At 34.1% G+C, this 57,671-nt stretch carries 44 protein-coding genes and 1 pseudogene (2 of these 45 cut by a window edge); 32 read left to right on the top strand and 13 right to left on the bottom strand.

Annotated elements, in window-relative coordinates:
- The 5 genes from DKK79_RS08250 to DKK79_RS08230 all read left to right on the top strand — a co-directional run.
- A protein-coding gene (locus DKK79_RS08250) for a DUF6246 family protein (protein ID WP_110423657.1) crosses the window boundary here: on the top strand, window positions 1-137 show its 3' end. 445 nt of this gene lie to the left of the window's left edge; the window shows 137 of its 582 coding nt (coding positions 446-582); the start codon falls outside the window, past its left edge; it ends in the stop codon at window positions 135-137.
- Between the two features lie 159 nt (window positions 138-296).
- Window positions 297-809: a Rha family transcriptional regulator gene (locus DKK79_RS08245; RefSeq protein ID WP_110423656.1), complete on the top strand. Its 513-nt coding sequence runs from the start codon at window positions 297-299 to the stop codon at window positions 807-809.
- An 89-nt stretch (window positions 810-898) separates the two neighbouring features.
- On the top strand, window positions 899-4,156 hold the full coding sequence (locus DKK79_RS08240; protein WP_110423655.1) for a tape measure protein: 3,258 nt from the start codon (window positions 899-901) through the stop codon (window positions 4,154-4,156).
- A gap of 36 nt (window positions 4,157-4,192) precedes the next feature.
- Entirely contained in the window at window positions 4,193-4,735 is a 543-nt protein-coding gene (locus DKK79_RS08235) for a hypothetical protein (RefSeq protein WP_110423654.1), read from the top strand.
- A gap of 168 nt (window positions 4,736-4,903) precedes the next feature.
- On the top strand, window positions 4,904-5,527 hold the full coding sequence (locus tag DKK79_RS08230; protein WP_110423653.1) for a type VI secretion system-associated protein TagO: 624 nt from the start codon (window positions 4,904-4,906) through the stop codon (window positions 5,525-5,527).
- Window positions 5,528-5,579: 52 nt separating this feature from the next.
- Here DKK79_RS08230 and DKK79_RS08225 read toward each other — a convergent pair whose 3' ends face one another.
- Window positions 5,580-6,539: a hypothetical protein gene (locus DKK79_RS08225; RefSeq protein WP_110423652.1), complete on the bottom strand. Its 960-nt coding sequence runs from the start codon at window positions 6,537-6,539 to the stop codon at window positions 5,580-5,582.
- Window positions 6,540-6,879: 340 nt separating this feature from the next.
- On the opposite strand from DKK79_RS08225, the gene DKK79_RS08220 reads away from it, so the two are divergent.
- Window positions 6,880-7,692 carry a BRO family protein gene (locus tag DKK79_RS08220; RefSeq protein WP_181415275.1) on the top strand — a complete coding sequence of 271 codons (813 nt, stop codon included), beginning with the start codon at window positions 6,880-6,882 and terminating at the stop codon, window positions 7,690-7,692.
- A gap of 426 nt (window positions 7,693-8,118) precedes the next feature.
- Window positions 8,119-8,562 carry a hypothetical protein gene (locus DKK79_RS08215; protein ID WP_110423650.1) on the top strand — a complete coding sequence of 148 codons (444 nt, stop codon included), beginning with the start codon at window positions 8,119-8,121 and terminating at the stop codon, window positions 8,560-8,562.
- Between the two features lie 66 nt (window positions 8,563-8,628).
- On the opposite strand, the gene DKK79_RS08210 is transcribed toward DKK79_RS08215, so the two are convergent.
- Window positions 8,629-9,012, bottom strand: a complete 384-nt coding sequence (locus DKK79_RS08210; RefSeq protein WP_110423649.1) for a helix-turn-helix domain-containing protein — start codon at window positions 9,010-9,012, stop codon at window positions 8,629-8,631.
- Window positions 9,013-9,101: 89 nt separating this feature from the next.
- Here DKK79_RS08210 and DKK79_RS08205 point away from each other — a divergent pair, with 89 nt between their 5' ends.
- The 11 genes from DKK79_RS08205 (at window position 9,102) to DKK79_RS08155 (ending at window position 17,444) form a co-directional block, all read left to right on the top strand.
- Window positions 9,102-9,887, top strand: a complete 786-nt coding sequence (locus tag DKK79_RS08205; protein WP_110423648.1) for an HNH endonuclease signature motif containing protein — start codon at window positions 9,102-9,104, stop codon at window positions 9,885-9,887.
- Between the two features lie 80 nt (window positions 9,888-9,967).
- Window positions 9,968-10,741, top strand: coding sequence for a KilA-N domain-containing protein (locus tag DKK79_RS08200; RefSeq protein WP_110423647.1), 774 nt, complete (start codon window positions 9,968-9,970; stop codon window positions 10,739-10,741).
- A gap of 68 nt (window positions 10,742-10,809) precedes the next feature.
- A complete protein-coding gene (locus DKK79_RS08195) occupies window positions 10,810-10,995 on the top strand; it encodes a hypothetical protein (protein ID WP_110423646.1) in 186 nt (61 codons plus the stop codon).
- 671 nt (window positions 10,996-11,666) lie between these two features.
- Window positions 11,667-11,933, top strand: coding sequence for a type II toxin-antitoxin system RelE/ParE family toxin (locus DKK79_RS08190; RefSeq protein ID WP_110423645.1), 267 nt, complete (start codon window positions 11,667-11,669; stop codon window positions 11,931-11,933).
- A 2-nt stretch (window positions 11,934-11,935) separates the two neighbouring features.
- The gene (locus DKK79_RS08185) at window positions 11,936-12,238 is read left to right on the top strand and encodes an addiction module antidote protein (protein ID WP_065561131.1); all 303 of its coding nucleotides are present in this window, start codon (window positions 11,936-11,938) and stop codon (window positions 12,236-12,238) included.
- A gap of 88 nt (window positions 12,239-12,326) precedes the next feature.
- Complete coding sequence (locus tag DKK79_RS08180; protein WP_110423644.1) at window positions 12,327-12,881, top strand: hypothetical protein; 555 nt, start codon at window positions 12,327-12,329, stop codon at window positions 12,879-12,881.
- 4 nt (window positions 12,882-12,885) lie between these two features.
- Complete coding sequence (locus DKK79_RS08175; protein WP_110423643.1) at window positions 12,886-13,398, top strand: hypothetical protein; 513 nt, start codon at window positions 12,886-12,888, stop codon at window positions 13,396-13,398.
- Window positions 13,391-13,807, top strand: a complete 417-nt coding sequence (locus tag DKK79_RS08170) for an NlpC/P60 family protein (RefSeq protein ID WP_110423642.1) — start codon at window positions 13,391-13,393, stop codon at window positions 13,805-13,807. The genes DKK79_RS08175 and DKK79_RS08170 overlap by 8 nt, the downstream gene beginning before the upstream one ends.
- Window positions 13,791-16,295, top strand: a complete 2,505-nt coding sequence (locus DKK79_RS08165) for a host specificity factor TipJ family phage tail protein (RefSeq protein ID WP_110423641.1) — start codon at window positions 13,791-13,793, stop codon at window positions 16,293-16,295. Before DKK79_RS08170 ends, DKK79_RS08165 begins: the two co-directional genes overlap by 17 nt.
- Window positions 16,296-16,306: 11 nt before the next feature.
- Window positions 16,307-17,236 carry a hypothetical protein gene (locus DKK79_RS08160; RefSeq protein WP_110423640.1) on the top strand — a complete coding sequence of 310 codons (930 nt, stop codon included), beginning with the start codon at window positions 16,307-16,309 and terminating at the stop codon, window positions 17,234-17,236.
- 1 nt (window position 17,237) lies between these two features.
- Entirely contained in the window at window positions 17,238-17,444 is a 207-nt protein-coding gene (locus tag DKK79_RS08155) for a hypothetical protein (RefSeq protein WP_110423639.1), read from the top strand.
- Here DKK79_RS08155 and DKK79_RS14380 read toward each other — a convergent pair.
- The gene (locus DKK79_RS14380; protein WP_181415274.1) at window positions 17,413-17,619 is read right to left on the bottom strand and encodes a hypothetical protein; all 207 of its coding nucleotides are present in this window, start codon (window positions 17,617-17,619) and stop codon (window positions 17,413-17,415) included. The genes DKK79_RS08155 and DKK79_RS14380 overlap by 32 nt on opposite strands.
- Window positions 17,620-18,650: 1,031 nt before the next feature.
- Here DKK79_RS14380 and DKK79_RS08150 point away from each other — a divergent pair.
- Window positions 18,651-20,489: an SGNH/GDSL hydrolase family protein gene (locus DKK79_RS08150; protein ID WP_110423638.1), complete on the top strand. Its 1,839-nt coding sequence runs from the start codon at window positions 18,651-18,653 to the stop codon at window positions 20,487-20,489.
- A gap of 481 nt (window positions 20,490-20,970) precedes the next feature.
- Here DKK79_RS08150 and DKK79_RS08145 read toward each other — a convergent pair whose 3' ends face one another.
- Window positions 20,971-21,144 carry an IS3 family transposase gene (locus DKK79_RS08145; RefSeq protein ID WP_181415273.1) on the bottom strand — a complete coding sequence of 58 codons (174 nt, stop codon included), beginning with the start codon at window positions 21,142-21,144 and terminating at the stop codon, window positions 20,971-20,973.
- A 661-nt stretch (window positions 21,145-21,805) separates the two neighbouring features.
- Here DKK79_RS08145 and DKK79_RS08140 point away from each other — a divergent pair.
- From DKK79_RS08140 to DKK79_RS08125, 4 genes are all read left to right on the top strand, one after another.
- Window positions 21,806-22,528, top strand: coding sequence for a tetratricopeptide repeat protein (locus DKK79_RS08140; RefSeq protein WP_110423636.1), 723 nt, complete (start codon window positions 21,806-21,808; stop codon window positions 22,526-22,528).
- 304 nt (window positions 22,529-22,832) lie between these two features.
- Window positions 22,833-25,187, top strand: a complete 2,355-nt coding sequence (locus DKK79_RS08135; RefSeq protein ID WP_110423635.1) for an SEL1-like repeat protein — start codon at window positions 22,833-22,835, stop codon at window positions 25,185-25,187.
- Between the two features lie 303 nt (window positions 25,188-25,490).
- Window positions 25,491-26,639: a tetratricopeptide repeat protein gene (locus DKK79_RS08130; protein ID WP_110423634.1), complete on the top strand. Its 1,149-nt coding sequence runs from the start codon at window positions 25,491-25,493 to the stop codon at window positions 26,637-26,639.
- Between the two features lie 1,880 nt (window positions 26,640-28,519).
- Window positions 28,520-28,897, top strand: a complete 378-nt coding sequence (locus DKK79_RS08125) for a hypothetical protein (RefSeq protein WP_110423633.1) — start codon at window positions 28,520-28,522, stop codon at window positions 28,895-28,897.
- Between the two features lie 326 nt (window positions 28,898-29,223).
- Here the strand turns inward: DKK79_RS08125 and DKK79_RS08120 are convergent, their stop codons facing one another.
- The 9 genes from DKK79_RS08120 to DKK79_RS08080 all read right to left on the bottom strand — a co-directional run bounded on the left by DKK79_RS08120 (window position 29,224) and on the right by DKK79_RS08080 (window position 45,680).
- Window positions 29,224-34,158, bottom strand: a complete 4,935-nt coding sequence (locus DKK79_RS08120; protein WP_110423632.1) for a DNA repair ATPase — start codon at window positions 34,156-34,158, stop codon at window positions 29,224-29,226.
- Window positions 34,159-34,263: 105 nt separating this feature from the next.
- Window positions 34,264-36,486, bottom strand: coding sequence for a hypothetical protein (locus DKK79_RS08115; protein ID WP_110423631.1), 2,223 nt, complete (start codon window positions 36,484-36,486; stop codon window positions 34,264-34,266).
- A gap of 25 nt (window positions 36,487-36,511) precedes the next feature.
- Window positions 36,512-37,162 carry a hypothetical protein gene (locus DKK79_RS08110; protein WP_034882651.1) on the bottom strand — a complete coding sequence of 217 codons (651 nt, stop codon included), beginning with the start codon at window positions 37,160-37,162 and terminating at the stop codon, window positions 36,512-36,514.
- A 95-nt stretch (window positions 37,163-37,257) separates the two neighbouring features.
- Window positions 37,258-37,950 carry a PspA/IM30 family protein gene (locus tag DKK79_RS08105; RefSeq protein ID WP_034882648.1) on the bottom strand — a complete coding sequence of 231 codons (693 nt, stop codon included), beginning with the start codon at window positions 37,948-37,950 and terminating at the stop codon, window positions 37,258-37,260.
- 30 nt (window positions 37,951-37,980) lie between these two features.
- The gene (locus DKK79_RS08100; protein WP_034882646.1) at window positions 37,981-38,622 is read right to left on the bottom strand and encodes a YjfI family protein; all 642 of its coding nucleotides are present in this window, start codon (window positions 38,620-38,622) and stop codon (window positions 37,981-37,983) included.
- 219 nt (window positions 38,623-38,841) lie between these two features.
- Window positions 38,842-41,142, bottom strand: coding sequence for a TonB-dependent receptor domain-containing protein (locus DKK79_RS08095; protein WP_110423630.1), 2,301 nt, complete (start codon window positions 41,140-41,142; stop codon window positions 38,842-38,844).
- A gap of 94 nt (window positions 41,143-41,236) precedes the next feature.
- Window positions 41,237-42,085 (bottom strand): heme/hemin ABC transporter substrate-binding protein, encoded by an 849-nt coding sequence (locus DKK79_RS08090; protein WP_110423629.1) that lies wholly within the window; start codon window positions 42,083-42,085, stop codon window positions 41,237-41,239.
- Between the two features lie 368 nt (window positions 42,086-42,453).
- On the bottom strand, window positions 42,454-44,757 hold the full coding sequence (locus DKK79_RS08085) for a TonB-dependent receptor domain-containing protein (RefSeq protein ID WP_181415272.1): 2,304 nt from the start codon (window positions 44,755-44,757) through the stop codon (window positions 42,454-42,456).
- Window positions 44,758-44,852: 95 nt separating this feature from the next.
- Window positions 44,853-45,680: a heme/hemin ABC transporter substrate-binding protein gene (locus DKK79_RS08080; RefSeq protein ID WP_110423627.1), complete on the bottom strand. Its 828-nt coding sequence runs from the start codon at window positions 45,678-45,680 to the stop codon at window positions 44,853-44,855.
- Window positions 45,681-45,956: 276 nt separating this feature from the next.
- On the opposite strand from DKK79_RS08080, the pseudogene hutW reads away from it, so the two are divergent.
- From hutW to mgtA, 9 genes and pseudogenes are all read left to right on the top strand, one after another.
- Window positions 45,957-47,261, top strand: a pseudogene (hutW, locus tag DKK79_RS08075) (heme anaerobic degradation radical SAM methyltransferase ChuW/HutW); the annotation flags it as partial.
- Window positions 47,262-47,386: 125 nt separating this feature from the next.
- Entirely contained in the window at window positions 47,387-47,887 is a 501-nt protein-coding gene (gene hutX, locus DKK79_RS08070; protein WP_086358062.1) for a heme utilization cystosolic carrier protein HutX, read from the top strand.
- Between the two features lie 17 nt (window positions 47,888-47,904).
- Window positions 47,905-48,543 carry an NAD(P)H-binding protein gene (locus DKK79_RS08065; RefSeq protein WP_110423625.1) on the top strand — a complete coding sequence of 213 codons (639 nt, stop codon included), beginning with the start codon at window positions 47,905-47,907 and terminating at the stop codon, window positions 48,541-48,543.
- 21 nt (window positions 48,544-48,564) lie between these two features.
- On the top strand, window positions 48,565-49,551 hold the full coding sequence (locus DKK79_RS08060) for a FecCD family ABC transporter permease (protein ID WP_110423624.1): 987 nt from the start codon (window positions 48,565-48,567) through the stop codon (window positions 49,549-49,551).
- Between the two features lie 16 nt (window positions 49,552-49,567).
- Entirely contained in the window at window positions 49,568-50,341 is a 774-nt protein-coding gene (locus DKK79_RS08055; protein WP_220019118.1) for a heme ABC transporter ATP-binding protein, read from the top strand.
- Between the two features lie 86 nt (window positions 50,342-50,427).
- Window positions 50,428-51,429 carry a zinc transporter ZntB gene (zntB, locus tag DKK79_RS08050; protein WP_181415270.1) on the top strand — a complete coding sequence of 334 codons (1,002 nt, stop codon included), beginning with the start codon at window positions 50,428-50,430 and terminating at the stop codon, window positions 51,427-51,429.
- A gap of 402 nt (window positions 51,430-51,831) precedes the next feature.
- Window positions 51,832-52,230, top strand: a complete 399-nt coding sequence (locus DKK79_RS08045) for a GNAT family N-acetyltransferase (protein ID WP_309146331.1) — start codon at window positions 51,832-51,834, stop codon at window positions 52,228-52,230.
- A 9-nt stretch (window positions 52,231-52,239) separates the two neighbouring features.
- On the top strand, window positions 52,240-54,138 hold the full coding sequence (locus tag DKK79_RS08040; RefSeq protein ID WP_220019117.1) for a DNA topoisomerase III: 1,899 nt from the start codon (window positions 52,240-52,242) through the stop codon (window positions 54,136-54,138).
- 1,564 nt (window positions 54,139-55,702) lie between these two features.
- A protein-coding gene (gene mgtA, locus DKK79_RS08035; RefSeq protein ID WP_110423621.1) for a magnesium-translocating P-type ATPase crosses the window boundary here: on the top strand, window positions 55,703-57,671 show its 5' portion. The gene runs 740 nt beyond the window's last position; 1,969 of the gene's 2,709 nt are visible here — the first part of the coding sequence; its start codon is at window positions 55,703-55,705; its stop codon lies off the right edge, out of view.

Genomic DNA, 57,671 nt, shown 5'->3' with positions numbered 1-57,671 from the left:
CGTGGAATATGTCAATGACAGCATTTCAAGAGGCTATGGAAGCTAAATTTCCATCACCTAAAAACGACATTGTTAGTCAAGATGATTATGATTCTGCTATGTCATATGCAGACTCAGTTGTCGGATTAAGCTGTTAAATCACGGTATTCCAAAGATATTAATAGTTTCCTTTATACACATTGATTAACCATAAATCCATTATGAACCGCCTTCTGGCGGTTTTTTTACACCCATTTCAGCTACTACAAAATTTTATGCCTAAGTGGCTGTTTATTTTTGAATGGCATGAGGTAAAAATGCAAAATTTAATAAAATCAGAAGAAATAGTGATAATTGAAAATGAAAAACCTTTGACAACTACTTTACATATAGCAGATGGCACAAATGGAAATCACAGAGCAATTATCCAATTAATCAGAACACATATACATCACTTTAATAGATTCGGCAGGGTGCAATTTGAAATGCGACCCTTTGAGACCAACGGAGGCGTTCAGTTAAAAAGAATTGCATTATTAAATGAGCAACAAGCAACCTTTTTAATGACTTTAATGAGAAATACAGAAAAAGTTGTTGAATTTAAGTGCGTTCTTGTTGAAGCCTTTTTTAAAACCAAAGAGTATTTGAATAATAAATCATGGGATTTAGCTCAAATATATTCAAAATTAACAACTCAGTTGGATTTGGAAAAATCAGATGCAAGTTTAGCGGGTAGCATTTTGGGTAGCTATAAAAAGAAACGAGATTTACTTATTGATGCTATTAATGAAGTTGAAAAAGCTATGCAACCTTGTCTGGCTTTCAATTAATAAAGCCTTCATCTTCATTATGAAGACGCAGTTAACAGAATAACCGCCATCTGGCGGTTTTTTTATATCTAAAATTCAATGAGGTTATTATGTCATTTGAAGCAGGTAGTATTTTCTACACAATTGAAGCTAAAACAGGTGCTTTATTAACTGCCGATAAAGAAGTTTCAGATTTTAATAAACGGGCACAAGCGGGATTTGAAAAAACCAGTGCCGCAATGAGTAAACTCACAACTATTGCTAAAGCAGTATCAGCGGCACTTGTATCTAGTACAGTAATTGCATATGCTCAAAGTTGGAACGAGCTAGAAGACCGTATTCAAAACACTGGTGCTACAGCATCGCAAACTAAAGATATCCTAGACCAGTTATTAGCTACCTCCGACCGAAATGGTAGAACGATTGAGGAGTCGTCAGAGTTGTACATTCGCCTTTCAAACTCAATGGGAGAATTAGGCTACAGCACTCAAAGCACCTTGTCTTATATTGACACCCTTTCTAACCTATTAACAATCAATAAAACAAGTTCGGTGGGTGCAGAATCAGCAATAAACGCATTAACTAAAGCTCAAATGAAAGGTAAATTAGCAGGCGTTGAAGCGATGAGTGTTTTTAATGCAATGCCGAGCATATTAAAAACATTGGGTAAGCAGCTAAAGAAAACTGAAACAGAAGTCAGACAATTAGCAACAGACGGCAAATTATCAATGTCGCAATTTACAGATGCGATGATTGCTGCTCAAGAAGAAACCGCCGCACTAGCCGATAACATGCGTAACACGGTTCAGGATGGGATTAATCGTGTAACCAACAATCTCAAAAAATATTTAGGAGAGATGAACAACTCCACTGGCGCAACCAAATTACTCGTTGATTCGCTGATTCTGATGTCCGAGCATGTAGATGTTTTGGTAACAGGTGTTGGCGCACTAGCGGCGATTTATGCAGGTAAATATATCACGTCATTAGCAAACGCTACTAAACAGAGTGCTGAGAAAGTGATTGAAAATATCAAACTAGCAACATCTGAACGAAATCTAGCAAAAGAAGAGCTTAGATCGCTTGAGGTTGAAGGCAAAAAATTAACAGCTCGACGCAATGAATTAGTTGCTTTAAAATCTGTCACAACATCAAAGATTCAATTAGCAGCAATAGAAAAACAACTTAGTAATATCGATAAACAGCGAACTTTGTTGATAGATAAAGAAGCAGCAGCGCAAGCAAAACTAGCATCTGCAACAAAGCTATCTACTCTTGCAGCAAATGGTTTAAAAAGTGCCATGGCTTTGTTAGGTGGCCCTGCGGGTCTACTATTACTTACGGCTGGTGCGCTAGTAACATGGTCGAGTAAAGCAGCAGCAGCGAAACAAAAGGCTTTAGAGTTAACTGATGAAGTGGCAGCTTTAGCAGAAAAATACAAGGGTTTATCTAAAGCACAAAGAGAAGCGTTTGCTATAGATTTAAAGAAACAAATTTTTGAACAGAATAAGGCAATAGAAAAACAAATAGAAGATATTGAAAATATCAATAATAAATTGAAAATCAATAAAAAAGAGGGGAAGGATGTATATGGTGACAATGCTTCATTAGAGGAAAGAAAAAAATCTTTAGAAAAAATATTAGCCGTAATGCAGGAAGGCTTCAATAAAGCAGTTGATCTCTTGGACGAAGTTATCGTAAAAAACCATGAGGCTGCTGACTCAACCGATAAAGTTGCAAAAAGCACAAACAACTTATCAGACAGTTTAAATAAAACAACCCAATCTAAAATTGATGAAAAAATAAAGTCTCTTTCAACTGAGCTTGAAATTTCAGAAATGAAGCTTAGCGGAGCTAAAAAAGCTGCTTATATTTATGAAAGCGCTTTAAGTGAATTAGGAGATGAATCAGATAAGTATAAAGTTGCTTTATTGGGGCTAATTAACGGAACAGCTGAATGGGCTGACATGTCAGACGAAGTAAGAAAAACATTAGAGCCTTTACTTAAAGCATACGGAGATCTTTTTGATAAAAATGAACAATTGAGCGCAAGCAATAAAAAAGGGCGAAGCTCAACAAAATCTTACGCAGAAGAAACTAAAAAATTAAAAGATGAACTTCAGCTTTTACAGCAATCTTACGGAAATAGTAGCGCTGACGCTCAAATATTTAGACTAGAACATGAAACAAACACTAAAATAATCGGGAAAGAGCGCGAAAAATTAAAAGAGCTTTTCGATCTAATGGATGGTTATAAAACCATTGATCAACTTAAAAACCCATTACAATTTGAGGAGGATAGTTACAACAATGCTAAAACAGCCTTAGATGATTGGTTCCAGAAAAATCCCACCAAATATTCAGATTATTATTCAAAACTCGAACAGTTAGAAAAGCAGCATCAAATCAATTTAGCTAAAATAAAATCTGACGCGACAGTATCTAAAATTGATGATGCAGTAGCTCAAGTTGATCCCGTACAAGCCCTGCAAAATGAAAATGCCCGAAAATTAGCATTGATTCAAGAATTCGAAAAACAAAAATGGATTACTGAGCAAAACGCTATTGCACTCCGTGAAGCCGCAAATAGGCAATATGAGCAAAACAGAATTAATGCGCAGTGGGAAATCTGGCGAAATCAAAGCGATGCTAACGAGTTTTTAGCTTCTTCATTAGAGGGACTAGCAAGTAGCGCTACAAGCACGATATCAGGTCTGATGTCTGGCACTATGACAGCAACACAAGCAATGCAAAATTTTGCTAATGTGATATTGAATGAAGCAATCGGCTCACTCGTTCAAATGGGTATGCAGTACGTCAAAAATGCAATTGTCGAGCAATCAGCATCTGCGGCAGCAACAGCAGCGCACATCACAGAAGCTGAGGCATTAGCAATTGCATATCAGCCCGCAGCAATGTTAGCATCAATAGCAACGCAAGGGGCTGCAGCGACCATTGGCGCGGAATCGTATATGACCGCGTTAGGAACAATGAAAGCATTTTCAATAGCAGGTGCACGTAAAAATGGCGGACCTGTTGATGCCAATAACGCCTATCGTGTCGGTGAAGATGGCAAACCAGAGATTTTCATGCAGGGCGGACGACAATATTTAATACCCGGCGAGAATGGGCAAGTGTTAAGCAATCGTCAAATCACTTCTGGCAATGCAAATATACAATGGAGCTTTGTTGTCGAAAACTACGCAAGTAATGTTGAAGTAAGTCAACCGTCTATCGATGTAGAAAACAGAATTATCAGGATGGCTGTAAAACAAGCTGAACAAAAAATATCAGAAAGTATAAGCAATCATTCTGGTGACGTCTGGAACGCGATGTCTAATTCAACAAATGTTCAGTCTAAATTGTAAAAGTGATATAATATATAAAAAATATAAGGTATTAAAATGAAACAAATTGAAGATGATTATTTTTTAGATGTTGACGATAAAATGCTTGAATATCTTGAATTAGAGAGCGCTAAATGTGTTGACTCTATAGAACAATCAATATCTATTAATAAGGAAAATAGTTACAAACTTCTTAGCCTTTTAATTGTAGGAGTTGGAGCATCATTTTTATTGATAACCCAATCAGATAAAGTCGATTTTTTTACTTTGTTATTATTAATTTTTTGTACTGGTTGGACTATTTGTCTTGTATTGCTAGCTGTCTTTTGTTTAAAACCCCAAAAAAAACCAATATTAGGCAATTCACCCTTAGATTTATACAGCGAGTATTACAAAAAATTAGAAGATTATAATAAGTTATCTATATTACGTCGATATAAGTTATCTACAACAGAAGATATTATTAATATTTTAATTGAAGAAGATGATCGTATCGCGCGGTGGTTAGATAGAGTGATAATTTTGTCTGTTATCACTCCAATTACATCAATTATTTTTTCTTTTCTTGTTCATTACCTACAAATCTTGGCACAGGCTTAGGTGATGGTTGTTGTTCTTTTTGTTTATTCATTGTTAAATCCTTATGTACGTGAGAGCGTAAAATTTTAAATCTTGTACGTGAGAAATGCAAGAACACCCACCTAGTGTGGGTTTTTTATTGCCCAAACCTCTTAAATAACATACCATTACCCAAAAAAAGGAGATGGTATGAAACAAATTATTTTTAGCTTGTTGTTTTTTTCGTTTTGTTCTAATGCAATGGATGAAAATCATATACAATTTAAAATTGATTCTTGTAAATCTATAGCTAATAAAGATGAACGATTAAATTGTTACGATGCTTTATCTAACGTTGAAACTATTATTATACCAACTGAAGGAATAGGTAATTGGGCAATTTTCAAAGATAAATCACCAGTAGATGACAGTGTATCGATATATTTAAATTTGGATGCAAATGATTATATTGATGTTAAATATAAAAAATTTAAACCGAATCTAACTATAAGATGTAGAGAAAATGCGACATCAATTTTTGTTAATTATGGCATCTTTTTAGGTGATAAATCTATCAAACCTGTAACCAGACTTGATTCCGAAAAAGCGGTCTCAGATATCTATTGGGGTACGTCTACTGATCATCAAGCTATTTTTTATGATAGTTTATTGGGTGAAGGAGAGGCATCAATAAAATTTATTAAAGAATTATTAGATAAAAATAAATTTTTCATTCGCGTTATTCCTTATAATGAAAAACCAGTAGATGCCACGTTCGACTTGTCAGGACTTGATGAGGCTATAAAGCCATTAAGATCTGTTTGTGGTTGGTAAAAAACAATTATTATTAATTTAAACCCTCTAATGAGGGTTGTTTAATTTATTATTAATCAACATGAACGTAAAGTCCTTTATCTTGCCTTTCAAGACTTAACCCAAATAATTCATATATGCTAAGTACGGTTTTATTTGCGTTTTCAAACATATTATAGTCAGAAAGTTCGCCTTGATTAAATAAATTTGTTAATTCTAAAAAGCATTTACCAAGATCCTTTAGAAGTGATGATAATTTTGTAGTTTTAAGTAAATCTAAAAGTGACGATGAATATAACTCAGGTGATATTTCTATCGCACTAATATAACCAAAAGCGTAACCATATAGGCTAGTAATTAATTTAATTCTTTGAGTAACATTAAAATGCATATCATCCAGTGATAAAATACCGGTTTTATATTTTTTTACAAAAAATTCAATTTCTTTTGGAACTTCTATTAATGCTGTTTCAAGATTATATAAATCTTTTTTGATTAATTCAGGAGTTGCAGTTTTAGAGGACATATGATTTGCCAGAAATTCAGACCATGATTTAATTGATGTCATTAATATAGAATTATCATATTCATCTACTAATTTTCCAGCATCAAATTTGCATTCGTTTTTTTCATGCACATGAATTAACTCATGATGCATCATATGTATAATGTTACTTATATTATCAAATGAAATTGATCCGTCTTTGTTAAATAACTCATAGAAAAAAGTTATATTTAAGACTAAAGTAAATTCAGAATATAATCCTGTGTTATCTAATTTTGGCTGCAACTGTGCTATTGCTGTTACATGCTCATTATTAGTATATGAAGATGATTCATAACCGTACTCCTTGGCAATTTCATCTAGAGCTGTTTCAAAATCATAAGTTATTAATATTTTCTTGAGTTTTGAAATATTCAATTTATATTCTTTTTCTAACTCCTTTATGACAGTGGAGGTAAAATTACCTATCAGGTTAGCGGTATTTTCATCACCAAAACCTTTTAAAGATATGATTAAATCGTTTTCCATAATTTCATCCATTTAATAATCTAATTTAGTTAATTTATTTTAACTTAATTTAAATTTTCATAGCTATAACTAAAATGTATTATTAATCATTTTGCCCTGATTTACTTGTTGACTTGATATAATGATTTAATATATATTCTAAAAAGGTGCTCAAAACACCACACAGCGAGCGGAAACCGCACCCGACAGATCAGCGGTATTTTTATGTCCAGATTTTATGGTCGGGAGTGCGACTAATACAATACCCGTAAGGGAAATACGTCCGCTGTCTCGTTGCAGTTTTGAGCTCCTGATCGCCCACTCAAAATGGGATAATTATAAAATCAACGAGGATGTAGAAATGTCAAACTTATCAATTTTTAACTTTAAAAATTCCCCTGTTCGCACTACTGAAATTAATAATCAAATATGGTTTTTAGCTAATGATGTTTGTTCTATTCTTGAATATAAGAATCCCAGAAAAGCAATAGCTGATCATTGTAAATCAAAGGGTGTAACAAAACGGTACACCCCTACATTATGTGACGTAACGAAACGTGACACCACATCAAAAGCTAGAAAATCTCAAGAAATGGTTTATATTAATGAGCCAAATTTATTTAGATTGATTATAAAAAGTAAACAGGAAAAAGCTGTATTATTTGAAGAGTGGGTTATGGAAGAGTTATTACCAACAATCCGCAAGACTGGCAGTTACTCATTAACAATTAATGCCGAACAACAACAGCAAATCCAGCAGGCGGTAAACGAGCGAGTTTATCGAACAGGTGAAAGACATCAGGCTGTTTATTCAAAGTTTCATCAGCAATTTAGGATACCACGTTACCAAGATTTACCTGCGTCTAAATTTGATGAGGCTATTCAATGGTTAGGTGGTGTGCACGCTCGCAGTGGATTGTCTGATGATGATTGGTATGACTTAGCTTGGCTTTATAAAGTAGCAGATAGAATGCGTTCTCAAATAGAATTAGTAGAACCTGCATTACGAGCATTAGATTCTAGTTTTGTCAGTGCGTTTCACTCAATGGCAATCGAGTACAAACGAAATTTACGTAGTGCAAAATTAATCATTGAGCGAGAAACAGCGCATATTAAAGCAAAAAATATAATAGACAAATGGAATAGGGTTTTAGCTGTAATTAGACATCATTAGGTAATTAACCCTTTTTTTACCGACAAATATAATTCATTTAAAATCAAATAATTATAAATGGGTGTGAAAAAAGGGTTTTTGGCTACAAATTGGTTATTATTCTTTTTCTGAACAAAGTTTATTGTGTATAATGTTCTAGTTTACTGCCGCATAGGCAGTTTAGAAAAAGTCATCTCGATACTCATCAGCAGCATCACCGTTTACTGCCGCATAGGTAGTTTAGAAAGAACTGTTTTGCAAAAATTAAATTTTGCCCATGTTCACTGCCGTGTAGGTAGTTTAGAAATCTGTACCTAGCCCATCTTCTTCTTTTAATATGTTCACTGCCGCATAGGTAGCCAAAAATTCACACAAACCACCTACGGGTGGTTTTTTATTGCCCAAACCTCTTAAATAACATACCATTACCCAAAAAAAGGAGATGGTATGAAAAGAATTGTATTACTAGGTTTGGCTTGCTTTGCGTTGTATGGTTGCGGTGACGATAAGGTGACAAAAGAGTATCTTGTTGGTGACTGGCGATGTAATTGGGAGTCCTTTGAAAGAATGGATAGTGGACGAGAAGAAAGCTATGGAGAAGCTATAGATAGGGCTGAGTATATACGTACACTTAAAATAGTTGATGACAAATTATATACAGTTTTGGACAATGGGGAATTAGAATTATATGATATAGATAAAATATACAATAACCCCACACATGAATTTTTAGAAAAAGATCATACATTTAGCGGCACACAAAAATTAGAAAAAATCAATAATGATAAATATCAATTTGTGATTGCTTCAGATTTTAAAAAAAATTCAAATAAAACTAATGTAATAGATATTAGAAATAAAGAGGTTACTATTTGCACAAGAATAAAATAATCATCTATTGATTAAAATAAATTCAACCCTCTAATGAGGGTTTATTAAGTGTGATTTTAATTTGTTTTAACGCTTTTTCTTACGTTCTAAATATTCTGGTACGATGATTTGATGAATATATGTCATTAAATCCATGTTATTTTCATTTGCATTTAGTATAAGTAAATCATATTGCTCTTTTGGCAGACTAATAGAAAAACTAACGTTATCATCATCCTTATTTATATCTATTAATTCTGAAGTATCACCATAAGCAAGCCAAGAAAAAGGGACACTCAAACAGTTAGCAATCTTTGAAATTATATTTGCTCTAGGTTTATTTATTCCCGCTTCATATCTGGATATTTGAGCAGCGGCTATCCCCGTGAGTTTTGATAATTCCTCTTGCGAATAACCTAATTGTGCTCGTCGTTGAATTAATCTTTTAGAAAAAGTATCATTATTTATCATAAATAGTATTGAAATGTATTGACATGGTTAATTGTTAATATTAGTATACTATACATTACATGACACTTTAATACATTTTATTATCAATCATGAAAATTAGGAAAAGCATATCTTTAATAAATAATCATAATGATTTTTACAAAAAAATTAGTGCTAAATTACAAAAAAACGAAAATGGATGTCATGAATGGACTGGGGCAAAAAATTATGATGGTTATGGTGTAATTTGGTTTGAAGGGTATTCATGGGCTACACATAGAGTTGCTTATGAATTAGCAAATGGAGCGATACCGCAAAATAGTGAAAAATTTTGGGTATTGCATAAATGTGATAATCCTTCTTGTTGCAATCCAGAGCATCTATATGTTGGTTCTCCATCCGATAACGCTAAAGATTGTGCAGAAAGATGTAGAAAAAGTGTTGGATGGAGATTATGGGCAAGCAAAAATCCTGATTTCAATCCCAAAAGGAAGGTGGGCACAGTTTATTATGAATATAAAGGTGAAATAAAAACACTAAAAGAATGGTCAGAGCATTTTGGTATAAATGCAACTACTTTGAATCAAAGATTTATGTCGGGCTGGAGAGAGGAGGATATCCCATTACCTGCAAATAAATATAAGAGACACTTATCGAAGGATTGTAATACTACCTATAAAAGATTCTCAGGTATTGAAGAAGTAAAAAATTATTTAACAAACAAGGAGAAAACATTGAAAGAAAATAAAGTAACGTTATCAGCAAGAATACCTGTAAGCCTTAAAACTGCGCTTGAGATATTAGCGGTAATGAATGATAGAACAATGAGCCAAGAGCTTGTAAACAGAGTGAGGCAGTCATTAACCGAGGAGGAAAAGAAAATTGCAGGCATCTAAAAAACTAAAGGCTCTAACTGCTGTAACAGTTAAAGCCCTAGACCAAGTCAACCCAACACATTCAAATAAGGATTAAACTTATGAGTAACAGTAACACAAACAACTTAAATTGTCCAGTAATAGCTGGAATCTCAATCACAGTAGATAAAGAAGGTCGATATAATCTTAATGCGCTACATAAAGCTAGCGCATTGGGTGATCACAAAAGACCAAGTAAATGGTTAGCTTCACAACCAACAAAAGAGTTAATTGCTGAATTAGAAAACAGCCAAAGCCCTTCTACGGGCTTAGGTCAAAATTTAATCAAAGTAATCAAAGGTGGTATTTCTTCTGGTACATTCGCCCATGAGTTACTAGCAGTATCTTATGCTGGTTGGATTAGTCCAAAATTCCAATTAATGGTTAATCAAGTATTTTTGGACTATAAAAAAGGTGAATTAAAAAATACCTTAGAACCCTCTAAATCTTACTTACCAGAATATCGACAAGCAAAAGCTATAGAATTGTCAGTCAGAGCGTTAGATAAGATGTTCAGCAATCTACCGCATTTAAGCGAACAGTCAAAGCAGGCTATCTATGCCGATACTATAAATCCAATCGCAGGTAAAAATGTTATCCCATTACCTAAACTTGAAAACAAAACATTTTCAGCAGGCGAGGTTGGCGAGATGCTTGGCGTATCTTCAAATAAAATTGGTCGTATAGCTAATAAGCTCAACTTGAAAACAGATGAATATGGAATTTTCGTATTAGATAAGTCACGTTCTTCTGATAAACAGGTTGAATCATTCAGATATAACGAAAAAGCAATAGATGTCATTAGAAATCATCTAATCAATAAAGAAATCGCTTAACCAATTACAACAAGCCCCTTTCTGGGGCTATTTGAGGATGTAGAAATGAACAGAACGAGGATAGCAGCATGAAATTTGTGATTGATAGTGACAACTACGAAATGATAGTTAAAAATTTGGGGCAAGCTAAGTCTCTGGCTTATATTCTTGGGAGCAATACAGATGAGGATGAGGACAAATCTAATGTATTTTGGGTAATTCAAGATTTAGTTAACTATGCATTGCACTTAGTTGAGGATTCTGAAAGAGTTTAAATGACAACCCTTTTTTTACTGATTCTTATAATTCATTTAAAATCAAATAATTATAAATAGGTATAAAAAAAGGGTTTTAAAATCAAAATTGCCCTTTGCCTTTTGGCTAACAATGTTTATAGTATGTTTTGTTCTAGTTCACTGCCGTGTAGGTAGTTTAGAAACTCAGGGTTAACCGCTACAAATGTACCGCTTAGTTCACTGCCGTGTAGGTAGTTTAGAAAAACTAATTCAGTAGAAATTAGCGATGAATATCGTTCACTGCCGTGTAGGTAGTTTAGAAATATTAAACGTAATAATCAAATCTGGATCACATGTTTACTGCCGTGTAGGTAGTTTAGAAAAGTCAAGTATTTTAATTAATAAACAATAGGTTATAATAAGAGTGTTCCCTGTGTATACAGGGATAAACCGAATTAATGCGGATATGATGAAAAATGTGTTATGTGTTCCCTGTGCATACAGGGATAAACCGGTTTACAAGAGTACGTTTGCCTACCAATCTCAGTGTTCCCTGTGCATACAGGGATAAACCGAATAAACACAGAAATTATTGAGATTGGTATGAGTGTTCCCTGTGCATACAGGGATAAACCGCTAATGAGTACAGGGAAGACTTAGTAGCGCTGGTGTTCCCTGTGTATACAGGGATAAACCGTTATACACAGCAAATGGAAAAATGGTTGAAGTCGCTTAAAGATAAAACTGCAGCAGCTAAAATTAAAGTTCGAATTCGTCGCATGCAAGAAGGTAATTTTGGTGATGTTAAGCCTGTAGGCAGCGGTGTATCAGAAATGCGTATTCACTGTGGAAAAGGGTATAGGGTTTATTTTGTTAACCGCAATAATGAAATTGTTATTTTATTGTGTGGCGGTGACAAGGATACACAACAAACAGATATTAAAATTGCTAAAGAATTAGCAAATAAATGGGGTTAATTATGACTACAAAACTAAAAACTTTTGATGTGGTTGATTTTTTAAATACTGATGAAGAAATGCAAGAATATTTAAATGCCGCAATAGAAGAAGGAGACCCTAAATTTTTATTTATTGCACTTGGTGATATAGCTAGAGCTAAAAACATCAGTCAGCTTTCACGTGATACAGGTATAAGTCGTGAGGGTATTTATAAAGCGTTATCAGGTGAGGGGAACCCCACTTTTAATACAATCTTTAAAATTGTTCAAGCATTAGGTTTGCAAATGCAGTTTTCCTCACAAAAACATGCTGATTGTTGTTAACTGAGTATGGAAAATCTAATGTAGATATACAAAATAAAATCAAACCTAAAGCTCGCTATTGCGGGCTTTTTTATGTCTGGAGAAAATAATGAACAATTACCCGTTGCCTCAGAAAACGGTACAACTTAGCACCTATTCTCGTCAACAGTCTGCCCAATTCACAACCGTTGAGAGCAGAAGCGGGAAAATGTACTTCAAAAAAATTGCGCAAAATCAACCAACGACTCGCAGTATTAGTTTTACTTTTTCTTCTAAACTAGAAGCGCAAATATTCATGGACTGGTTTGCTAATGTTCTGAAGAATGGTTTTTTACCGTTTGACATTAAATTAGCGACTGAGTGGGAAACTTCTCAAACTATACGATGCCGATTTCTGCCCGATTCATTGCTCAATGTTAGTCGTCCTAACAGCTTGCTGTGGAACTACACAGCAACATTATTCATCGAAAATTACGGACCACCAGATTATATACCTAAGAGCGTTTCGCTATATCAGAATTATTATAATAAAGAAGCTAGGTTGTTCTTGGATGAAATTGTTAGTACGCAATTTAATAATTCGATATTTTTAAAATATCATAATAAAGAAGCCGCGCTGTTCCTAGATAAAATTGTTAACGCGCAATTAAATAAAATGAGGTGATTAAATGCCGATTTCACAAGAGCAGAGAGAGTTTTTCACTCAGAAAAATCCCGCGGAAGAATATGACACCGTCACTTTTAATCATCCTGAGTTTAGAGAGCCGGTACGCCTAGTTTTGAATCAATTTAAACCAATTATATTTGGCGGTAATGAATATATTCCAGTTGCTGCAAAAATTAATTTGCCAGATCAGGGTTCTGAGTTAATGCCAAAATTAACTATTCAATTTTCACGTATTTATGTCGGTGATGAATTTAAAAAAATAATCAATTCGATTTCTCCATTCGGTTGGCAATCGCCTATCTCTATGATTTATGAGCAATATAATGAGTTATCAATGAATAAACCAACACAACGATATGCTCTGTATGTTTCGGAATCCGGGGTTAGATTTAATCGAACAACTGTTGAAATATCGGCTAGCGATGATAACCCGATGATTTTAGCAAAACCAAGAAACACAGAGAGTAACCCCATCTACACCCTTGAGGAATACAGAGGACTTGCATATGCATAAAATGACAGTAAATGAATTTATTAAAAAATCAATTGGTGCTAGATGGGTCGATAGAGCTAGTACGTTTGAGCAAATGGACTGTTGGGGTTTAGTAATTCTGTATTATCGCCATGTTTTAGGTATTGAACTGACGCCGATTACTGGTTATGAAGATAAACAAACCACATTGCAAGTTGAGGCATTACCAGAAGCCAGACGTCATTGGTTGCCGTGCGGAAAAATTAACAATGCCGTATTCCTTGCTTATCTGGGTGATACACCAACCCACGTTGGAATAGTCATTGATAATCACGCATTACATGCAAAGGGGAACGGCGAGCAGGGTGGACAAGTTCAATATAACAAAATCGACGCAATCGAAAAAATGTATACAAAAGTGGAATATTATAAATATGCTGATTTATTGTAAAGACCCAAATGGGCTAACGGGCAATGAACGTTATGATTTAAATACCTCCCTTTCTCTTTTTCAAAACATAAAAAATCATCTACCTAAAAGCCTTAATCATCAAACAATCGATATTTATCTAAATGGCGAAAAAATCGATCCGCTGACATTTGATTTATCACGCACAGCAACGGTATTTGATAAAATCGTCATAGTAAATAGACAACAAGCGTCTACTGTTGTCGCTATCGTTGTTGCCGTTGTTGCTGCTGTTGTTGCATATGCATTAACGCCAAAACCAAAAGTGCCCAACAATAGTGGCGAGCAAAAGGATAGCACTAACAACAAATTGACGGGGCAAACCAATATTGCTCGTCTATATCAAGCAAAACCGGACATTTACGGCTGTGTCCGCTCTTATCCAGATATTGTTAATCCTGCCGGCTCTGAGTACATAAACAACGTTAAATATATTGAGCATCTATTTTGTGTTGGTGTCGGTTATTACGAATTCGACAAATTCAAATATGATCAAACGCTATTAGATAAAATAGCTGGCACAGCTTACACTGTTTATCATCCCGGCGATATCATCCCTGTTGTTAGATATCAATTTCCAAGTGCCGAGGTGGACGGTCAAGAGTTGGTACCTCCAAATCTTTCGAATGAAGTTTTATTTGAAAAGGCATATAAAAACCTAGTAGGTTTAAAGCTGAAAGATGACACGGTTACCATGACATTGAATAGTGAAGATAATGTTGATTATTTATTTAATTTACCCAAACCTGTCGAAATACATTTCATTGTTCGCGCAACTATTACCACGAGGTCTGAAAAGACATATCGAGGAAATGTTGTGTATAGGGCGACATTGATGTCAACTACAATAGAAAACAATCAACCAGTATTAATCGCGAATAATGTTCACCGATTAAGATTTGAGCCTAAGAATGGCCTCATCAGAAAATTCACGGTCGATAAGACGTACGTAACAGTTCAACACACGGGTGGCGTATACACTGACGCTTTTATTTTACCAGAAGCCGGTACTGAGATATGGACTGATTTAGTATTCCAACGCGGTTTGAAAGGTGATGTTTTATGTCAATTCGTATGGTGGGTAATTGATGATTTTGGGAATGAAGTACCGGGAACTCGTGAAACAACACTTTGGGGCGAATGGTTAGATACGTATGAACCACAAAGTATTACTGTTAAGATTAAACCTAGTCGAGGCAAAAATAAATACGCGCTAATCATTGGACGATTGAATAACGGTAAAAGTGATTTGTCAGACCAAGTTAAGGTTGAAAATGTCTATATTGTTGATTTCGATTACAATTATAGAGTGAAAGACACGTTAATTTACGTTAGAACTAGAGCAACATCGCAAGCAACTTCATTGAAAGAGCTGAAATTCAACGTTGAAGCAACTCGTAAAACTATCTCATATAATCGCAACACTAAACAAATTGACTACACGCTCAAACCGTCACGATCATTCGCTGATGCCGTGCTCCATCAATTTGTTGCCGTTTTTGGTCGTGACCCAAATGAACTGGATTTGGATTCGCTTTATGCAATAGATGAAAAATTAAAGTCGTTTAATGAAAGGCTTGGTTATTTTGATTTCTCATTTGATGATATTGATGTGTCGTTAGGACAGAGAATCGAAACTATCTGTAATGCCGCAAGAGTGTATGTTTATCGAGATGGCCAAAAATGGCGATTTGCACGAAATGAAGAGAAGTTGCGTCCAGTTGCTATGTTTAACTCACTCAATCTAGTGAAAAGTGATACTGGCGGAACTGTTCAGAAAAAATCTAGCTTACCATCAACATTTGACGGTGTTCAAGTAGAGTATATCGATTCAAGTAAGGATAGACCTAAAGGCACAGATAAAAAGGCTTATATCGACTTACGCATAGTAAATAATCAAATTATAAAAGGTTGTGCGTTCAGACCAAATAAGCTTCAATTATCTGGTTGTCGCAACTATGAACAAGCGATGAATCGTGCACAGCTTGAAATTAGACGCTTAATCTATGAACGTACATTGATAGAGGATGAGGTGATTAATGATGCTAATCTGGTCGATAAAGGGGATTTGGTACTTTGGTCCGATACTTACGATGAAACGATTGTTAGCGGCGAAATTATTCGTATTGAAAATAAAACGTTTTATGTAGATCAAGAATTAACGTTAGACCCTAATAAGATGTATCGTGTTGCAATCACTAATAAAGGCGGTTATCCGAGCAACTGGATCAACATTACATCTCATAATAAAAACTCTTTTGTAGCTGATTATGCTGATGCATATGTGGCGAATAACATTGATATTCAATGTGGCTCAATATTTATCATCACTGAAATAATTTCAGAAGAGCCAACCGAATTTATTCTGACAAAAAAACAATTTAATAACGGCGTTTATCATGTGAATTTAACTAACTATGATTCTCGCATATATGAATATGACCGTGAAAACGGTTATTTTACTGAATAATAGGAGATAAAATGGCACAACGACAAAACACATTTAATCAGTTTCCATCCAATGATTTAGCTGATTTAAATGATAACACAATTATTGTTGATGAATTTGTGAATAGCCAAAATGATTTCACTGCTAATCGTTTTGGTTCTAAATTCAAAACATTGCACAAAATCGTCACAGATATAAATAAATTAAGTGATGATATCAGTGTAGGGGCTTTACCTGCCACTAGAATTGTTGATAATGAAGTTTCAACTTATTCGGTAGGTGATAGTGTTGAGTTCAAAAAAATGCCAACAATTAATGGTAAACCGGTTTTAGGTACTGGAGACTACGGTATCGGCTCATACACTGGCGTACCGTTAAATAATCCAGACAACATATTGGCAGGTGGTTGCTATGGAATGAGAACAACATCATTCCCAGAACTACAAAAAAATAGAAATGACTCGGCGAGCCTCGTTGTTTATCCGGCTTGGACTAAGGGTTTGTATGTTGAAAAATTAGCTGTTGTTCAAAGCAAGATCCCTCGTATTTACTACCGCTGCTCAACCCCAGATGGTAAGCAACCTTTTTATGAGGTCATTACATCAGCAAATATCAATAAATTCTGTGGTCAATCAGTTATTTTGTATCCGGACGGCTCTGTATCTGAGCCGGCTTTACTTTATACAAATCAACGCATAGTTATAGACAATCCCTTCAATACAAATTTAGTTAATTCATGGGTCGAGTTTTATGAATCTGGAGTGTGGTATAAACATGATGAAATGGTTTTTAGTAATGGTGGGTACGGTGTAAAAACAAATAGTTACGGAAATAAAATCGTTATCCAAACAGGTAATTCATCTGTAAGAGCTCGATGTTTTCATGATGGGAACCCATCAGGTGCCGACAATGTTATGACATCACTACCATATAGATTGATAATTGTTAAAATTGGAGTATAAAATGAAAAAAATTGTCTTTGGTAAAATTGGAGATTCGTTTGTTGAAATTCATTTTTATAATGATAATGAACCAAAATGCCCTGCAGGGTTTGTGGTTCTGAAAAATTCAACCCCACCGGCTGATAATTATATAATTAATGATAGTGGGGATTGGGTAAAAAATGATGGTGAAGCTGTTATTTTTCCAGAAAAGCCAGAATTGAGTTAACCACCACCGCATCAATCTTCAACTTACAATATTCAACAGCATCAGACAACATCACAAAATCAGCGATATCAAACATAGTTTTATCATTTTGGTAGAACACGTAATTGTGATCGTCGTGGCTGTTGATTATGTAGCATTCGCCAGCGATTTCGTCATCGTAATCGTCGGGCGTCATTCGTACATAAATCGGTATAGTGTATTTGATTGTTATCATAAGATTAAAAATAGTTTGTTTTATATATCATAAAGTAAAATACTTTGATGTGAATTATTGATGTGGAATTTTGAGAGGTGGATTGAATAAATTAAAAATTCTAACGGTATTTTTAACGGTGTTTTTATTTTTGTTTTATTATTTAGTTTTGTTAATCAAATTGTTATGTATTTATTTTTAATCCTGTAGGGGACGCCATAAAATTCTATTATCATCCTTTAGTTACTATTAGTAAGTCTAACTGTAGATTATCCTTGTTTTCATCTTGTGACCAAATTGTGCCCTTGTTTGAAAATTGGCTTAACTAATTAGCATTCAATGGTCTATAGCCGATAGAGTTGATTTTTTAGACATAAAATTAATATTTATACATCTTATCAATCAATATGTAAGCCATTAAACATTTCAGTTGTTTACAATAAAAAACAGAGTTCAAAAATTAATAATTTAACAAAATTAGATTATGGAGCAATCATTGTTCGCCACGCAGATAGAAAGCGACCTAGATGGTATGAGTTTAGCCAAAGATTAATAAGAGGTTATGTGAAAATGATAGCTGAAATGAATAATATTGATTTAGATTTTCAAGAAAATTATATACCAAATACTAATCATTATAGAGTATCAAATAAAAAATATAGTAGTAGAAAAATGTCACCTCAAGAATATCAGCTATAAAAGGAGAAGGGATAACTAAATGATGAATAAACTCACCATTCAATAACTACCTTCGGTAGTTTTTCATTATCTAAAAAAGATATAAATATGAAAAAGTCGGTAAAGGTGATTAATAACAGTAACTGATTTTTGCTTAACAGATCGACAATCTCTTTTCGTATTGTATTTCAATTTGTCACAATTTTGCTTAATTGGCTAAAAATGATTTAACAAAGATAATTATTTAGTAACTAAAAAGCAGTAATAGAAGTTACCAGTTAAAATCAAAACACTTCCCCAAAATAATACAATATGAATATGTAAGGAGATAAATCATGTCAGTCATTAAGCAACAAACCGGTGAAAGTAAACAGCGGATATTAGATACTTTCCCCGAAGACTACAATAAGCTACATCTAATAATGGCAAAAATGGCGGCCGGGGAAGATGTTAAAATTGCATGTTATGGTGATTCGACCACCGATGGTATCAATACAACAAACCATAAAAAAAATATTACAGGAACAGATCATAATCTCAATGCCCCTAATGCGTGGCCAGCTCAGTTACAATTGTTGCTTAGAGAAATGTATCATAATAATAATATAAACGTTTTTAATGCAGGATTTAGCGGACAACGAATAGAAAACGGTTGGGCAACAGATAATTATGAGGCCAATATCACAAAAAATCCGTACTACGGAGTATGTGATATGGTTATCATCAACTTTGGACTAAATGACGCCGCTAGAACTAATCGGCTATATCGATATATTAATCAAACAGAGCTATTAATTAAAAAAGTTATAAAAGATGATTCAACCCCTGTGTTGCTATCATGTAATCTAACATACCTATCAAAAAAGGACGGAAGCGAAAGGGATAAAATAGATGTTACTCAACAATATAATCAAGCTAAAGAATATTTAGCCCAAAAATATAATATCCCATTTTTTGATTTATCCAATGCAATGATTAGTTGGTTACAAAATAACAATCAATATAAATGGGGGGAATTGCAACCCGACGGATTACATTTTGGTGATTTGGGGCATAAATATCAAGCAATGTGGCTAGCAAGTCGTTTATATTCAAATACCGTTATTATTAATGATTCCACACAGTATCAATCAATTAATTTTATGGATAGTAAATCTAATTCTCCATTTGGTTATGCCAGCCAATACACTGGCACAGGTACAAAATATTTATCAATTGTACTCGCGAAAGATGTTAAGAAATTCATTAACCAGCCAACCATGGAAGTTTATGTTTGGTGTGAAACTAACAACGTTGCGTGCGTTTATCGTCAAGCTTCATATGAAAATGCCACGGGTAGCTATGTTATGCACAAAGATATTATGAGTGATGTAGTTAACTCCTATAGGATCTTACCTAGATTTGATATGACAAACGGGAAAACCAGTTATGGAGGGGTTGATGTTCCCCGGTATCTGTGCGATTTAAAATATGGGTTAAATAAATTGTCATATATTTATGGTAAAGATAAACAAATTGACACAACTGATTTTTATTTTGGTTTTTTTGATTTCGTTAAAAATTACGAATCTAATTTAAATCCCCGTAATTTATTATATAAATCCGGCCCTATTCGGTGTATCGCAACGGTCCCGGCGCGCAAGAATATAGTCAATTATATTAGAAGAGATCTGTATGATCAGATTGGACAGGACTCATTGCAATTATTTGTTGATGGCAAAAAAACATATTTATATTTAGAATTTGAGGGACCAGAACAAAATGGAATTGTACTAACACAAACCAAGGGTATGCGAAAAATGTATAATGACGGATTTATGTTGTTTAAATTGAATGCATCTAGTTTGTCGGCGAATGTCATTAGAACATCGGTTGAGAAAAATGAAACAACATATTCAACCGCTGCAGAGGGTATTATCCCAATTTTTATTGATAAAACAAATTGTAAATTATTATTAGAATTCTATATTGATAAATCTAACAATATTATTATGAATTCATTAAACGAACAGTATGGCTTATTAAGTCATCATGTTATTTCGCCACTGTTTGCATTTCCATTTTCAGGTATTTTTGGAAATATTTTTAGTAAAAATGTATCGCGAGATGAGGATATTTCAACACAATTTAATATAACAAGGGCGGAGGTATGGTACAAAGATAACATCGATTAATTAACGTTATTTTTACGGTATTGAGTTCGGACGTAAAGGTAATTATTAATAAAGATACATTTTAAAAAATAATAAAAATAACTACTTATCTTGATAAACGAAATTCTTTTTTAGCTTTTGAAGTTTCATTATTACTAAACCGCTTAGGCGGTTTTTATTATCTTGAAAATAAATAAAGGTATAAATATGAAAAAGAGCGATAAAAAATGGGTCGCCTAAGTGTTAAAATAAGGTTAAGTAAATCCTATGAACGTATATATTAATACCTACTGGCTTAAAGTAAGATCCACTTACCTACAACGTAACCCATTCTGTGTTATGTTTTGAATTCGGTGCAAGTACGAATCAGCTAGCGCAGTAGACCAAATAATCCTGCACAAGTTAGAATAGTTATCAATAACTAAAGACCAAGTTGGTATGCCTACACTTTTCATACAACAAAATTAAGGGGTAACTGTTTATTAAATGCCTTCGTCGTCAATTAACCTAAAGATGAATATAGCTGATTGTTGTTGTACCAATATGCATAAGCAGAAAAACGTTGTCGTAGTTCATTCCTATTGGAGAATATTTCATTTTTGACAAATTCAATTTTAATTGTATTAAATGTCGCTTCAGCAACGGCATTATCGTAAAGCCATCCTTTATGGCTCAATGAGCGTGTGTTACCCAATACCTCAAAAAGACTATCAAATAATTGATTATCAAAATTTTATATATACTAAAAAATATTTGGTTGCAGAGTTTTGCACTAATAATAAAAGTAATGCCTTGATATACCTAAACATCGACACAATCAAGTCAATGAATGGTGATGTTGATTTGATTGTATCACTGCGATTTTAGCCCGATTATCAGTGCGGCTTGCTTGAGGATATCGTTTTCTATCAGTAGCCGTTTATTCTCTTTGCGTAGGGCTAGTAACTCTTTATCTTCAGTAATTATCTTTAGTTTTCAATGAATCTGTTGTGAAGTATTGTGTTATCCATCTACCAGATACTGATGGCGTTAACTCGTACTGTAAAACTCGTTCACTGCGGGTTTTACCTTGTAGATAAAGCGTTACCCCTTAATTTTGTTGTATGAGATAGTGTCGACATTCCAATATTTCAAAAAGCACTCAATGAGTACTTTTTCTATTTTCCATCAAGATCAAAAATGATTTAATGCATTTTTAATTTTAATCAAAATATCCATCCTATTAATAATTTTGTATAAATTATTCTAAATACATTGATAATTATTATCATTAAAATAACATATAAAAAACATAAATAAGTTTTCGTTGTTAGTGTAAATATAATATAAGGAAAATTATGAAAAGAGGAATATTAGTCATCTCATCATTCTTATTTTCTTTTGCCGGTTATGCAAATCAATGCAGTAAATATTGGCATAAGGAACACTATGAAAAAGCCTTTACTTTCTGTAAAGAAGAAGCTGAGCAAGGTAATGCTCAAGCCCAATATTATTTAGCATATATATATGTGTATGATGAAGGTCATGGTACAGAGCAAGATAAACAAAGGGCGTATTATTGGTCTACAAAAGCGGCAGAGCAAGGTAATGCTGGAGCCCAATTTTTTTTAGCGTATATGTATGATCAAGGAGACGGCATAGAGCAAGATAAGCAAAAAGCGGTATATTGGTATACAAAAGTTGCAGAAAATGGTGATCCTTACGCTCAATTTAATTTAGCTCTCATATATAGTGGCGGTGATGGTATAAAGCAAGATAAACAAAAGGCGTTTTATTGGTATGAAAAAGCCGCGGAACAAGGTGATTTTAAGGCGCAAAATAATTTAGCGGTTATGTATGATAAAGGTGATGGCACCGAGCAAGATAAGCAAAAGGCAGTATATTGGTATACAAAAGCAGCAGAGAAAGGTTACTCGACTGCACAATACAATTTAGCGCTTATGTATGATAAAGGCGATGGTGTTGAGCAAAATAGATCCTTAGCACAAAAGTATTATCAACAAGCCTGCGATGGATATTCTCAAGAGGCTTGTAATAAATTAAAGCAACTAACAGAATAATTAAATTATTTCAAAAAACACCTTAAATCTTCATTTTTCACCAAAAGCACTCAACGAGTGCTTTTTATGTTTTTCCCTAAGATTAAAAATGCGTTGATGCATTTTTAATTTGGTTCAAAATAGCCATTCTATTAATGATTTTTTCTGAAAAACTCGTTATAGTTTTCTTCGATTTTTATAAAAATCCTATGAATAATTTTGTATAAATTATTCTAAACACATTGATAATTAATATCTCTAAAATAACATTTAAAATGTATAAGTCAGTTTTCGTTGTTAATATAAATATAATATAAGGAAAATTATGAAAAAAGGAATATTAGTCATCTTATCACTCTTATTTTCTTTTGCCGGGTATGCAAATCAATGCAGTGAATATTGGCATAAGGAAAATTATGAAAAAGCCTTTACTCCCTGTAAAGAAGAGGCAGAACAAGGTAATGCTGAAGCCCAATATTATTTAGCGTATATGTATTATAACGGCGAAGGGGTAGAAGAAGATGAACAAGAGGCTGTATATTGGTCTACAAAAGCTGCAGAGCAAGGTAATGCTGATGCACAATATTTTTTAGCGTCTGGGTATGATAAAGGAGATGGCTTAGAACAAGATAAACAAAAGGCGTTATATTGGTATACAAAAGCAGCAGAACAAGGAAATGCTGACGCCCAATATGATTTAGCAGTTATGTATAATGACGGTAATGGTATCGAACAAAATAAACAAAAGGCAGTATATTGGTATACAAAAGCGGCTAAACAGGGTGAACCTGACGCCCAATATAATTTGGCGCTTATGTATGATAAAGGTGACGGCACAGGGCAAGATAAACAAAAGGCTTTATATTGGTATACAAAAGCAGCCGAGCAAGGTACCTACCGCGCCAGATACAATTTAGCCGATATGTATTATAAAGGTGATGGCATAGAGCCAGATAAGCAAAAGGCGTTTTATTGGTATACAAAATCGGCAGAGCAAGGTAATGCTGACGCCCAATATAATTTAGCGATTATGTATAGTGACGGAGATGGCGTAGAGCAAGATAAACAAAAGGCGTATTATTGGTATAAAAAAGCAGCGTATAAAGGTAACCTCATTGCACAAAACAATTTAGCACTTATGTATGATAAAGGTGATGGCATAGAGCAAAATAAGAAGTGGGCGGTATATTGGTATAGAGAATCGGCAGAAAAAGGTAATGCTGATGCTCAATATAATTTAGCGGTTAAATATGATTATGGTAATGACGTTGAGCAAGATAAATCTTTAGCTAAAAAGTATTACCAACTAGCTTGTGAAGGGCATTCTCAAGAAGCTTGTAATAAATTAAATAAAATAAAAGAAAATCAATGCAATGAATATTGGTATAAGGAATATTTTGAAAATTTTGAAAAAGCTTTTACTCCCTGTAAAGTAGGAGCAGAGCAAGGTAATGCTGAGGCTCAATATTTTTTAGCATATATGTATGATGAAGGTGAAGGTATAGAGCAAGATAAACAAAAGGCTTTATATTGGTATACAAAAGCAGCAGAACAAGGTAATACTAAAGCCCAATATAATTTAGTTCTTATGTATGCTAAAGGTTTTGGTACTGAGCAAGATGAACAAAAAGCGTTATATTGGTATACAAAAATAGCAGAACAAGGTGATGCTGAAGCCCAATATAATTTAGCGGTCGCGTATGATAAAGGTGAAGGCATAGAGCAAGATAAACAGAAAGCGTTTTATTGGTATACAAAAGCAGCGGAGCAAGATCAATTAGGTGCGCAAAATAATTTAGCGGTTATGTATGATAACGGTGATAGCATAAACCAAGATAAACAAAAGGCAATATATTGGTTCACAAAAGCGGCAGAGCAAGGTAACGCCATTGCACAAAAAAATATAGGAAATAAGTATTATTACGGTGATGACATAGAGCAAGATAAACAGAAAGCGTTTTATTGGTATACAAAAGCAGCAGAACAAAGTAATGCTGACGGCCAATATAATTTAGCGATAATGTATGATAAAGGTGACGGCACAGAACAAGATAAACAAAAGGCAATATATTGGTATACAAAAGCAGCAAGACAAGGAAATGCTGAAGCTCAATATAATTTAGCACTTATGTACAATGACGGTGACGGTACGGAGCAAGATAAACAAAAAGCGTTTTATTGGTATACAAAAGCGGCAGAGCAAGGTAACGCCATTGCACAAAAAAATTTAGGGAATAAATATTATTACGGTGATGGCATAAAGCAAGATAAACAAGAGGCTGTATATTGGTATACGAAAGCGGCGAAGCAAGGTAACTCCACTGCACAAAACAATTTAGGGATTATGTATAGTTACGGCGAAGGTATAGAACAGGATAAACAAAAGGCTGTATATTGGTATACAAAAGCAGCAGAACAAAATTATGTTTACGCCCAATATAGCTTAGCGGTTATGTATGATAAAGGTGATGGCATAAAGCAAGATAAGCAAAAGGCGTTTTATTGGTATACAAAAATAGCAGAAAAAGGTGATGCTGACGCTCAATATAATTTAGCGATTATGTATGATAAAGGTGATGGCGTTGAGCAAAACAAATCATTAGCTAATGAATATTTTAAAAAGTCATGTGAGCAAAGTTTTGAAAAGGCTTGTAATAAATTAAAGCAACTAACTGAATAATTTAATTATTTCAAAAAACACCTTAAATCACCGTTTTTCACAAAAAGTACTCAACGAGTGCTTTTTGTGTTCCTCCCAAGATTAAAAATGAGTTAAAGCATTTTTAATTTGCTTCAAAATAGCCATTCTATTAATGATTTTTTCTGAAAAACTCGTTATAGTTTTCTTCGATTTTTATAAAAATCCTATGAATAATTTTGTATAAATTATTCTAAATACATTGATAATTATTATCATTAAAATGACATTTAAAAAGCATAAGTCAGTTTTCGTTGTTAATATAAATATAATATAAGGGAAATTATGAAAAAAGGAATATTAGTCATCTTATCACTCTTATTTTCTTTTGCCGGGTATGCAAATCAATGCAGTGAATATTGGCATAAAGAAAATTATGAAAATGCCTTTACTCCCTGTAAGGAACAAGCAGAGCAAGGTGATGCAGAAGCCCAATATAATTTAGCGATGATGTATGATAAAGGTGATGGCACCGAACAAGATAAACAAAAGGCAGTATATTGGTATACAAAAGCAGCAGAGCAAAGTAACTCCATTGCACAAAACAATTTAGGGAAAAAGTATTATTTCGGTGATGGCATAGCCCAAGATAAAGTTAAAGCTGTATATTGGTTATCAAAATCAGCAGAACAAGGTTATGCTAGTGCCCAAAACAGTTTAGGGTTTATGTATGATAATGGTGATGGCATAGAACAAGATAAGCAAAAGGCGGTATATTGGTATACAAAAGCGGCGGAGCAAGGTGACGCCGTTGCACAACACAATTTAGGGGTTAATTATAGTCAAGGTGATGGCATAGAGCAAGATAAGCAAAAGGCGTTTTATTGGTATACAGAAGCAGCGAAGCAAGGTCTGTTAATGGCGCAAAACAATTTAGCGCTTATGTATGATAAAGGAGATGGCATAGAGCAAGATAAGCAAAAGGCGGAATATTGGTATATAAAATCGGCAGAACAAGGTGATGTTAATGCCCAATATAATTTAGGGAATATTTATTATAAAGGAGAAGACATAGAGCAAGATAAGCAGAAGGCGTTTTATTGGTATACAAAAGCTGCAGAGCAAGGTCACACCAACGCACAATATAATTTAGCGTATATGTATGACGAAAGTGAAGGTATAAAAGAAGGTAAACAGAAGGCGTTTTATTGGTATACAAAATCAGCAGAGCGAAGTAATGCTGACGGCCAATATAATTTAGCGCTTATGTATAATAAAGGTGACGGCACAGAGCAAGATAAACAAAAGGCAGTATATTGGTATACAAAAGCGGCTAAACAGGGTGAACCTGACGCTCAATACATTTTAGCGGTTATGTATGATGAAGGTAATGGTATTGAGCAAAATATATCTTTAGCTAAAAAGTATTACCAATTAGCTTGCGAAAAGCATTACGAAAAGGCTTGTAATAAATTAAAGCAACTAACAGAATAATTAAATTATTTCAAAAACACCTTAATTCTCCGTTTTTCATCAAAAGCACTCAATGAGTGCTTTTTCTGTTTTCTCCTTAGGATAAAAAACGAGTTGGTGTATTTTTAATCTTAATCTTAATCAAAATAACCTTCTATTCAACATCGTCTTCTTAAGTTGATTGTGTCGATGTTCAGCTATATCAAAGCATAACTTTTATTTCAGTAGAAAACACGTGGTCAAATCAAGGTATAATCGTATTGCGTTGTGCTACAAAAATCTGCTACATTCCTCACTAGTTTTTTGACGTTGATGGCATTTAAAAAAACGTTATCCTTCAATTTTGTTGCATGAAAAAGTGTCGACATTGCAGTATGAGTTTTAACTGCTGTTAAAGTATTTTTGATTCTGAGTGCTTAATATATCGTTATTGTTTAGAATGTGCATTGGAATTTATAATCAATTATTATGCAAGAAAAGATTTCCTTTAAAAAATTGAAAATGATGATAATAAAAGATCTGATCTCAATAAAATTTTAAAAAGTTATTGTCCTCATCTAGATAAAAAACTTGTAGTTATAAATCAAAAAAACAACGAGTAATATAAAAATAATGAACAATAAAGAAATTTGATCAATATAGAAGATAAAAAATTGTTTTATAATCAAATAGTAGACCAATTAAAATTGAAATCTAAAACGCCTAAATATAACAATCCTGATGAATTCAAATGTTATTATGTCAAAAATATGAATTTCTCTCCGTGTTTTACTTTTAAAAGTATAAAAAACAGGTGTTTATTATTTTGTTTTGCGGTTTCAGAACTGAATTTTGGTAGATTCGTAATTTTATTTCTGGGGATAATTGAAATAATAAAATAAAAAACAACTTGATTAAATTGACTAAACTATTTATGCGTTCAGCTCAGTTATAAGTTTAAGATCATCTCCAGGGATAAAAAACGTATAAATATTTGTAGTAATAAGATTTATACTAATAGCATTTATGGTTATCTTTGGCAAAACAATGCGTTTTTGCATATAAAGCAATACTTTGATATTTAAATCTAAACTAGGATAGACCGTATAGTTACGAAAATAGAGTTTCAATTTAATGACATGTAATTAAAATGGCAATGGTAGAGTGTAATAAGCATTAACTATGAGGAATTGCAATCAATATTGAGAATTCAATAATAGATGATATTAATAATAGCCAAAAAAAGATTTCGACTTTTGATGTAAATGTTATAAAAGTATATGTCTATGATGATAATCAATACTGATAGAATATAAATTATATCAGTACTAATAAATAGAAAAAGTAACATTATATTAACTCTAAATAAAACATTTATAATGAGAAAGAAGAACTAAAATTTAAGGATTTAGATAATTTAGTCGGATTAATATCTAATGATATATCTTATCAAATTAAATTATTTCAATGAGTTAAAATTATCATTAAGATATATTATGATAGCAATGATGAAATGCAAAATTAAAATTTTTCGTTAAGTATCCAGCTTTGCTAAGAACTCCATTTCATTTTCAAAAATGACTGAGTAGAATTGTTAGATAGATTATGTAATAAAAATAATATTTATTTTATTATTGAAAATTCAGAATGATAGATTTTAATTAAGATGCTTTAGCAAGAAGAATGGATCAAATTGATACAGTTTTAATATCGAGATCTCCGTTAACACTAAACATTGAATAACTGTAATAAAAGTTGTGAAAAAAACTATAATAACCGTTGCAAAAGTAGCTAGGTTATCGACGAAAGACAGGAATATTATTAAAAGTTGCTGCAGTTTGAAAACTTATATCATATCAATTACCTAAAGATTTGTGCAGAGATATAAGTAATCTAATACCATCAAAATGATTTTAAAATATATGGATAATTTAATTGAAAGTATTAATGAAATTTTGCTGAGATTTAAAGAATTTCAAAAAAAATATTTGAATGAACAGTCGTTAGCTACTGATGGATATAGATTAGAAGTATTAAAGAATCTGTCTCAAAAAGAAATTGATAAAATAAATTATAATGAAAAGCATATATTTGATGATTTTGTTAGCAATTATGCCCATCAAATTAATAATTTAAAAAATGATGATACGATAAAAAATTGCATATCAGGTCTAGCTAAAATCTATTTTAATAATGGAAAGGAATTTGATATGGCGCTTTTGGAAAAGATGGTATTAGTAGAAGAAATAATCATCAAAAAACGAGGAACAGTTAATATCTACAAGATTAAGGATCATTAATTATTTTCTCCAAACCAACATTTCAAATGTTAACTTTTTATTCAATAAACCAGTTCTATTTTCAATAAATTTAGATAGATAGACTACCGATTTAGGTTGGTAGTAGTGAGCACAAAGGCTTAAATTTACAATTGTGCAACTGATTTTAATTGTTACACAATATTATAACTGTAGTGTTTGTGTTCAACTCTTATCAACTGTCGTAGTTTAAGAGTGGTTTTATCGCTTATCTTCTTGTAATTTCCTCAACATAATGGGTAAAAACATTAGAAATCAAGCCTAAAATTACATTTATAACCTATATAAAGACACTGATTAATCGCCCTCTACTGTAATTTTAGCGCTTGCACACTTTGCACTAAATCGGCAAGTTGTGTGACAATTTGCGAGCCGGTATTAGCATCATCGCCACCTAAACTTTTATTGCGCATAAAGTCGCTTTTTATTTGTTGCCAGCGTTTAGTCTGATCTTCCGTCATTACTCCACGAATTTCAGCCAGTTTCAGTAAATTCTCTTCTGCACCATTGGTGAGTAGTTGTGCCTCACCGAGGTAGTGATCATCAATAATTTGATTGAGCTCTGCATCATTCATGACGGATGACACTTTCTCAGCAAGTTTATTCATATTTCGATAACTTCCTTGCAGTTTAAACGCAGGTTCAGTTCGATATTTGTCGGATTGAGCTGCGCTTGCAATATATTGCTGATTAACTTTAAATACCACTTCACGAATTTTTAATAAATGACGTATTACGGCGACAATTTCACTAATTTCTGCTTGGCTATAGCTATAACTCATCTCATTGGTATTAAGTGGTTTGCCTTGCGCATGGTCAATAAACTGATAGAGATCATTTAAATCACGTAAGGCTAATGGTGATAATGTTGCATTAGAGGTTAAGCAGTTTTCAATATAACTGGTGGCAAATACTTCATCCATACCGCCGAGTACTTCACCTAAATTATAGATATCAGCTCGGTTAGCTAGCATGTCAGGTATTTTGAATACTTCACCAGATTCCGTATATGGGTTACCAGCCATTATTACACAGAATTTTTTACCTCTCAGATCATAGGTTTTGGTTTTACCTTTCCAAACCCCTTCGATACGACGAGAACCATCACATAATGAGATAAATTTTTGTAAAAATTCTGGATTGGTATGTTGAATATCATCAATATAGAGCATAACATTATTGCTCATTTCCAGTGCTAAATTGAGTTTTTCTAACTCCTGACGAGCAGTTGTATTTGGTGCTTGTTCTGGATCAAACGACAATACACTGTGACCTAATGCCGGCCCGTTAATTTTCATAAAAATTAAACCTAAACGATTAGCAACATATTCCATTAATGTGGTTTTACCATAGCCAGGTGGAGAAATAAGGAGTAATAATCCCATTAAATCACTGCGACGCGTTTCTCCGACGGTACCCATTTGTTTGGCTAGATTGTCGCCAATGATTGGTAAATAAACTTGATTTATCAGTTTATTACGAACAAATGAGCTGAGTGGTTTAGCCTTGAATTCATCAAGATGGAGTGCTTCACGATGGTTTACTAATATTTCTTGACGTAAACTTTGGTAGTGTTGGAATTGTGGGATAACCACTTTATATTGATAACGCATACGGCTAAAGAAGTCATCTAAATTAATATTCAACACGCCTTGATTAATTGTTGGGTGTTCACCGAGTAGATCGGTAATCGATACTTCAAGTTCAACTTCACTGATTGTTAGGCTAGCTGCTTTATCCAAAATATTTAAAATTACTGCTTCAGCAATATAATTGTCTAGTTTGCTATACTGAGGTAATGTGCAAAGCCCTTTAAACCAACTTTCGATTAGATTCCAACGTTCTGCTAATCTTTCATTAAGATTATTTTGTGATTGATTGAAATCACCCCACATGTGCGATTGTTCAAGTTGATTTTTTAATCCATCAAATAATTGTTTGCTATATTTACTGAAAATAAATTGTTGTGGCGTTTGAGCCAATACATAGCAAAGATATTCAGACGCTTGTTTAATATGGAATGGCTGATGAGCAATTGGATTATCATTGAAAAATTCCGTCAATTCACGAGTGATTTCCGCTCGAAGATTAATCATACCTTCATCATGACCAAATAGCTTTTGGATATCCATACAAGTTTTCGCGCGTTCTGGCCAGAATTTGGCAATATCATTTTTTTGGTTATAGTGCCAATAAATAATGGCTAAGCTTCGTGCTAACGAGTTATAGCGCAGTAAACCAGCCGCTTCACCTAGAGGAATTAATTTTGTTAAAATTTTTGCCGCATCGTGGTCATGAATCCCTTTTTCATAACCTTCACGATAGCGCATTGTGGCAAAATCACGCACTGTTTTATTAAGCGTTTCAGGTTGATTTAACTGATTAGCTAAATCGACATAAGTTAATCCATTCTCTTTTTGTAAAGCGGCAGTAATGATCGAGTAGGCAAGATACTCTGCACGGTATACCGATGGTGATTCTGATTCTAATGAAATCGTCCAAAATGGCTTATAAGCTTCTAATTGCTCATTGATTATTTTTTCTTGAAATTCAGTCCCGGTTAATTGCATAAACAGATGCTGATCTTTAGGCACTATAGTTAAATCAAGCTCTTGGGTATTAACACTAAATTTATGCCGTGGACCTAGTTTAATGACATTTCCACCAGATTCAAATATTTCCGATTTATCTCGTAAGGATCGTATGGCTTGATCTTGAGCACTTTTAAATTTGGACTCAATATCATCGGCTTTAACATTATCAAAAAGTGCTCTTAACTTTTCGACAATTTCACGGATTTTTTGCGCCAATGGGTCAGCAACAAAGAATGCATTAAGTTCATTTTGATCGGCAAATTTAGCCGTTCTTCTTGGGATGCTGTCTAAAATACGTTGTGCAGCGGTTAGTAGGGCGTCCGTCCGTCTGGTTCTATCCTCTAATAACGCTTGTTTATGTGTTTCGAATGATTCTAGGATTTCTTCACGTTTAGTTAGAATATCATTAAGAAATTCCTCACTTTCACTAAATTGGTTCTCAAGCTCTTCTAGTTGTAGTAAAAGACGAGATAGCTCATCATCACATTTTTCTGGCGTGGTTGCCATACTTAGGGCATTGGTAATGCTTTGACCAAATAATTTAAATTGGGCGCCAAATTGTGCAACCATTTCAACATTGGCTAAATTTTTTCGTTTTTGTTGGATCTTAGCTTTTGTTTGGTTGAGTTTTGCATAGACTTCTGCAATAGATTCAATGATTCTGGTTTGTAAAGTAACATCATCAAATTTTAGGGTTGCGATTAATTGTGAAAGCATATCCAAATCAGCAGACATGGTTTCTGTAATTTCAACCGAGTTGAGTAATTTCGCTACCGTATCTGCTTTGCTAAGCTGCTGTTCAATATTGTCAATTTTAACAATGAATGGTTCTAGCGCTTTATCACTTCCTAAAAATTCAGCTGTGGCTAATGAAACCTCACTCTGTCTAGTTTTTAGTTCATTTTCCATTTTATCGATTTGATCTAAATCGATGTAACGATAAGTTCTTAACGTGACTAAACTGCCTAGTTGCATTTTTATTGCGTTTAATGCATCAACAAATTGTTGGGTTTCTTGCCAACTATCAGGATAAAGTTTGGTTAATAAATCTTGCTGATTAGAGAGCGCCTCACGCATCGCGCTTTCAGATTGACGACGAATACTTTCGACTTTTTCATATTCATCGATAACCAGTTCACTAGTTTGGATAATATTACGCAGAATAGGGGAGAAGGCTAAATGTTTATCATCATTGAGCCAAAAATAATTATCGAAAAGTCTCTTGGTATCCTCACTAAGTTTGCTGTATAGCTGTGAAGAGACGGTTTGGTTATCGATTTCACGCGAAATAAAGTAAAGATCTGAAATGCCGCGAACCAGTTCGGCATTACCTATTTTGCCAAGGAAACTGTTATTAGTTGGTTGCTGTGCAGCAAACTCATCACTATAAAAAGGTGTTTGCCAAATCTGCATTGGATGTACCCGAGTCGGTTCATCATTTTCACCTTCAAAGACCACCATTCGACCATCTTCAAAAACCGCATATCCATGTCCTAATATCGGATTATCCAGCTTTCGTTCGATCATATTATAATTAAATAATGCTAATCGACCATTAGTCGGATCATAGAAAATATATAACACATCTTCGCCATTTGGTGAACGGCGAATACGTCGAAAACGCATGCCTGACATAGAATGGTCAAAAGTTTTATAATCACCATTTTGTAAGTAATATCCACCAGGAAATATAATCCCGTGATCTTCAGGAAGTTGAATACATGCCTGTCCAATAAAGTCTATACGATGGACTTGTTGAGTTAAGGTGTTATAAACAAGATAACGCCAATTATCTTCACGGTAAGGTAGGACTTTTAATAGAATTAATGATCCCACTCTAGCATATTCTATTTTAGCGTCATTGATTGATTGATTCTGGTCAACAACTTCCTCTCGATAAATGCCTAAGCCATCATTGGTGTTATTTTCACATTTTATGGTTAAATCGCCACCAATGGTTTCAACAAATACCGTATCAAGAACATTAACATGTGGAAATCGACCATTAACAATATTTTCACGGGTTGTTTCGATCCATTCAAAATCATAAGCGGGTGGTAATGCGATGTCTCGTTCACCCCGATTATCGATATACTCTATGGTCTTTTTGTCACTTGATATAGACCATCTAAAAACTCGGATATCACTGATTCGCTCACCAATTTGAAAACTAGCGAGTAATTTTCCATCACGTTCAACAAGTTGGAGTAGTTGGGCATTTTTATAATAAGTATACAGCTCATTAAAATCTTGGATAAATCGATCTATATTTAAGAAAGTATTAGCTAAATCAACTGGGTCAGCTTCATAAGAGCCATCACGTTCTACTAATTGATAAAGGGAAAATACGTCCTCTATTTTGGTCTCTTTTTTTAATCCTAAATAGACGTTATACCCAAATAATAACCAGTCACCGAAACGAACAATATCCCGTGCGACACAATTATTTTCAGTTCTAATTCGAATACGACTAATGATGGACATGTCACTTTTACCAAACTCAGATAGCCTTTCTTGATTCAGTGCTTCCGTCTTTTGATTGAGTTCTTGTCCTAAAGAGGTTAAACGTTTACGAAGAATTTCATAAGCTCCGCCTTCCGCGACGGCTTTATCAATTGATGTTTGTTGCTGGTCTTGGATTTCTGACATGTTTTACTCGTTGAAAAGATATTCAAATACTTAACGTTTTAGGTAGGCATTTAATCCTACCTAAAACCGATTGCTCGATGGATAAATAACTATTGCAATAGTAACTTACTCATTCTCATTATTGGATGACAAAAATTGTTGTGCTAACGCTTTTAAATCAGTGTTTTGCAAAGTTTCTTTTATATTAATTTTTTTGTCGCCCGATAAGCGAGCTAGTACTGATTGTAATGCTGATTGCAGTACAGGACTTTGGTTAACGGTTCCTTCAATTGCCTTACCAACGCTGATAGCTTTCGAGAAGCTATTAAAGAAGTTATCATTACCACCGACAATTTCAATATTTGCCTTACTGAATGCAGCAGCAAGAACATCAGCTTGTTCTCTAGCGATTTCTTTGTTAGCCGCAATCGCAGCCATAGCTTGTTCAAAGCCTTTTTCAAGTGCTAAGCGGAACTCTTCATGATTTTGTGATTGTTCATTCATTGTACTCATTGCTTGGAACTTCTCAACTAAACCATTAGCTTCGGCAGTTAATTTTTCACGAATGATTAATGCTTCAGCAAGGCCTTGTTCTTTGGTTGAATAGGCTTTAGCAAAGGCAATACGTTCATCACCACGAGCTTGAGCAGAAAGTTTTTCTTCCAGTACTTTTGCTTCAGTTAAACCTTGTTTTTCAATAGCACTGGCTTTGGCTTCAATTACTTTGGCTTCAGCTAAACCTATTTCTTGATTACCTTTTGCTTCTGCTAATAATGTTTCAGCGGTAATATTGGCTTTAACTAAGCCTTCTTTTTCAATAGCAATGGCTTTAGCTTCAATTACTTTAGCTTCTGCTAAACCTATTTCTTGATTACCTTTAGCTTCTGCTAATAATGTTTCAGCGGTAATATTGGCTTTAACTAAACCTTCTTTTTCTTCTGCTTCAGCAGCTGCTTTACGAACTTTGGCTTCAGCAAGGCCAACTGCTGCTTCTTCGGCTTCGATACCTTGAGCCAGTTGTTTTTTTGCTTCGGCTTGTTTTGCCGCGGCTTCTAATTCAGCTTGTGCCATGGTGCTAATTTCAACTGCACGATGTTTTGATGATTGTTCATCTGCTTCAGCTTGTTTTACTTGTTTAACTAGCTCTTGTTCTGCTCTAGCTTCTGCTTCAATAATCGTAGTTTGTTTTTCTCGATCAGCTTTGGAAACTTCGCGTACTTCTTTAATGTGTTCTTCTTCAACTGCAACCGTTTTTTCAACCGCTATACGTTCACGAATAACATTGGCTATCTGCTTTTTTTCTTCTTCAAGCACTTTGTCTTTTTCAATTCGTTGTAACTCTACCTCACGTTCTCGAGCTACAATTTCAAGTGAACGAGCGCGAGTTACCCGTTCTTCTTCAATCGCGATTGCTCTTAAGCGATTATTTTGGGCAACCTCAACTTCACGTAAACGATTTTCCTCTCTTACTTCAATTTCTTGTTGAGTTTGAATTCTAGCTTGTTCCGCTTTTAAACGTTCTTCTTCTTGGACTTTTAATGTTTCAGCTGCTTCTCTGGCTCGAATTGTTTCAATTTCACGTTTTTGTCGAGCTTCAGCGTCAGCTTGTTGTCGTTCAAGTTCAAGTTTGGCTTCGATAGTTTCAGTATCTTTCTTTTTCAGCGCCAGCTCTAAGTCACGTTCACGTTTATTGGTTTCATCTTTATGGACAGCAGTGATGGCTGTAATTTTGTTAATACCTTCGGCATCAAAAATATTATCTGGATCAAGCGATTTAATTGGAGTTTGTTCTAAATAATCGATAGCAACATCTTCAAGAGCGTAACCATTAAGGTCTTTGCCAATTACATCAATGATCCGTTCACGGAAATTCATTCGATCTTCAAATAGTTTTGCCAGTTCAAATTGTTTTCCTACGGTTTTTAATGCTTCTGAAAATTTAGCACTAAATAATGTACTAACTGCTTTCTGATCTGATGCGCGATCAACACCAATTGATTTGGCAACTTTAAGAACATCTTCGGTGGTTTCATTAACGCGCAAATAAAAAGCAACGCAAATATCAGCACGAAGGTTGTCTTTACAAATTAAACCATCTTTACCTCTTCGTTCAACATCAAAAGTGATCAACGAAATTTTCATGAACTCTTTTTTGTAGATGATTGGATAAACTAACGCACCAGTAAAATGGACTTTAGGTTTTGACGTCATATCATTAACGATAAGCGCCGTACCTTGTGGAACTTTTATGTAAAACGCTTTAAATAATAGGAAGAATCCAACAATTACCAAGAATACACTTCCAACAACTACTAAAAAGAACATTACAGTATCACTGCTTATATACATATTTTTCTCTTCTCCAAATTAACTTTTATTGTCCATTAAAATCTTTTAGGCTAATTATTTCATAACAATTAGCGGTTTCATCATATTGCAGTATGACAGCTTTATCTCCGCGGTTAAATTGATAAGACTCATCACATCTTACTTCCAAAATAAGACCAGCACCTCCATCTTCAAAGATAGCTTGTCCCTTGGTTTTAGTTACGGTACTTGAACGAATTTCGATAACTTGTCCTAATAATGATTTATGATTATTGGTAATCATCATCTTTTTAAATAGAGGACGAATTGGTTTAATAAAAAAGGCAGTCAAGTAGACAGCTAAGATGAATGCGATAATTAATAGTACTATCCCGGCTAAATAATAAAGTAAGGTAAGATCGTACAAAGGTAAGATTAATAGACGAAATGAAAAATAACAAAATGACCATCCAATTAAAGAAATTAATGTAAGGATGAGTGTCATTGGTACTTCATTGAAGCCAAATTTCATTAATAAACCACCGAATCCAGTCGGAGGAATATCACTATAGATATCATTGACACTAATATCCAAATCCAGACAGTCAATACTTAATAACCCTAATGCGGCAACAAACCAATATAAGATACAGATTGTTAACAATGCACTAAAGATAACCACGGGAAAAGAAAAAAATATTCCCCAAAATAGTTCCATTATATTCCCTTCATCTCGATTAAAATATTTTAACTAATTAATTATTTTATAGTTGTTTTTGACATTCTAACCTAAAAATATAAAAAGCGAAAAATTTAATTTGATTGTTTTTCTTTTAATCTAGCTAAAATTGAAGCCGCATTTTGGCTACCAACTTTAATACCTGCCGCTTCTAATTTGCTATCAAGTGAATCAGCATTTTCAGTTGCTGCTAACTCTTTTTTTGCTTCAAAAGTAGCCGCTGTTTTCTCTTGGCGCTTTTTAATCCTATCTAGTGAATCAAGAGCAGTATGCAATTTAGCTGTCGAACCACCATAACGTTGTGCCACAGCGGATTGCGCTTTTTGTACACTTTCCGTCGCTTTAACGATATCAACTTGTTGCTTTAAATTGCGAATATTAATTTCAGATTGTGAAATAGTTTGTCGCAAATTTTTAACACTATCTGCAAAATAATCAGCCTGTTTTTTATTATTAGCATGTTGATTTTCAAGGACTGAAAGTTTTTCGGCGACTTCTAAAGCTAATTCTTCATTATTATTTTCAAGTGCTTTAATTGCATATGCTTCATATTCAGTTATTTGAGCTTGAGTTGATGCAACTTGTTTTTCAGCTAATTTTTGTTCTGCTAAGATATTAGCTAATGACTCTTTCGCTTGTTTTAATTCTTCATCTGCATCTCGAATTTCTTGGTCTAATATGCGTAATGCTTGAGAATCAACAATTGATTCACCAACTTCATTTATTCCACCGCGTAATGCTGTTACCAATTTTTTGAAGATAACCATAATTAACTCCTTTTAGGATTTTTGCTTTAATTATTCAATATTGAAAAAATGCTCATAAGCTTCAGTCGCTTTGATCACATTGTCGGATAAAGTTTCAAGCTCATAAATAATATTGTTTAAGGTTGATGTTGAACTCAGTGCACCATACATAATGTAATTAACTTCACCATCGCCAGTTTTTTCAATTGCTATAGTTGATAAAGCAAATAGTTTTCTAGCACACAGAATTTCTTCATTAAATGACGAAGGATTTTTAATCAGTGAAACCGGCCAAAGGAGTGCTTCAACCATTATTTGTTGATTTGAAACACTTAAAAAAAGTGGTAAATCACCATATTCATGCATAATAATATGTAAACAGGCATCGATACCATCGATCACTTCAACGCTAGCGAAACCTTGTTTGACTAAGTCAGTTTGATTTAATTCTTGGAAAAGATCGTTAATTTTCCAGACATCTCTATTTTTCATTTCATTGTTTTCCTTGACATGGTAAAAAAAAGATTTATTCGCTATAGCTGGTTTACGAAATATTTTTTCAATTTCAACTAACTCATCACTATTTTCGGGTAAAATCCAAACTTCTTTTTTTATCAAACCTTGCTCTCTTAAGCGTTGTCGGTATTGTTGTTGATAAAATGCTGAACTTTTTGTTTCTTTATTTTTTTTCATAAAAATTTAGTTTTTTGAAGTTTTATACGCTTTATATTAACATGTTTTTCTTACATGTAAATATTACATGTAATGTTTTTTGAAAATATTTAGCGATAACTTTACTTAATATTTAATAAAAACTTAAACATCTTAGAGTCGTTTAGAGTAAGGTATGGAATAAATAACCCGCATAATGCGGGTTATTTAATATTAAAGAGGGTACTTTAATTTAGCATTTTAGAAATCAATATCTAAACCTACTTGGAATGTTCTGCCCGGAGCGGTAAACATATCTAGGTATTTATGATCTGATGTGCTATATAATTTATTATTACTTAAGTAATCCCAATATTTCTGATCGGTAAGGTTGTAGATCCCACCATTTAACTTCACGTTCTTAGTGATGTAAACATAACTTGTTAAATCAACTATACCATGTCCCGCAATTCTAAAATAATCGTCATTAGAATTTTGAATTGGTTTACCTTCGTTGCTATAAGTTTCACGAGATGTCGCTTCAGCTTTTTTGCCTTTTTGGAATGTAGCCGTAACTGCTACTCCATAAACTCTATTTGGATCATCCCATGCTAAACCTACAGTGGTTTTCATCGGAGCGATCGAATCCATTTCTACATATTTATCACCTAAATAGCTTGATTTAGATTTACCTTGGTTGTAACCGATTGCAAATCTAGCACTTAAGCCATTAGCTGATTCAACCCATTTACCGATATTGAATTCACTGCTTAATTCAGCACCATAGATATAGGCTTTGTCGCGGTTTTCAGATTGATAAACTAAACGATTACCAATTCCAACAAAATTTTTCCTATAGCGGGTATAAGCAATAAAGTTTTTATATTTGTTGTAAAACGCTGAAGATGAAAGAGTCACACCAGAAACCGGGTGGCCTTTTAAACCTAATTCAAAATTATCACTTGTTTCAGTTTTTAGATTCGAATCACCAACTAATACATACATGTTGCTGTGTGCTAAGTAAGAACCATATAGTTGGTTCTGATTAGGCATCTGTGCTCCACGTTTGTATTGTAAATAAGCAGTGAAGTCAGGGTTAATATCATACATAAATGACATTGAAGGTAACACTTTAAAATCACTATTACCTTTATATTGTTTTCCTAATTGATTGCTACTTAGTTTGGTTAATGACATATTTTCGAGGTTACGAGGTTTAGTATTTTGATAAACTGCTCTAACACCTGGAACTAAATAAAAATTATGACTGTCGTTAAAATTAAAGCTTATACGATCTTCAAAAAATCCGCCTAGCTGATAACTACGGCTATCGGCTTGTGGTTTACTATAGTCACCATCAGGAAATACTATGGCATGTGGTGACTTAGCTGATGAGAAGAATGGCGATTCATCTTCACTCCATTTACCATTTAAACCAGCACTAAATCTCTGGTTTTCATAAATTTTTACTAAGGTAGTAATAAAGTTATAAGCTTTAGTATTGTAGTTAGTTTGAGTATTAAAATTGCCTTTGGTTGTATGACGAAGATCAGTATCGTCAAATACATTGGTACGTTGATAATTTAATTGAGTTGTTAAGCTATCTATCCAACTGATATTAGTCGGTTTCCATTGATCTTTGAATGCCAAATTAAAACGATTGTTTTTGCTTCTTTGATGATCAAATGATTCGATTTTCTTACCGTATCTATCCCATGAATCGTAGTGAGAATTTTTGGTTTTATTATTGTAATCGACAGTAGTATTGATTAAATGTTCATCTGTCATTTGCCAACCAAAACCAGCTAAAATCGAGTTGGAGTGCCAATTTTCTGGGTAACTATTAATTGAATCGCCATGATTACGCGTTTGTTGTCCATCTCGGCGACTTAATACCACTATTCCATTTAGATAATCATCCCCCCCCGCCATAGTTATACCTTGGTGATAACTTCGATCTGAACTATCGTAGTTATTTTGGAAACCAAAATAACTAGTTTTACCCGGATAGAGGTAATAACTTGCCGTTTTGGTTTGGAAGGAAACCGAACCACCTAAGGCATTATTGGCATTACTTACTGAAGTTGCACCAGATTCAATATCCACTTTATTGTACATATAAGTATCAATATAATCTCGACCAATTCCATAAGATCCAAATCCAGCACGACCAACCGAGTTAACCCGACCTTGAGCGATAGGTAAAGGCATGCCATCAATGTCGATAGATACGCGGTTAGCATCTAAACCACGAATATTGTAACCAGTAAATCCACTACGGTCCCAACTACTTTTCCCGCTACCTGAGCCTGAAATATTTCCCGGTGCTGAAATTAACGGTTGATAACGCATAATGCTACCAAAATTTGTACCGCCATCACGGCGAATATCTTGCTCGGAAATTTCGGTATTCATTCCCGGTTTTTTGGTGGCTTCATGAGTGGTTACTGTAATAGTGTCAATATCTTTTTCATCATTATGCTTATCAGTAGCGAGAGTAGGTAACGCTAATGTTAATCCTATTGCTAATGAACTTGTCTTTTTTAATTTTTTAAAATTCACCTTTAGGTCCTTTCATACTTATATATGCTTAATAACAAATGTACGCATTTATTGCTTCAATTAATAAAAATATTATTAAAATTATTCGACTACATTATTCTGGGTAAAAGCTTTGGAATAGCAATTTTGCTGCTTCATCAACACGGGGACCGATTCCAAATAAGTAACTATCATCAATAATAGTGATACGATTATTTTTAAACGCACTCGTTTCAGTAATACCCGGAATAGTATTAATTTTGTCTAATCCACCTAGTTGATCAATCGAATATTTATTTAGGATGATAACTTCTGGATTAATAGCAATGATTGATTCAGCAGTATAGCTTTTGAAACTATTATGTTTTGCTAGATTATCACCGCCAGCAATAGCAATTAGTGCATCAATGGTGGTGTTTTTGCCGGCTACTGAATTGGTGCCACCCATACTCATTAGAGATAAAACTTTTGTTTTTTGCGGGTGAGTTGCGATTTTAGTTTGAATATCGGCAAGATTGGTTTTAATTCTGTTGATTAATAATTCACCTTCTTTTTGTTTATTCAATTTAGAGGCAATTTTAGTGATATTTTCATATAACAGCTCAATAGTACCTGGCACACGCTGTAAGGCTAATACATCTACTTTAGATTCAGACACTTTTTCGATAACATTATCAGGCTCTACATCATTTAAAGTTATAAATAGGGTTGGTTTAAGTGATAATACGCCTTCAATATTTAACAACTTCCAGTAGCCGATCTGTGGCAATTGCTTAACTTTTTCAGGGTAACTGCTCGTTTTATCAACGCCGACAACCTCATCACCAACGCCTAATGCAAAGACTATTTCTGTCAGAGAGCCACCAGCAATAACAATCCGTTGGTTTGCTGAACTAAAGTTGATAAGACTATTGATACTAAAAATTAGCAAAAATAGGCTAATCTTTTTTACAAACTTCTTCATGAGTTAATTTACCTACCATGGTTTTCCATTTAGACTGGGTAATATAGTGAAAATGAGAACCATTATCAACCTAAAATATAGGATTCTTTGATAATAATTTGATGCAATCTAGATGAATATAAGGCGCTAAAGAAACTTTTTTTCAAATAAATAATAAATTTATAATCAAGATATTGGCAAAATAATAAACGTTTTTTTTGAAAATAGCTGGAATTTTTATCTAAAAAATCTGCTGTATAGTCATTTTTGAAGAAGGAGAAGGTTGATAGATGGCTATATATAATTAATCTTAGTTTCTTTTTTAACTAGAAAAATAAACATCAAACAAACACCTCCAAAGTTGGAGATGTTATTGTTCGTGTTTTGAATTAATAATCTATATCCAAACCTAACTGGAAAGTTCTACCCGGCGCAGTAAACATATTTAGATAGTTATGATCGGCGGTACTATACAATTTATTGTTACTGAGATAATCCCAATATTTTTGATCAGTAAGATTATAGATTCCTCCACTTAATTTCATATTGTTGCTGATATTGATATAACCGGTTAAATCAACAATGCCATGGCCAGCTATTCGAAAATAATCGTCTTTGGAATTAGGGATTGGTTTACCTTGATTGCTATAAGTTTCGCGAGAAGTTGCTTTGGCTTTTTTACCTTTTTGCAGTGTGGCAGTAAGCGCTACCCCATAAAATTTATTTGCATCATCCCATGCTATACCAACAACACTCTTCATAGGAGCAATGGAATCCATTTCAACGTATTTATCAGCTAAGTAGCTTGATTTTGATTTACCTTGGTTATAACCGATTGCCAATCTAGCACTCAAGCCGTTAGCCGGTTCAATCCATTTACCAATATTGAATTCACTGCTTAATTCTGCACCATAAATATATGCTTTATCCCGGTTTTCAGCTTGATAAACAATTCGGTTACCCATGCCAAAAAAATCTTTTTTATAACGAGTATAAGCAATGAAATTTTTATATTTATTGTAAAAAGCTGAAGATGAAAGAGTGACACCAGCAATTGGCTGTCCTTTCAAACCTAATTCAAAATTATCACTGGTTTCGGTTTTAAGGTTTGCGTCACCAACAAGTAAAGCTATACTACTATGGGCTAAATAAGAACCATATAGTTGATTCTGATTAGGCATCTGGGCCGCACGTTTGTACTGTAAATAAGCTGTGAAATCAGGATTGATATCATACATAAATGCCAGTGAAGGTAATATTTTGAAATCGCTATTACTTTTATATTGTTTAGCTAATCGATGACTATCAATATTGGTTACTGACATATTATCAAGGTTACGGGGCTTAGTGTTTTGGTAGACGGCTCTTACTCCTGGCACTAAATAGAAATTATTACTGTCATTAATACTAAAGCTGAAGCGATCTTCCAAGAAACCGCCTAATTGATAACTTTTGCTATCGGCTTGTGGTTTACTATATGGACCATCAGGCAGAATATTAATATCTTCTGATTCAACTGAGGTAAAAAATGGGGCTTCATCCTCACTCCACTTGCCATTTAAACCTGCACTAAATCTTTGGTTTTCATAGTTTTTCACTAAAGTAGTGATAAAGTTATAAGTTTTAGTATTATAGTTAGTTTGAGTGTTAAAATTACCTCTAGTTTTGTGGCGAAGGTCAGTACTATCATATACATTGGTTCGTTGATAATTTATTTGGGTGGTTAAACTGTCCATCCAACTGATATTAGTCGGTTTCCATTGATCTTTGAATGCCAGATTGAAGCGATTGTTTTTGCTTCTTTGCTGATCAAATGACTCAATTTTTTTACCATATTTATCCCAAGTATCATAATGTGAATTTTTGGTTTTATTATGGTAATCGACGGTGGTATTGATTAAATGTTCTTCGGTCATTTGCCAGCCAAAGCCAGCTAAAATCGAGTTAGAGTGCCAATTTTCAGGATAAGTATTTAATGAATCTCCATGATTACGAGTCTGTTGACCATCACGACGACTTAAAACCACAATACCATTTAGATAATCATCACCCCCTGCCATAGTTAAACCTTGGTGATAACTTCTGTCTGAACTATCATAGTTATTTTGCAAACCAAAATAATTTGTTTTGCCTGGATAGAGGTAATAATTTGCGGTTTTAGTTTGGAATGAAACTGAGCCACCTAAAGCATTATTGGCGTTGCTTACAGGTGTGGCTCCCGATTGGATATCAACTTTATTATACATGTAGGTATCAATATAATCTCGGCCGATTCCATAAGAGCCAAAACCAGCACGACCAACACCATTAACTCTGCCCTGAGCAATAGGTAAGGGCATACCGTTAATATCAATTGATACTCGGTTGGCATTTAAACCACGAATGTTGTAACCAGTAAATCCACCACGGTCCCAACTACTTTTTCCGCTACCCGAACCAGAAATACTCCCTGATGCGGAAATGAGCGGTTGGTAACGCATAATGCTACCAAAATTATCACCACCATCACGACGAATATCTTGCTCGGAAATTTCAGTCATTGTTCCTGGCTTTTTGTTGGTTTCCTGAGCTAATACTGTCATAGTATCAACATTTTTTTCATCCTTAGTTTGGTCAGTAGCGAGCGCGGGTAACGCTAATGCTAAGCCTATTATTAATGAGCTAGTTTTTTTTAAATAGTTAAAATTTATCATGTTAGTCCTTTTAAACATAATTTATTAAAAAATGCTCATCTCTTGCTTCAATTGATAAAAATATTATTAAAATAGAGAAATTACTTAATGAAGTTTTATTCAGGGTAAAAGCCGTTAAACAGTTTACTTACTACCTCAAAAACTCTCGGTCCAATTCCAAATAAATAGCTATCATCGATAATGACAATGCCATGGTTTTTATATGCATCTGTTTCGGTAATACCTGGAATGGTATTAATTTTGTCAAAGCCACCTAGCTCTTCGATTGAATGGGTAGTTAAAATAATAACTTCAGGATTTATAGCAATTAGTGATTCAGTAGTATAAGTTCTAACACTATTATGTGTCGCCAGATTCTCACCACCGGCGATGGTAATTAATGCATCGATAGTGGTGTTTTTTCCTGCTATGAAAATGTTTCCTCCCATATTCATGATGCATAAAACTTTGGGTTTTTGCCGACGAGTAGCAGTTCTGTTTTGAATTTGCGAAAGATTAGTTTGGATTCGCTTAATCAATTCTTGTCCTTCCTTTGGCCTATCTAATTTAGCGGCAATTTTACTGATGTTTTCATATAGCAAATCTACTGTACTTGGTACACGTTTCAGTGTTAAAACGTCGACTTTTGCTTGGGAAATTTGTTTCAGTACGTTAGCGATTTCCGCATCATCAAAACTAATAACTAAGGAGGGCCTAAGGGATAAAACCGATTCAATATTTAATAATTTTAAATTACCAATTTGTGGTAATTGGGTAACTTGTTTTGGAAATCGACTGGTACTATCCACCCCTACGATATCTTCTCCAGCACCAAGGGCAAAAACGATTTCTGTCAAAGCACCACCTGCAACAACAATTCTTTCATTTGCTGAGCTGAAATTGATTAGGCTATTTAGGCTAAAGAGCAACAAAAATAACCACATTTTGTTTATGAAATTTTTATTTATCACTTGATTTGTCGACCACAATTTTAAATCAGATAGAACAATATAATGAAAATGATTATCATTATCAACCAAAAAGTAGAGTTATTGAATAATATTTTTCAAAAAAAACACACAAGTTTAGGATGGAAATTGAACAGTTATTAAATAAATATTTAGTTCAAGATAAATAAACAGCAAAAAAATTAAAAAAATATTGATAAATGATAATAATTATTATTTAATTCACCGAGATTATTTTTATGAATGGATGTTATGAAATCATTTGATGTAAGTGCGTTTTACGCTTCAAATTCAGTTTTACCTTTTAAAGATCGTTGGGCAGTGATGCCATTACAAGCAAGCCTACCAGTACCACCGCAAGAACTAGAGCTGCAATGGAGTATCCTGCAAAATTCAGATTTGTCTGGAAAAAAACGACTGATCTACATACATATTCCTTTTTGTGATATTCATTGTCAATTTTGTGGATTTTATCAAAACCCATTAAAAAAATTTGATACCAAAACTTATATTGATTACTTATTACAAGAAATATCCCTCGAAATCAATAATAAGGCTATGCAATCGGCACCAATTCACGCTATTTATTTTGGTGGTGGAACACCTTCTGCGTTAGCTGCAGGACAATTAGCTCGAGTGATAAGTTATTTTAAACAGCATGCGCCATTAGCGCCTGATTGTGAAATTACGGTCGAAGGGCGAATTTCTGATTTTGATCAAGATAAAATTGATAGTTATATTGAAGCTGGTGCAAATCGTTTTTCGATAGGTATTCAAACCTTCAATACTGCAATTAGACAACGATTAGGACGCCAATCATCAGAAAAAGAGATTATTGAAGGTTTTGAACGTATTGCTGCGCGTGATAGTGTTGCATTAGTTTGTGACCTGATGTTTGGCTTACCTAACCAGACACCGGCTACGTGGCAAAGAGATTTAGAAATTGCTGAACAATTGCCACTTGATGGGGTTGATCTTTATTCTTTAAATCTCTTGCCGACAACACCATTAGCTAAAGGGGTGGAGAATAATCGAATCGCGATCCCATCGGTCACTGATAAGTGCAATTTTTACCATCAAGGTGCTGAATATTTAGCTAAACAAGGTTGGACCCATTTAACTAATGCTCATTGGGCAAAAACCAGTCGCGAACGAAATTTATATAATTTTCTTATAAAACAAGGCTCTCACTTTTTTGCATTCGGTTCTTGTGCTGGTGGAAAGCTAGACGGACAATCTTTTATGATCCATCGAGATTTGAGTCAATATTATGCTCTATTAGACCAAGGTAAAAAGCCGTTGATGATGTTAACCGGTAAACCTTTAGTGGGTGACTGGTTGCACAAATTACAAGCTGGTATAGAAAAAGGGCGAGTAGATTTAACGCAACTAACCAATCAAGCTGAACTCTTTGATCCACTTATCAAGCAATGGCATGCAGTCGGTTTGCTGCAAAATGAAGATCATTGTTTACGACTAACTTTATCAGGACGTTTTTGGTCGAGTAATATAGTTCAAGCATTGCAGCAATTGTTATTGCAACTTAATAATCCAGAACATATCGAATTACAACAGAAGATGGCCCAAGCTAGACAAGCCATGCAACAAGGTAATGGTATGCCTAAATCTCATCCACATATGCAAAACATCCAAGTAAAAACAAAAAATTAAAGGAAATTACTATGGCAGAAAAACAAACCCTTTTAGATAACCTTGCAGCCTATATGCAATCTAATCCAGAAGAACTGTTAGAAAAAATCGCTCAAGATCATAAAGTCACACTAACACAAGTAATCCAAGCAATACCAGATGCTAAAATTGTTGATGGCAGCCATTTCGATGAAATTTGGCAAGAAGTAACCACTTGGGGTGATGTGTTATTTTTAGTTCATACTGGTGACGTTATTGCTGAAATTTCAGGTGAATTACCACCGGGAACGCATAGCCAAAAATACTTTAATTTACGTCACCAAAAAGGGTTAAGCGGTCATATCAAAGCAGAACATTGTCAATATATTGCATTTATCGAAAGAAAATTTATGAAAATGTCGACTGCTTCAATGATTTTCCTCAACCATTTAGGTCAGTCCATGTTTAAAATTTTCGTTGGCCGTGATGAAAAACATCAATTAAAAGCCGATCAGCTAGAAAAATTTAGAGCGTTAGCAAAAAAAATTAATTAATTTGAAGAAATAATAACATGAAAACAGTAATCATTTTTGGTGTTAGCGCCAAGTTAGGAACTGGTTATCAACTATCGCAATTAATCAAACAATGCCACCCAGAGTGGCGTTGTATTGCTTTAGTCCGCGATGCTGACTTTGCTAAACAATTAGCTCAACAAAATATTGAAACCTATGTAGGTGATGCAACCGACGTTGAATTAGTCAAGGAAATCGGTAAGCAAGCTGGTTGTGATGCAACCATTATTTCAACTTTGGGCGGCGAAACCGGCAATTATATTGCGCAGCGTAATATCATTGATTGCGCTGAACAAGTAGGAATCAAACAAATGGTATTGGTGACCTCACTTGGTTGTGGTGATTCATGGTCAACCTTATCCCTACGAGCTAAACAAGCATTTGGTAATGCGGTGCGCGAAAAATCCTTGGCTGAAGTTTGGTTACAAACGAGTACTTTGAATTATGTGATCTTAAGACCCGGCGGTTTACGCGATGGTGAATTAACCAATAACGGTCAATGCTATTTTGCTCAAGAAGTTCACGGTTTCGTATATCGTAAAGAATTAGCCAAAATAATCATGGATAAAATTGCAAATCAACAATTTGATAATCATGCATATAGCGTTGTTGACCCAAGCCTTACGGTAAATTATTAATTAAATTTATGAGGTTAATCGGTGCGCAAATCTAGTCCACAAATATTATTATTGGGATTATTCGTTTTATTGTTAATCTTAATAATCTATTCAGCAAACTCGGGAGCATTAAAATTATCCTTTACTCAATTAATGAGTATGTCATTTGATGACCCTCTATGGAATATTTGGTGCAATATCCGATTACCTAGAATTATACTCGCGGTAGTGGTTGGCATGGCATTAGCGAGTGCTGGCGCTGTTATGCAAGGATTATTCAGAAATCCTTTAGCCGATCCTGGTTTATTGGGTATTAGCAGTGGTGCAAGCCTTATGGTGGGTATAACAATCTTATTTCCTGCTGTTTTTCCTCCCATTATGATGCTTTATGGCAAAATGGTAGCTGCATTTGTCGGTAGTTTATTTATTTGCGTTTTGATCTATCTTTATAGTCTTAATGAGCAATGCAACCTTGCGAAAATGATTCTGTTAGGCGTAGCCATTAATGCCATCATTGGGGCAGTAATGGGAGGGCTTAGTTACATCAGTGATGAGTCACAATTACGTCAACTTTCCTTATGGTCAATGGGGCATTTAGGTAAAGGATCTTGGGATCTGGTGTTAGTATCCATTTCATTAATTTTTCCTGCACTATTTGGCATCATCAAACTGGCTCACCAGCTCAATATATTACAACTTGGCGATGAGGATGCCCATTATTTAGGTATCAATGTTGAACGTATCAAACGTTATCTCTTATTACTTTGTGCTGTGTTGATTGGTACTTCTGTGGCGGTCAGTGGCATTATTGCATTTGTTGGTTTAGTTGTTCCTCATATGATTCGTTTACAAATCGGTGCAAATCATAAATGGTTAATACCGGGTTCGGCTCTTGGTGGCGCATGTTTACTTTTATTAGCGGATACTTTAGCTAGAACATTGGTCGCCCCAACGGAAATCCCTGTTGGCCTTTTAACCAGTTTAATTGGTGGCCCGTATTTTCTTTGGCTTATCCTGAGACATAAATAGTGCATGGAGATTTATTGTGTTAACCGCTAAAAATTTAACCTTTGGTTATGGCAGCCGCATGATCATCAATGATGTATCTTTATCAATAAATGCGGGTGAAATTGTTATCATCATCGGTCCTAATGGTGCCGGTAAGTCGACCTTATTACGTTTATTAACTGGTTATCAAAAACCACAATCAGGAGAGTGTTATTTACAAGGTCGTCCTATATCACAGTGGTCACAAAAGCAATTGGCAAAAATAAGAACAGTAATGCTGCAACAAAGCCAACTTACTTTTCCATTTAAAGTAAAAGAAGTGATTGCAATGGGGCGAGCGCCTTATGGGAAAATACATTTTGATGAATCAATTCATGAAGTCATGGTTCAAACCGATTGTTTGCAATTCGCAGACCGAGATTATCGTGGTTTATCTGGTGGCGAACAGCAAAGAGTTCAATTGGCTAGAGTTTTAGCCCAATTATGGCAACCAGAACCTAATGAAAAATTACTATTTTTAGATGAACCTACTTCAGCACTTGATCTCTACCATCAACAACATACTTTACGTCTATTGAAGCAATTAGCTGTTAAGAAGCAATTGGCTGTGTGTTGCATATTACATGATCTGAATTTAGCTGCTTTGTATGCTGACAAAATAATTTTGGTTAACCAGGGAAAAATTGTTGAACAAGGGGCACCAACCGAGGTGTTAACGGTTGAAAATATCCATCGATGGTATGGTGTTGAAATCGGTATTTTTAATCATCCACATCATACATCGATACCACAAATTTATTTGAACCCTTAAATATTAAAACTAGAAAATCATTGATGCGCTGCATTTTTGCTCAAAATCAGTATATAATTAAACAAACTTAACCAATGGGGCTGATGATGAGTAATGAAAATAGCAATAATTCTATTTTGGTTTCAGATCTACTTGCAGCACAACCTGTTTTTAGTTGTCAATTGGATGGCAAAGGTAAAGCTAATCCTTTGAATGAAAAAACTGAAGTTTCAGTCAAACAACCTTATTGGATACATCTTGATTTTGCCAACAGTGAAACCATTAATTGGATTAATCAAACCAATCTCATTCCAGATCTTGTCAAAAATGAGTTAATCAAACCGAATCAATTTCCCAAAGAAATTCGTTGTGATTCCGGTATTTTAGTGGTACTTAAAGGGGTTAACTTTACACCAAATGAGTTACCGGATCCGATTGTTACTTTCCGTTTTTATATTACGGATAATTTCATTATATCGACTAGACACCAAAAAATTGATGCCATCATCAAACTAAAAGAAAATTTAGAAAAAGGGATTGGTCCGGTAGATGTCGCTGATTGGCTAATTCAACTCTCGGAGTTAATTTGTGATCAAGTTAATTTATCTTTTGACGGTGTGCATAATAAAATTATCAAATTGGAAGATTTATTACTTAATCAACGAATTTTTTCGCATAAAGAAATCGGTCGGGTTCGTAAACAACTCTTCATATTAAGGCGTTTACTATCACCGCAACGTGATATTTTTGTCAAAATATCGACGGAAAGAATATCTTGGATCGATGACAACGACCGCCAGCGATTACATGATATCTCAAATCAACAAAATCACTATGTGTCTGAAATTGATAGCTGCCTGATTAGAATTGGTTCACTAATGGAACAAATTAATAGTATTTTGGCTGAATCTACCAATAAACGCATCTATTTAATGTCGCTCTTTACAATTATTTTCACGCCAATTACTTTTATTACTAGCTTGCTAGGTGTTAATTTGGCTGGAATCCCTTTCAATGAAAAAGAGTGGTCTTTTGTGAGCTTAATCTTATTGTTGATTGTTATTAGTATCGTTTCTGTAGTATGGCTTAAACTAAAAAAATGGTGGTAAAAGCGTTAAATTTAAAAATCAGACGATATTTTGATATACATTCCTGAATTAATAGATTAACAAGCGGTTTAACTGCTATCTCAGGTTATACAGCGAACATTTATTTTGTTTGTTGGCAAGCAAATATCGAGTATCTGATACCAATAATCTCTTGCGACCAAGTTCAGTTATAATTAAAATTGGTCGCTTATTTTGATTAGCTAGTCAGACAAATCAAAATGTGTTTTGCTAGCTTACAAAAGTAGATAGTGATGATGAGTAAATTCTTATTCTTACAGATAAAAATGACTAAGATTGAAACTCTATATTGCAACAATGATAAGAAAATGATCCATTATTATTGCTATCTGAATATGCTGTTTGATAGCCGAAACTAAACTTAATTGTTTAAAATTATATTAAATCAATCAATTAAACGTAATTGATGAAAAAATGTATCAGCAAATAATAGAACTTAAACGCGTTAAACAGCGGTATAAAGATTTTAATTCATCCAATGATATGGGAAAATCCGGATTAGAATTTATTATTTTGATAGATAATGTTATTGTTTGTGGAGCATCATCTTATTTAATCCATATCGATAATAACAATAATTTTGAAATTAAAGTCGCTACCTACACGCAGAATATAGCTAAACAACTTACACTGATTTGTGCGGTAAAGTTAATTTTAGCTTGGATAGTGCAGCAGATAACAGCTTACTGCGCTATAGATAACTTAACGACTGTAAAACCTATTATTGAGTTAGATTTAACTTTGGATATACCTTATCAAACCTATGTCGTTTGCAACTTATGAATAATATTAATGATTATGCCAACTAACCAATCATATCGTCTATTTATCGCCGAAAAGCCTAGCTTAGCACGAGCTATTGCTGATGTTTTGCCGAAACCTCACCAAAAGGGGAATGGGTTTATCAAAGCAGGTAACGGCGATGTTGTTAGTTGGTGTATAGGGCATCTATTAGAACAAGCAACTCCGGAAATATATGATGAACGCTATAAAAAATGGACATTAGATGATTTACCGATTGTACCTGAAAAATGGATTTTGATGCCTAAAAACAGTACTCAGAAACAATTTAATATTTTAGTGGAATTAATCAAATCAGCCGATCAAATTGTTCATGCTGGTGACCCTGATAGAGAAGGGCAACTGTTGGTAGATGAAGTACTCAATTATTGTCAGTTGCCCACGGAAAAACGCAAAAAAATTCAACGTTGTTTAATCAGTGATTTAAATGCTAGCGCAGTTGATAAATCACTAGAAAAATTAAGAAATAATCAAGATTTTATCCCGTTGTCGACCTCGGCATTAGCTAGAGCTCGAGCTGATTGGTTATATGGCATGAACATGAGCCGTGTCTGCACACTTGCAGGACAACGTAGCGGTTATCGCGGAGTTCTCTCCATAGGCCGAGTCCAAACACCTATTTTGGGTTTAGTAGTTAGGCGTGATTTAGAGATTACCCAATTTGTTCCTAAACCTTTTTATGAAGTCTATGCCATATTGCAAACCAAACATAATGAAACCTTTAAAGCAAAATGGCAACCAAGCGAGGCTTGTGCCCCTTATCAGGATGAAGAAGGCCGAGTATTAGTAAAAGCATTAGCTGAAAATGTATGCCAACGAATTCAAGGTCAGACCGGCATTATTAATAAAGTTAGCAATAAAAAGAAAGAGCTAGCGCCACCGATGCCATTTAATTTATCTGCGTTACAAATTGAAATGGCGAAACGCAATAGTCTAAGTGCCCAAGAAGTACTTGATATTTGCCAATCACTATATGAAAAGCATAAGTTAATTACTTATCCTCGCTCTGATTGTCGTTTTCTGCCTGAAGACCATTTAAAACAGATTCAAGGTGTAAAATCAGCGATTGAAAGTAATTGCTCAGAATTGCAAACTGCTATTAATAATGCTGATTTCGCCTTACGTTCTAAAGCCTGGAATGATAAAAAAGTAGAGGCTCATCATGCGATTATCCCAACGTTGCGTAAAGTTAATATGGATAGTTTATCCAGTAAGGAGCAAGCTGTATATCAAGTGGTTGCGACACAATATTTAGCCCAATTTTATCCCGCTTATAAATATGCTGAATTACAGATTGATATTGATATTAGTGGTGGAAAATTTATATCGAAAGCCAATCAGATGTTAAATGAAGGTTGGAAAGTACTGTTCAGAAGCAAAAATTATCAAACTGACAACGAAGCAGATAGCATCGAAAATAATGGCTTATTGACGAAACTGGTTAAAAAAGGCGAATCAGTCCAATGTACTGACACTGAGTTACTTAGCAAAGAAACTCAGCCACCCAAATATTTTACTGATGCCACCTTATTGTCAGCTATGACAGGTATTGCAAGATTTGTTAAAGATCCAGAGATTAAAAAAATACTACGTGAAACAGATGGCTTAGGTACTGAGGCAACACGAGCAGGTATCATTGAACTGTTATTTAAACGCCAATTTTTAACGCGACAAGGTAAAACCATCCGTGCTACACAAATTGGTAAAAATTTAATTTTATCATTACCCGAAAGTGTTTCAATGCCAGATATGACCGCACATTGGGAGTTACAACTTGAGGAAATTAGTAAAAAAGAGTTTAGTTATCAACAATTTATGTATGAACTAAATTCTTCTTTACTCACATTGATCGAACAGTTAAAAAATTCACGATTGAAAATTCAATCCTGATCCCCACTTATCAATAATAGTACAAACAATATGACAATTATCTATCGTCTTGTTAATCATCAATTATAAATAGTAATTATTATTTTAATTAATCGACGCTATGCTTATAATTTTGCTTCTTGATTAGTAAGGCATCTCTGCTTTGACAGTTGATCAATTTTTACCAATACTTTATTGTCTTTTTTGCCATAAATTTACTTTGTAATGTGCTGTTTAAAATTTATGTAAAAATAATTGGGGAATCTAAACCGAGAGGGTGAGTATCATTGAGAATGATTACAGTTAAATTAGCCTAGATAAATGTGTTTAGCACCAGTTAACCTCAATAGTTTAAAAATGTTGTAAAAATAACTGAGCAACCAATATCCAATGACGGTCTTTATTGAAGATAATTAAAGCGTTAACTTAGTAATGATAAATGCACTCAATATCTTTTAATATCAGTCAGTTGAAAATTTTGTAAAAATAACTATGAATTCTACCGGAAGGTGATCTTTATTAAAGATAATTAAAGTGTTAATTCAGTAGTCATAAATTCTTTTAACATATTTTTAATATCAGTAAGTTAAAATTTTTGTAAATATCATTAAGAATTCTGTAACGTAAGGCGATCTTTATTGAAGATAATTAAAGCGTTAATTTACTGATGATAAATGCTTTCGATATCTTTTAATATTAGTCAGTTAAAATTTCTCTAAAAATAATTAAGAAATCAATTCCGTTAGGTGATCTTTATTAAGAATGATTAGATAGTTAATTCCGATAGATTATCGTGTCGCTATTTTTCCTTTCGTAGAGTTAATTTGTAACGATTTATTGAAAATTATCAACGTTGATTAGTGTAAACATAATCTAAACCGTGTCAGGCTAACCCTCAAACTTGGTAAATAACTAGGGGTGGTTAACCGTTGCGATAAACATCATCGAAAACAGTTATTAATTGTATATGAACTCATATCATTAGTGCTGTTTTTAGTCATTTACACCACTATTTTTAGGTAATTAGTTGACTTTTGGGGGACAAAAGCGTATAAAGTCCACGCTTTTGAGCTTTTCTTATTTTTTTAACGATAAAAGGTGGTTAAAAATGAGGGTTAAGAAAAGTTGAAATACAAAGTGATGAGTTCAATTTACAGGAGAAATATGGACACTCAATCGGGTCACCCCAAAATTTGGGGAGATAAATTCAAACACATCATTATCGGTTAATGAACCTGTCTAAATAGTCATTTTTTCAGTTCACGAGCCGAAATTGATAAAAACGGTAACGGTGAACGATATGCAGTTTTCTACACGCTATCACACAAACTCAAAACATCATTGTGCTCATAAAGTACTTTTACGAGTATTGTATCTTACTGATAAACATTTAGAGCCACCTAGTTGTATCTAATTCTTAATTAAACTTATTTTTCAATAATTTTATTACATGCCAAGCATTAGCTTTAATGGCTAGTTATTGCTTTGCGTTTAAATTTTGGTCAATTAAAACTTATTTATGCCTTGTTATGTTTAACTAAGGAATAGGTTTCTTTTGTCTAAAAAATATAGATAGGTACCAACTATGATTAAAAACACATCTAAAGTAAAGACAGAAAATACTTTAACTATAAAAGCACTCGAGGAAGCGCAAAACAGTCTAGATAACATTTTATCTAAATTTCAATCAAGCCTTTCGGGTTTAACCCAAGAAAATGCCAAATCAAGATTGGAACAATATGGTAAAAATGAAGTAGCTCGGGAAAAAGTTCCTTCGGCTTTTGTTCAGTTGTTATTAGCATTCAAAAATCCATTTATTTTTGTCTTATTGACATTAGCTATAGTTAGTTTTGTGACTGACTATTGGTTACCACTACAAAGTGGTGAAGAGACTGATCTAACAGGTATTGTTATCATTTTAACCATGGTAACATTAAGTGGTTTACTCCGTTTTTGGCAGGAGTTTCGCTCAAATAGAGCGGCTGAAGCACTCAAATCGATGATTCGAACCACAGCTACAGTTTTACGTCGGCCAAATAAAAATATGCCAGCTGAACATATCGAAGTGCCACTAAGTGATATTGTCCCCGGTGATATTGTATTTTTATCTGCCGGCGATATGATTCCTGCGGATATTCGCTTAATCGAATCAAGAGATCTATTTGTCAGCCAAGCAGTATTAACCGGTGAATCAATTCCAGTTGAAAAATACGATACCTTAGGTGCCGTATCACAAAAAACGTCAGAAGAGGTGAATCCATCTGAAATTAATAAAGATAATGTTCTTGATGTCAATAATATCTGTTTTATGGGTACCAATGTAGTCAGTGGCACTGCAAAAGCGATTGTTGTTGCTACCGGTGCAGATACGCATTTTGGTTCGTTAGCAAAATCTATTGTAGGTTCCAGAGCTGAAACTTCCTTCGATCGGGGCGTAAATAGCGTGAGTTGGTTATTGATTCGCTTCATGTTAGTAATGGTTCCGATTGTATTATTGATAAATGGTTTTACTAAAGGTGATTGGGGTGAAGCTGTATTATTTGCCTTAGCAGTGGCGGTTGGTTTAACGCCTGAAATGTTACCGATGATTGTTAGCGCCAACCTCGCCAAAGGTGCGGTAGGAATGGCAAAACGCAAAGTGGTGGTTAAAAGGTTAAACGCAATACAAAATTTTGGTGCGATGGATATTTTATGTACTGATAAAACCGGTACCTTAACCCAAGATAAAATTATTCTAGAACATCACTTAGACATTAACGGCCAAGTTGATCCATCGGTGTTACAACTGGCGTGGCTCAATAGTTACTATCAAAGTGGAATGAAAAACTTGATGGATAAAGCAATCATCCGTTTTGCTGAAGAAAAAACCAACGTTAAAAAAGTTGGTGTGGGTCTATATAGAAAAATTGATGAATTACCGTTTGATTTTGTTCGTCGTCGTTTATCTGTAGTTGTGCAAGGCAATGATGATAATCACTTAATGATCTGTAAAGGTGCCGTTGAAGAAATGCTATCTATTTCGGATTTCGTTTATGAAAATGGTGAATATCTGCCGTTGGATGAAAAACGAAAACAAGCATTAATTGAACTGGCTCATAACTATAATAAAGATGGTTTTAGAGTATTAGCTGTTGGCGTCAAAGAGATTTCAGGGGCACAAACTAAAACCCAATACAACGTGCAAGACGAGAAAGCATTAGCCATTCGTGGATTTTTAACCTTCTTAGATCCACCAAAAGAGAGTGCTTATGAGGCTATTTCAGCATTAAGTGAACATGGTGTTGCGGTTAAAGTTTTAACCGGTGACAATGAAATTATTACGATTAAAGTATGCCGAGAAGTTGGTTTAGAACCCGGTATTCCTTTACTTGGCAGCGAAATTGAAAACATGGATGATGCTGAGTTAAAAGAGCAGATCGAACAACGTACTATTTTTGCTAAGTTAACTCCGTTACAAAAATCTCGCATAATTCGATTATTACAAGATAACGGTCATACAGTTGGTTTTTTAGGCGATGGTATTAATGATGCTCCAGCGTTACGCGATGCCGATG

The sequence above is a fragment of the Gilliamella apicola genome (assembly GCF_003202915.1).
Lineage (GTDB): Bacteria > Pseudomonadota > Gammaproteobacteria > Enterobacterales > Orbaceae > Gilliamella > Gilliamella apicola_Q.
The sequence above is the reverse complement of the archived record's forward strand: the minus strand, read 5'-3'. Positions and strand labels throughout refer to the sequence as shown.

Bases quoted from the DNA above. Each gene is read 5' to 3' on its own strand.
- DKK79_RS08245 (WP_110423656.1), top strand. From the start codon at position 297: ATGCAAAATTTAATAAAATCAGAAGAAATAGTGATAATTGAAAATGAA.
- DKK79_RS08240 (WP_110423655.1), top strand. From the start codon at position 899: ATGTCATTTGAAGCAGGTAGTATTTTCTACACAATTGAAGCTAAAACA.
- DKK79_RS08235 (WP_110423654.1), top strand. From the start codon at position 4,193: ATGAAACAAATTGAAGATGATTATTTTTTAGATGTTGACGATAAAATG.
- DKK79_RS08230 (WP_110423653.1), top strand. From the start codon at position 4,904: ATGAAACAAATTATTTTTAGCTTGTTGTTTTTTTCGTTTTGTTCTAAT.
- DKK79_RS08225 (WP_110423652.1), bottom strand. From the start codon at position 6,539: ATGGAAAACGATTTAATCATATCTTTAAAAGGTTTTGGTGATGAAAAT.
- DKK79_RS08220 (WP_181415275.1), top strand. From the start codon at position 6,880: ATGTCAAACTTATCAATTTTTAACTTTAAAAATTCCCCTGTTCGCACT.
- DKK79_RS08215 (WP_110423650.1), top strand. From the start codon at position 8,119: ATGAAAAGAATTGTATTACTAGGTTTGGCTTGCTTTGCGTTGTATGGT.
- DKK79_RS08210 (WP_110423649.1), bottom strand. From the start codon at position 9,012: ATGATAAATAATGATACTTTTTCTAAAAGATTAATTCAACGACGAGCA.
- DKK79_RS08205 (WP_110423648.1), top strand. From the start codon at position 9,102: ATGAAAATTAGGAAAAGCATATCTTTAATAAATAATCATAATGATTTT.
- DKK79_RS08200 (WP_110423647.1), top strand. From the start codon at position 9,968: ATGAGTAACAGTAACACAAACAACTTAAATTGTCCAGTAATAGCTGGA.
- DKK79_RS08195 (WP_110423646.1), top strand. From the start codon at position 10,810: ATGAAATTTGTGATTGATAGTGACAACTACGAAATGATAGTTAAAAAT.
- DKK79_RS08190 (WP_110423645.1), top strand. From the start codon at position 11,667: ATGGAAAAATGGTTGAAGTCGCTTAAAGATAAAACTGCAGCAGCTAAA.
- DKK79_RS08185 (WP_065561131.1), top strand. From the start codon at position 11,936: ATGACTACAAAACTAAAAACTTTTGATGTGGTTGATTTTTTAAATACT.
- DKK79_RS08180 (WP_110423644.1), top strand. From the start codon at position 12,327: ATGAACAATTACCCGTTGCCTCAGAAAACGGTACAACTTAGCACCTAT.
- DKK79_RS08175 (WP_110423643.1), top strand. From the start codon at position 12,886: ATGCCGATTTCACAAGAGCAGAGAGAGTTTTTCACTCAGAAAAATCCC.
- DKK79_RS08170 (WP_110423642.1), top strand. From the start codon at position 13,391: ATGCATAAAATGACAGTAAATGAATTTATTAAAAAATCAATTGGTGCT.
- DKK79_RS08165 (WP_110423641.1), top strand. From the start codon at position 13,791: ATGCTGATTTATTGTAAAGACCCAAATGGGCTAACGGGCAATGAACGT.
- DKK79_RS08160 (WP_110423640.1), top strand. From the start codon at position 16,307: ATGGCACAACGACAAAACACATTTAATCAGTTTCCATCCAATGATTTA.
- DKK79_RS08155 (WP_110423639.1), top strand. From the start codon at position 17,238: ATGAAAAAAATTGTCTTTGGTAAAATTGGAGATTCGTTTGTTGAAATT.
- DKK79_RS14380 (WP_181415274.1), bottom strand. From the start codon at position 17,619: ATGACGCCCGACGATTACGATGACGAAATCGCTGGCGAATGCTACATA.
- DKK79_RS08150 (WP_110423638.1), top strand. From the start codon at position 18,651: ATGTCAGTCATTAAGCAACAAACCGGTGAAAGTAAACAGCGGATATTA.
- DKK79_RS08140 (WP_110423636.1), top strand. From the start codon at position 21,806: ATGAAAAGAGGAATATTAGTCATCTCATCATTCTTATTTTCTTTTGCC.
- DKK79_RS08135 (WP_110423635.1), top strand. From the start codon at position 22,833: ATGAAAAAAGGAATATTAGTCATCTTATCACTCTTATTTTCTTTTGCC.
- DKK79_RS08130 (WP_110423634.1), top strand. From the start codon at position 25,491: ATGAAAAAAGGAATATTAGTCATCTTATCACTCTTATTTTCTTTTGCC.
- DKK79_RS08125 (WP_110423633.1), top strand. From the start codon at position 28,520: ATGGATAATTTAATTGAAAGTATTAATGAAATTTTGCTGAGATTTAAA.
- DKK79_RS08120 (WP_110423632.1), bottom strand. From the start codon at position 34,158: ATGTCAGAAATCCAAGACCAGCAACAAACATCAATTGATAAAGCCGTC.
- DKK79_RS08115 (WP_110423631.1), bottom strand. From the start codon at position 36,486: ATGTATATAAGCAGTGATACTGTAATGTTCTTTTTAGTAGTTGTTGGA.
- DKK79_RS08110 (WP_034882651.1), bottom strand. From the start codon at position 37,162: ATGGAACTATTTTGGGGAATATTTTTTTCTTTTCCCGTGGTTATCTTT.
- DKK79_RS08105 (WP_034882648.1), bottom strand. From the start codon at position 37,950: ATGGTTATCTTCAAAAAATTGGTAACAGCATTACGCGGTGGAATAAAT.
- DKK79_RS08100 (WP_034882646.1), bottom strand. From the start codon at position 38,622: ATGAAAAAAAATAAAGAAACAAAAAGTTCAGCATTTTATCAACAACAA.
- DKK79_RS08090 (WP_110423629.1), bottom strand. From the start codon at position 42,085: ATGAAGAAGTTTGTAAAAAAGATTAGCCTATTTTTGCTAATTTTTAGT.
- DKK79_RS08085 (WP_181415272.1), bottom strand. From the start codon at position 44,757: ATGATAAATTTTAACTATTTAAAAAAAACTAGCTCATTAATAATAGGC.
- DKK79_RS08080 (WP_110423627.1), bottom strand. From the start codon at position 45,680: ATGTGGTTATTTTTGTTGCTCTTTAGCCTAAATAGCCTAATCAATTTC.
- hutX (WP_086358062.1), top strand. From the start codon at position 47,387: ATGGCAGAAAAACAAACCCTTTTAGATAACCTTGCAGCCTATATGCAA.
- DKK79_RS08065 (WP_110423625.1), top strand. From the start codon at position 47,905: ATGAAAACAGTAATCATTTTTGGTGTTAGCGCCAAGTTAGGAACTGGT.
- zntB (WP_181415270.1), top strand. From the start codon at position 50,428: ATGAGTAATGAAAATAGCAATAATTCTATTTTGGTTTCAGATCTACTT.
- DKK79_RS08040 (WP_220019117.1), top strand. From the start codon at position 52,240: ATGATTATGCCAACTAACCAATCATATCGTCTATTTATCGCCGAAAAG.